The 57,671-nt window shown below is 29.4% G+C and carries 57 protein-coding genes and 1 other annotated feature (1 of these 58 running past the window's edge); of the genes, 56 read left to right on the forward strand and 1 reads right to left on the reverse strand.

Annotated elements, in window-relative coordinates:
- Window positions 1–150 precede the first annotated feature (150 nt).
- Window positions 151–383: a binding site (T-box leader), on the forward strand.
- Between the two features lie 50 nt (window positions 384–433).
- From brnQ to ftsH, 11 genes are all read left to right on the forward strand, one after another.
- The gene (gene brnQ / locus HMPREF9225_RS06790; protein WP_008902203.1) at window positions 434–1,780 is read left to right on the forward strand and encodes a branched-chain amino acid transport system II carrier protein; all 1,347 of its coding nucleotides are present in this window, start codon (window positions 434–436) and stop codon (window positions 1,778–1,780) included.
- 224 nt (window positions 1,781–2,004) lie between these two features.
- The gene (rny, locus tag HMPREF9225_RS06795) at window positions 2,005–3,537 is read left to right on the forward strand and encodes a ribonuclease Y (protein WP_008902204.1); all 1,533 of its coding nucleotides are present in this window, start codon (window positions 2,005–2,007) and stop codon (window positions 3,535–3,537) included.
- A gap of 78 nt (window positions 3,538–3,615) precedes the next feature.
- Window positions 3,616–4,575 (forward strand): tyrosine recombinase XerC, encoded by a 960-nt coding sequence (locus HMPREF9225_RS06800; RefSeq protein WP_245526540.1) that lies wholly within the window; start codon window positions 3,616–3,618, stop codon window positions 4,573–4,575.
- Window positions 4,572–6,983: a PD-(D/E)XK nuclease family protein gene (locus HMPREF9225_RS06805; RefSeq protein WP_008902206.1), complete on the forward strand. Its 2,412-nt coding sequence runs from the start codon at window positions 4,572–4,574 to the stop codon at window positions 6,981–6,983. The genes HMPREF9225_RS06800 and HMPREF9225_RS06805 overlap by 4 nt, the downstream gene beginning before the upstream one ends.
- Complete coding sequence (locus tag HMPREF9225_RS06810; protein WP_008902207.1) at window positions 6,976–10,206, forward strand: UvrD-helicase domain-containing protein; 3,231 nt, start codon at window positions 6,976–6,978, stop codon at window positions 10,204–10,206. The genes HMPREF9225_RS06805 and HMPREF9225_RS06810 overlap by 8 nt, the downstream gene beginning before the upstream one ends.
- Window positions 10,203–10,448, forward strand: a complete 246-nt coding sequence (locus HMPREF9225_RS06815) for an RNA-binding S4 domain-containing protein (protein ID WP_008902208.1) — start codon at window positions 10,203–10,205, stop codon at window positions 10,446–10,448. The genes HMPREF9225_RS06810 and HMPREF9225_RS06815 overlap by 4 nt, the downstream gene beginning before the upstream one ends.
- Before the next feature lie 36 nt (window positions 10,449–10,484).
- The gene (locus tag HMPREF9225_RS06820) at window positions 10,485–10,778 is read left to right on the forward strand and encodes an FtsB family cell division protein (protein ID WP_023059837.1); all 294 of its coding nucleotides are present in this window, start codon (window positions 10,485–10,487) and stop codon (window positions 10,776–10,778) included.
- A gap of 16 nt (window positions 10,779–10,794) precedes the next feature.
- Window positions 10,795–11,172 (forward strand): S1 RNA-binding domain-containing protein, encoded by a 378-nt coding sequence (locus HMPREF9225_RS06825; protein WP_008902210.1) that lies wholly within the window; start codon window positions 10,795–10,797, stop codon window positions 11,170–11,172.
- 30 nt (window positions 11,173–11,202) lie between these two features.
- Window positions 11,203–12,507: a tRNA lysidine(34) synthetase TilS gene (tilS, locus tag HMPREF9225_RS06830; protein WP_008902211.1), complete on the forward strand. Its 1,305-nt coding sequence runs from the start codon at window positions 11,203–11,205 to the stop codon at window positions 12,505–12,507.
- On the forward strand, window positions 12,491–13,024 hold the full coding sequence (hpt, locus tag HMPREF9225_RS06835; RefSeq protein WP_023059916.1) for a hypoxanthine phosphoribosyltransferase: 534 nt from the start codon (window positions 12,491–12,493) through the stop codon (window positions 13,022–13,024). The genes tilS and hpt overlap by 17 nt, the downstream gene beginning before the upstream one ends.
- 22 nt (window positions 13,025–13,046) lie before the next feature.
- Window positions 13,047–14,948 carry an ATP-dependent zinc metalloprotease FtsH gene (gene ftsH / locus HMPREF9225_RS06840; RefSeq protein ID WP_008902213.1) on the forward strand — a complete coding sequence of 634 codons (1,902 nt, stop codon included), beginning with the start codon at window positions 13,047–13,049 and terminating at the stop codon, window positions 14,946–14,948.
- A 147-nt stretch (window positions 14,949–15,095) separates the two neighbouring features.
- Here ftsH and HMPREF9225_RS06845 read toward each other — a convergent pair whose 3' ends face one another.
- Entirely contained in the window at window positions 15,096–16,085 is a 990-nt protein-coding gene (locus HMPREF9225_RS06845; protein ID WP_008902214.1) for an acyltransferase, read from the reverse strand.
- Between the two features lie 158 nt (window positions 16,086–16,243).
- Here HMPREF9225_RS06845 and HMPREF9225_RS06850 point away from each other — a divergent pair, with 158 nt between their 5' ends.
- From HMPREF9225_RS06850 to HMPREF9225_RS07070, 45 genes are all read left to right on the forward strand, one after another.
- Entirely contained in the window at window positions 16,244–16,780 is a 537-nt protein-coding gene (locus tag HMPREF9225_RS06850; RefSeq protein ID WP_023059866.1) for a helix-turn-helix domain-containing protein, read from the forward strand.
- Between the two features lie 11 nt (window positions 16,781–16,791).
- Complete coding sequence (gene potA / locus HMPREF9225_RS06855; protein WP_008902216.1) at window positions 16,792–17,820, forward strand: spermidine/putrescine ABC transporter ATP-binding protein; 1,029 nt, start codon at window positions 16,792–16,794, stop codon at window positions 17,818–17,820.
- A 2-nt stretch (window positions 17,821–17,822) separates the two neighbouring features.
- The gene (locus tag HMPREF9225_RS06860; protein WP_008902217.1) at window positions 17,823–18,650 is read left to right on the forward strand and encodes an ABC transporter permease; all 828 of its coding nucleotides are present in this window, start codon (window positions 17,823–17,825) and stop codon (window positions 18,648–18,650) included.
- Entirely contained in the window at window positions 18,647–19,438 is a 792-nt protein-coding gene (locus tag HMPREF9225_RS06865; protein WP_008902218.1) for an ABC transporter permease, read from the forward strand. Before HMPREF9225_RS06860 ends, HMPREF9225_RS06865 begins: the two co-directional genes overlap by 4 nt.
- The gene (locus tag HMPREF9225_RS06870) at window positions 19,425–20,486 is read left to right on the forward strand and encodes an ABC transporter substrate-binding protein (protein ID WP_008902219.1); all 1,062 of its coding nucleotides are present in this window, start codon (window positions 19,425–19,427) and stop codon (window positions 20,484–20,486) included. Before HMPREF9225_RS06865 ends, HMPREF9225_RS06870 begins: the two co-directional genes overlap by 14 nt.
- Window positions 20,487–20,669: 183 nt before the next feature.
- Window positions 20,670–21,410, forward strand: a complete 741-nt coding sequence (locus HMPREF9225_RS06875; protein WP_008902220.1) for a YebC/PmpR family DNA-binding transcriptional regulator — start codon at window positions 20,670–20,672, stop codon at window positions 21,408–21,410.
- Window positions 21,411–22,064 (forward strand): deoxyribose-phosphate aldolase, encoded by a 654-nt coding sequence (gene deoC, locus HMPREF9225_RS06880; protein WP_008902221.1) that lies wholly within the window; start codon window positions 21,411–21,413, stop codon window positions 22,062–22,064.
- Complete coding sequence (gene lgt / locus HMPREF9225_RS06885) at window positions 22,061–22,807, forward strand: prolipoprotein diacylglyceryl transferase (RefSeq protein ID WP_008902222.1); 747 nt, start codon at window positions 22,061–22,063, stop codon at window positions 22,805–22,807. Before deoC ends, lgt begins: the two co-directional genes overlap by 4 nt.
- Window positions 22,785–24,137 carry a coproporphyrinogen dehydrogenase HemZ gene (gene hemZ / locus HMPREF9225_RS06890; RefSeq protein ID WP_008902223.1) on the forward strand — a complete coding sequence of 451 codons (1,353 nt, stop codon included), beginning with the start codon at window positions 22,785–22,787 and terminating at the stop codon, window positions 24,135–24,137. The genes lgt and hemZ overlap by 23 nt, the downstream gene beginning before the upstream one ends.
- A complete protein-coding gene (locus tag HMPREF9225_RS06895; protein WP_008902224.1) occupies window positions 24,134–25,678 on the forward strand; it encodes a Mur ligase family protein in 1,545 nt (514 codons plus the stop codon). The genes hemZ and HMPREF9225_RS06895 overlap by 4 nt, the downstream gene beginning before the upstream one ends.
- 260 nt (window positions 25,679–25,938) lie before the next feature.
- Window positions 25,939–27,714, forward strand: a complete 1,776-nt coding sequence (gene aspS, locus HMPREF9225_RS06900; RefSeq protein WP_008902225.1) for an aspartate--tRNA ligase — start codon at window positions 25,939–25,941, stop codon at window positions 27,712–27,714.
- 4 nt (window positions 27,715–27,718) lie between these two features.
- Window positions 27,719–28,117, forward strand: coding sequence for a SoxR reducing system RseC family protein (locus HMPREF9225_RS06905; protein ID WP_008902226.1), 399 nt, complete (start codon window positions 27,719–27,721; stop codon window positions 28,115–28,117).
- Entirely contained in the window at window positions 28,114–28,944 is an 831-nt protein-coding gene (locus HMPREF9225_RS06910) for a hypothetical protein (RefSeq protein ID WP_008902227.1), read from the forward strand. The genes HMPREF9225_RS06905 and HMPREF9225_RS06910 overlap by 4 nt, the downstream gene beginning before the upstream one ends.
- On the forward strand, window positions 28,934–30,100 hold the full coding sequence (locus HMPREF9225_RS06915; RefSeq protein WP_008902228.1) for a hypothetical protein: 1,167 nt from the start codon (window positions 28,934–28,936) through the stop codon (window positions 30,098–30,100). Before HMPREF9225_RS06910 ends, HMPREF9225_RS06915 begins: the two co-directional genes overlap by 11 nt.
- Window positions 30,101–30,254: 154 nt before the next feature.
- Window positions 30,255–31,571 carry a ribosome biogenesis GTPase Der gene (der, locus tag HMPREF9225_RS06920; RefSeq protein ID WP_040551420.1) on the forward strand — a complete coding sequence of 439 codons (1,317 nt, stop codon included), beginning with the start codon at window positions 30,255–30,257 and terminating at the stop codon, window positions 31,569–31,571.
- Window positions 31,571–32,155: a glycerol-3-phosphate 1-O-acyltransferase PlsY gene (gene plsY, locus HMPREF9225_RS06925; protein ID WP_008902230.1), complete on the forward strand. Its 585-nt coding sequence runs from the start codon at window positions 31,571–31,573 to the stop codon at window positions 32,153–32,155. The genes der and plsY overlap by 1 nt, the downstream gene beginning before the upstream one ends.
- A complete protein-coding gene (locus HMPREF9225_RS06930) occupies window positions 32,155–33,150 on the forward strand; it encodes an NAD(P)H-dependent glycerol-3-phosphate dehydrogenase (protein ID WP_008902231.1) in 996 nt (331 codons plus the stop codon). The genes plsY and HMPREF9225_RS06930 overlap by 1 nt, the downstream gene beginning before the upstream one ends.
- A 1-nt stretch (window position 33,151) precedes the next feature.
- Entirely contained in the window at window positions 33,152–34,411 is a 1,260-nt protein-coding gene (locus tag HMPREF9225_RS06935; RefSeq protein ID WP_008902232.1) for a biotin/lipoyl attachment domain-containing protein, read from the forward strand.
- A gap of 12 nt (window positions 34,412–34,423) precedes the next feature.
- Window positions 34,424–35,110, forward strand: coding sequence for a YggS family pyridoxal phosphate-dependent enzyme (locus tag HMPREF9225_RS06940; RefSeq protein WP_008902233.1), 687 nt, complete (start codon window positions 34,424–34,426; stop codon window positions 35,108–35,110).
- An 11-nt stretch (window positions 35,111–35,121) separates the two neighbouring features.
- On the forward strand, window positions 35,122–35,568 hold the full coding sequence (locus HMPREF9225_RS06945) for a cell division protein SepF (RefSeq protein WP_008902234.1): 447 nt from the start codon (window positions 35,122–35,124) through the stop codon (window positions 35,566–35,568).
- Window positions 35,562–36,311 carry a YlmH/Sll1252 family protein gene (locus HMPREF9225_RS06950; RefSeq protein ID WP_008902235.1) on the forward strand — a complete coding sequence of 250 codons (750 nt, stop codon included), beginning with the start codon at window positions 35,562–35,564 and terminating at the stop codon, window positions 36,309–36,311. The genes HMPREF9225_RS06945 and HMPREF9225_RS06950 overlap by 7 nt, the downstream gene beginning before the upstream one ends.
- 8 nt (window positions 36,312–36,319) lie before the next feature.
- On the forward strand, window positions 36,320–36,790 hold the full coding sequence (gene lspA, locus HMPREF9225_RS06955; RefSeq protein ID WP_008902236.1) for a signal peptidase II: 471 nt from the start codon (window positions 36,320–36,322) through the stop codon (window positions 36,788–36,790).
- Window positions 36,783–37,682, forward strand: a complete 900-nt coding sequence (locus HMPREF9225_RS06960; RefSeq protein ID WP_040551423.1) for an RluA family pseudouridine synthase — start codon at window positions 36,783–36,785, stop codon at window positions 37,680–37,682. The genes lspA and HMPREF9225_RS06960 overlap by 8 nt, the downstream gene beginning before the upstream one ends.
- A gap of 25 nt (window positions 37,683–37,707) precedes the next feature.
- The gene (gene plsX / locus HMPREF9225_RS06965; RefSeq protein WP_008902238.1) at window positions 37,708–38,682 is read left to right on the forward strand and encodes a phosphate acyltransferase PlsX; all 975 of its coding nucleotides are present in this window, start codon (window positions 37,708–37,710) and stop codon (window positions 38,680–38,682) included.
- Window positions 38,679–38,912 carry an acyl carrier protein gene (locus tag HMPREF9225_RS06970; RefSeq protein ID WP_008902239.1) on the forward strand — a complete coding sequence of 78 codons (234 nt, stop codon included), beginning with the start codon at window positions 38,679–38,681 and terminating at the stop codon, window positions 38,910–38,912. The genes plsX and HMPREF9225_RS06970 overlap by 4 nt, the downstream gene beginning before the upstream one ends.
- Entirely contained in the window at window positions 38,909–39,589 is a 681-nt protein-coding gene (rnc, locus tag HMPREF9225_RS06975; RefSeq protein ID WP_008902240.1) for a ribonuclease III, read from the forward strand. Before HMPREF9225_RS06970 ends, rnc begins: the two co-directional genes overlap by 4 nt.
- Window positions 39,586–40,608: an elongator complex protein 3 gene (locus tag HMPREF9225_RS06980; protein WP_008902241.1), complete on the forward strand. Its 1,023-nt coding sequence runs from the start codon at window positions 39,586–39,588 to the stop codon at window positions 40,606–40,608. Before rnc ends, HMPREF9225_RS06980 begins: the two co-directional genes overlap by 4 nt.
- 9 nt (window positions 40,609–40,617) lie before the next feature.
- Window positions 40,618–44,166: a chromosome segregation protein SMC gene (gene smc, locus HMPREF9225_RS06985; protein WP_008902242.1), complete on the forward strand. Its 3,549-nt coding sequence runs from the start codon at window positions 40,618–40,620 to the stop codon at window positions 44,164–44,166.
- Between the two features lie 6 nt (window positions 44,167–44,172).
- Window positions 44,173–45,471: a signal recognition particle-docking protein FtsY gene (gene ftsY, locus HMPREF9225_RS06990; RefSeq protein WP_008902243.1), complete on the forward strand. Its 1,299-nt coding sequence runs from the start codon at window positions 44,173–44,175 to the stop codon at window positions 45,469–45,471.
- Window positions 45,461–46,627 carry an alanine racemase gene (gene alr / locus HMPREF9225_RS06995; protein ID WP_040551425.1) on the forward strand — a complete coding sequence of 389 codons (1,167 nt, stop codon included), beginning with the start codon at window positions 45,461–45,463 and terminating at the stop codon, window positions 46,625–46,627. Before ftsY ends, alr begins: the two co-directional genes overlap by 11 nt.
- A gap of 107 nt (window positions 46,628–46,734) precedes the next feature.
- On the forward strand, window positions 46,735–47,094 hold the full coding sequence (ylxM, locus tag HMPREF9225_RS07000) for a YlxM family DNA-binding protein (protein ID WP_008902245.1): 360 nt from the start codon (window positions 46,735–46,737) through the stop codon (window positions 47,092–47,094).
- Entirely contained in the window at window positions 47,084–48,421 is a 1,338-nt protein-coding gene (ffh, locus tag HMPREF9225_RS07005) for a signal recognition particle protein (RefSeq protein ID WP_008902246.1), read from the forward strand. The genes ylxM and ffh overlap by 11 nt, the downstream gene beginning before the upstream one ends.
- Before the next feature lie 26 nt (window positions 48,422–48,447).
- Window positions 48,448–48,738: a 30S ribosomal protein S16 gene (rpsP, locus tag HMPREF9225_RS07010; protein ID WP_008902247.1), complete on the forward strand. Its 291-nt coding sequence runs from the start codon at window positions 48,448–48,450 to the stop codon at window positions 48,736–48,738.
- A 19-nt stretch (window positions 48,739–48,757) separates the two neighbouring features.
- Window positions 48,758–48,988: a KH domain-containing protein gene (locus HMPREF9225_RS07015; RefSeq protein ID WP_008902248.1), complete on the forward strand. Its 231-nt coding sequence runs from the start codon at window positions 48,758–48,760 to the stop codon at window positions 48,986–48,988.
- Window positions 48,978–49,472: a ribosome maturation factor RimM gene (rimM, locus tag HMPREF9225_RS07020; protein ID WP_008902249.1), complete on the forward strand. Its 495-nt coding sequence runs from the start codon at window positions 48,978–48,980 to the stop codon at window positions 49,470–49,472. The genes HMPREF9225_RS07015 and rimM overlap by 11 nt, the downstream gene beginning before the upstream one ends.
- Window positions 49,472–50,170 (forward strand): tRNA (guanosine(37)-N1)-methyltransferase TrmD, encoded by a 699-nt coding sequence (trmD, locus tag HMPREF9225_RS07025; protein WP_008902250.1) that lies wholly within the window; start codon window positions 49,472–49,474, stop codon window positions 50,168–50,170. Before rimM ends, trmD begins: the two co-directional genes overlap by 1 nt.
- The gene (rplS, locus tag HMPREF9225_RS07030) at window positions 50,171–50,518 is read left to right on the forward strand and encodes a 50S ribosomal protein L19 (protein ID WP_008902251.1); all 348 of its coding nucleotides are present in this window, start codon (window positions 50,171–50,173) and stop codon (window positions 50,516–50,518) included.
- 90 nt (window positions 50,519–50,608) lie between these two features.
- A complete protein-coding gene (locus HMPREF9225_RS07035) occupies window positions 50,609–52,258 on the forward strand; it encodes a glycosyl hydrolase family 18 protein (RefSeq protein ID WP_008902252.1) in 1,650 nt (549 codons plus the stop codon).
- Between the two features lie 23 nt (window positions 52,259–52,281).
- Window positions 52,282–52,935 carry a zinc dependent phospholipase C family protein gene (locus HMPREF9225_RS07040; RefSeq protein ID WP_245526541.1) on the forward strand — a complete coding sequence of 218 codons (654 nt, stop codon included), beginning with the start codon at window positions 52,282–52,284 and terminating at the stop codon, window positions 52,933–52,935.
- Between the two features lie 46 nt (window positions 52,936–52,981).
- The gene (gene asnA, locus HMPREF9225_RS07045; RefSeq protein WP_008902254.1) at window positions 52,982–53,980 is read left to right on the forward strand and encodes an aspartate--ammonia ligase; all 999 of its coding nucleotides are present in this window, start codon (window positions 52,982–52,984) and stop codon (window positions 53,978–53,980) included.
- 96 nt (window positions 53,981–54,076) lie between these two features.
- Window positions 54,077–54,853: a hypothetical protein gene (locus HMPREF9225_RS07050; RefSeq protein WP_008902255.1), complete on the forward strand. Its 777-nt coding sequence runs from the start codon at window positions 54,077–54,079 to the stop codon at window positions 54,851–54,853.
- Between the two features lie 67 nt (window positions 54,854–54,920).
- The gene (ruvC, locus tag HMPREF9225_RS07055; protein WP_008902256.1) at window positions 54,921–55,415 is read left to right on the forward strand and encodes a crossover junction endodeoxyribonuclease RuvC; all 495 of its coding nucleotides are present in this window, start codon (window positions 54,921–54,923) and stop codon (window positions 55,413–55,415) included.
- Window positions 55,412–55,993, forward strand: coding sequence for a Holliday junction branch migration protein RuvA (gene ruvA, locus HMPREF9225_RS07060; protein WP_008902257.1), 582 nt, complete (start codon window positions 55,412–55,414; stop codon window positions 55,991–55,993). The genes ruvC and ruvA overlap by 4 nt, the downstream gene beginning before the upstream one ends.
- 2 nt (window positions 55,994–55,995) lie before the next feature.
- Window positions 55,996–57,012: a Holliday junction branch migration DNA helicase RuvB gene (ruvB, locus tag HMPREF9225_RS07065; protein ID WP_008902258.1), complete on the forward strand. Its 1,017-nt coding sequence runs from the start codon at window positions 55,996–55,998 to the stop codon at window positions 57,010–57,012.
- Window positions 57,009–57,671: the 5' portion of a SpoIID/LytB domain-containing protein gene (locus HMPREF9225_RS07070; protein WP_008902259.1), read on the forward strand. It continues 432 nt past the right edge of the window; the window shows 663 of its 1,095 coding nt (coding positions 1–663); it begins with the start codon at window positions 57,009–57,011; its stop codon lies off the right edge, out of view. Before ruvB ends, HMPREF9225_RS07070 begins: the two co-directional genes overlap by 4 nt.

The raw sequence follows: 57,671 nt of genomic DNA on the forward strand, positions 1-57,671 counted from the left end.
AGCAGATGGTAAACCTTACGAAAGATCAAAATAAAAAATATAAATTCATTTTAAAAATCTTCTAGAAAATTTCTAGGAGATTTTTTTAAAAAAAGTGTTTGACATCTATGTACCAATTTAATATAATAACAACATAAATAATTTTATTAATAAAAATATTGGAAAAAACGAGTAGATTTATTGAAGTTTAAAGAGAGTAGGCGTTTGGTGGAAGCCTATAATGGAAATAGATTCGAAAATCATTTTTCTTATGCAAGTCTGAAATAATATTAAGATTTGTCGCTGTAGTAGGCGTTATCTATACTCGGCATTGATAGATGCTTGTTAAGAGTGCTTACATTTATGTAAGAAATAAGGTGGTAACGCGGTAATTCGTCCTTTGTCATATGACAGAGGACTTTTTTTATTATTAAAATTAAAAAAGGAGGAAAAAATGAAAAAATTAACTAGGAGTCAATTCACACAAATAAGTATAATGTTATTTGGACTATTCTTTGGAGCAGGAAATTTAATATTTCCACCATTTTTAGGAAATCAAGCAGGAAATCACACTATGATTTCACTTTTAGCTTTTTCAATCACCGCGGTATTATTCCCAATACTTGGTGCAATTGCAGTAGGAAAGACTGAAGGTTTAAAAAATTTATCTAATAGAGTTGGTAATGTATTTGCAATAGTATTTACTACTGCGATATATCTATCAATAGGACCTGGACTTGGTATTCCGAGAGCTGGATCAGTTCCATTTGAAATGGCAATAGCACCATACCTACCAGAAACATTGAATCTAACAATTGCTAGATTGATATATACATTTTTATTTTTCTCAGTAGCTTTATGGATATGTTTAAAACCAACTAAACTTGTATCAAGAGTTGGTAAGTATCTTACACCAGCACTTTTAATTTTAATAACCTACATGTTTGTAAGGGTTATGAGCTTACAAAAAGGCGTTGCTATAGCTGTAGGAGATTATGCTAAAGCACCTTTAGTAAAGGGATTCTTAGCTGGATATGACACGATGGATGCAGTTGCTGCTCTTAACTTTGGATTTGTAATTACACTTGCTATTAGAAGGTTTGGAATAGAGGATAAGAAACAGGTGACAAGCTATACAGCAAAGGCTGGAATAATTGCAGGAACAGTATTATTTGTTGTATATCTAATGCTTTCAACAATTGGAATGGTAACATCTAGTGCATTTGCTGGTTCAGAAAACGGAGCAGTTGTTCTTGCAAAAGCTGTTGAACTTGTATTTGGAAAATCCGGACTTGTACTTCTTGCATCTATATTTACACTCGCTTGCTTAACAACCTGTGTAGGACTTATATCAAGCGGATCAGAATACTTCTGTTCACTGTTTAACAATAGATTATCATATAGCGCCTGGGTAATTGTTTGGACATTATTTTCATTCGTAATGGCAAACTTTGGTCTAAACAATCTATTAGCATTTTCAGTTCCACTACTAACTATAATATATCCAGTTGCTTTAGTTTTAATATTACTGGGAGTTACTAATGATTTTATGAAATATTCAAAATATTCATATAAATTTTCTGCATTCTTCGCTGTATCTTTACCATTAATATCAGTTGTTTCTTCAACATTTAAAACAAGTATTCCACTTTTAACAAAATTAGAAAGTGCACTACCATTATCTAAACAAGGTTTATCTTGGGTGTTACCAAGTTTTGCTGTTGTAGTATTAGTTGAACTTGCTATAAAATTATTTTTATCATCAAATGTAAAAGTTGAAGATGGAGTATATTTAAATTAATTTATTAAGCAGTCTAGTTAGGCTGCTTTTTATTTTGTAAAAAATTTTTTTTATACTTTTTTAAGCACTACCATAAATTATATTCTTATTTTTTATTTAAATTTAAACATTTAGTAGAATTGTTAAAAGTTTAATTTCTTGACTATTGGCGTAATACATTATAAAATAATTAATGAAAGTTTTATGAAAATATAAACTTTTTAGAAAAATGGAGGTGCTTTAGCTTGCCGCAAATAATTATAATTCTTTTGGCAATTGTCGTAAGTGCTTTAGCTGGCTATGTAGTTCGTAAGTATATTGGCGAACAAAAAGTCGGAAGAGCAGAAGAAGTTGCAAATAAAGTATTGATTGATGCAGAACATAGTGCAGAATCAAAAAAGAAAGAACTACTAATTGAAGCTAAAGAAGAAATCCACAAAATGAGATCCGAGGCGGAACGCGAAAACAAAGCGAGACGTCAAGAATTATCACAACTTGAATCTAGAATTTTGGCAAGAGAAGAATCTATTGAAAAAAAATCTAATTCTCTAGATAAAAAAGAAGAGAAATTAGCAAAGAAGCTTGAAGAGGCAAAACAAAAAAGTGAAGAAGTAGATTCTCTAATCGAAAAGAGAAATGAAGAACTTCAAAGGATTGCAGGACTTAGTCAAGAAGAAGGTAAGAGAATCTTACTTTCAGAACTTGAAAAAGAAGTTGTCCATGAATCTGCTCAAATTATTCGTGAAGAAGAAGCGAGAATCAGAGACGAACAACAAAAGTATGCAAGGAATATTATAGTTCAAGCAATTCAAAGATTATCTGCTGAAACTGTAGCTGAAAACACAGTTTCTGTAGTTGCTCTTCCGACTGACGAAATGAAAGGAAGGATTATAGGTAGAGAAGGTAGAAATATAAGAGCAATTGAATCTCTTACAGGAGTTGATTTGATTATCGATGATACGCCTGAAGCAGTTGTACTTTCTTGCTTTGATCCTATAAGACGTGAAGTGGCTCGTGTTGCTCTTGAAAAACTAGTATCAGATGGTAGAATTCATCCTACTAGAATTGAAGAGACAGTTAATCGCGCAAGAAAAGAAGTTGAAACTATTATTAAAGAAGCTGGTGAACAAGCTGCATATGATGCAGGAGTTCATGGACTTCATCCAGAGGTTATAAAATACCTTGGAAGACTTAAGTTTAGAACTTCTTATGGACAAAATGTACTAAAACATTCAGTTGAGGTTAGCCATATAGCAGGTATTATCGCAGCTGAGCTTGGAGCAGATGTAAAGATCGCAAAGCGTGCAGGTTTGTTACATGATTTAGGAAAATCCATAGATCATGAAGTAGAAGGACCACACGTTGATATCGGTGTTGATCTTGCTCGTAAGTACAAAGAAAGTGAAGCGGTTATCCATGGTATAGAAGCACACCATGGCGATGTAGAGCCAAGGACAGTTGAAGCAATAATAGTTCAAGCAGCAGATGCAATATCAGCTGCAAGACCTGGTGCAAGACGTGAGACAGTAGAGTCTTATATCAAGCGCCTTGAAAAATTAGAAGAAATCGCCAACAGCTATGACGGAATAGAAAAATCTTATGCAGTTCAAGCTGGACGTGAAGTAAGAATTATTGTAAAACCAGATGTGATTTCTGAAGCAGAAATAGTAGTTACTGCTAGAAAAATAGCAAAAGAAGTAGAAGCAGAACTTGATTTCCCAGGACAAATTAAAATTAATGTCATAAGAGAAACAAGAGCTGTAGAATATGCAAAGTAATGTCTAAAAGACAAACTTATTTTAAATTTCAATTACCTGCCTTTTAGGCAGGTTTTTTTAAAAGATAAAGGAATGGTTATGAATTTTACTTTATTAGATGATTTTTTAGGATATCTTGTATCTACAAGAGGATTATCAATGAATACAGTCAATGGTTATTACTATGACTTAAAAAACTTTTTAGTATACATCGTAGCTAGAAAATTAAATTTCGATACCAAAGAACTTGATGATAGATACTTAGAAAAGATGAGTTTAGATCTAATTAAGACTGTTAATAAGCAAGATATCTATGCCTATAACTCTTACTTGGTACATACAAAAAAGAATAAAATGAATGCAGTTTCTAGAAAAAATTCAGCTATTAGAACCTTTTTTAACTATTTAACCTCGAAGATCAATGTGCTTGAAGTAGATCCATCAAGTGACCTAGATATGCCAAAGGTGAGAAGAACAATTCCTACAGCATTATCTCTTGATGAAGCAAAGAGGTTTTTAAAAACAATAGAGGATTTCAACTATAATGGTAAAAATAATGATTTCTTAAAAAGTAGAGACTTTTGTATAGCGACATTCTTTTTAAATTGTGGCATGCGTCTATCAGAACTTTGCGGAATCAATATGTTTGATTTAGAAGATGACAACACTATAAAAATTCTTGGAAAAGGAAATAAAGAAAGAAGTATCTATTTAAACAAAGCTTGTATCCATGCTCTTGATAATTATTTAGAATTTAGACCGGAAGTAGAATCAAAAGCTCTATTTTTAAGCAGAAATAAAGCTAGAATTACACCAAGGGCTGTTCAGATGATGATTGATAAATATATAGTAATGTCAGGACTTGATCCCGATAAATACTCAGTTCACAAACTAAGACATACTGCAGCCACATTGATGTACCAATATGGAGATGTAGATATAAGATCACTACAGAAGGTACTAGGACATGAATCAGTGCAGACTACTGAAATATATACTCATGTAAGTGACGAGCAGGTAAAGCGCGCAATTGAAAAGAATCCATTGGGGGACCTATGAAAATAAAAGATTTTTTAAAATCCAATGATAAAAAATATCTACTATCAGATACTTCCTTTTTATCCCTAAAAATAATTGAAGACTGCGCTAAAAAAGGCATCAATTCCTTTAATACTTATGAAACTGACATAAAAAAGTTGGTTAAGGAACTTACTAAGGATAAAATCTATGAAGGTGGACAAAATTATTTAAATGAAGAGGATGCTACCTTTACAATTCTTGAAATATTAAAAAGATTAAACTTAAGTTTTTACAAAAAGCATCAATTGGATTTCGCTCTAGCAACAGCCTTTTATGAAAAAATAACAGAGATAAAACTATCTAATGGCAAATTTGTTCCTGATAATTCTAGATTGATTGACTTAGATTTAGTTATGAAGGAATATGATAGAGTAAAAACAGGACTCGACTATGCTGATTCGGTAATTTTAGCTTTGAAAATTCCTGGAAGTGTCAATATAGGATGTTTATCTGGGACATATCTACGCCCATTAGAAAAAGTTTTATTAGATAAATTAAACGCTATTTATTTAGAATATGATGAGGAAAAATTATATCTTGATAACGTGACGGTTGATAGATGCTATTCAAAACAAGATGAAATTATGAATCTAATTTATAAGATAAAGAACTTAGAGGATATTAAAGATGCAGAAATTGTGTATACAGATCCTTCATACAAGGGGTTATTAAATAAATTTATATTTACAAATTATCCAATTGAGACAAATAATTCAAAAGAAGTAGATAATACAATAAATTTCTTAAATAATTTAAGAGATTTTTATGAGTCATCCTACATGGTTAAATATTTTTTAAGACTCATAGAGGATAGAAACTTTAACTACTACATAGATTATGATATTGATTTTACTAAGGGATTAGAAAACTACAAAAGTCCGATAAATAAAAAATTGTATGAAGATAGAGATAGGATTGAGCTTCTATTATCTCTTGTAGAAAAAGATGAAATAGAATTCAGTAAGTTCAAGGATAATTTAATAAAATTTATTGAATTATATATGAATATTGATTTGAAAAATATCAAGTTTTCTTTATCTAAACTTAGTTCAGACATTGTTTTATCGTTAAGAGATATTTTAGATATATTAGTACATAACTTAGAAAGATACTCCGAGAAGAATTCAACCAACGATAAAATAAAAGTATATAGCATAGATGAAGAAACTATTTACGATAAAAAAAATACATTTTTTCTTGGAATGAGTGAAAATTATTTTACTTACAGAGAATTAGAAAGCCCGGTTATATTAAATAGTGAACTTAAGAAAATAAACAAATCTTTACTCAGTTCAGACGAAAAGGAATTTAGAAAGAATACAAACAGAAAAAAGAGGGTAGAGACTGCACTACAAAATAATAGATTTGCATACTTTTCTTATCCAATGTATAACGAAAAAAACGAAGAAGAAACTTGTTCCTATTTTGTAGAACTTATGGGAAAAGATCATAACTATGTAAATTATCTAGAAAATTTAAGAGTTTATAAAGATTATAATACTAAACCTATTATGGATTTGAAGACAGTTTTGAATAAATTTATTTTCTCAGCAACATCTCTAGAAATATTTATGAATGATCCGAGACATTTCTATTTTAAATATATATTACAAATTGAAGATGATTACTATGATGACTCTATTTTAAATTCAATTCCAGCATTTGAAATGGGATCTATAGTTCATTCTGCACTAGAATCATTCGTAATTGATTTTAAAAAAATAAATATTAATCTGAATATAAATGACAAATTAAATTTCTTTGATAGAGCTTTCGATGATTTATATAAAAAGTATTTAACTCCTAAATATTTACTAGCAAATTTTAAAGATAGGTATAGAAGAATGCTTTTTAATAAGCTTATAAAGATACAAGAAAAGATAAAAGATTGCAAAGAAGTAAAGACTGAAGTTGGTTTTGGAGATAGATTTTCTAGGGAATCATTATCTGAAGAACCAATAGAATTAAAATTTGGAAACTATATACTAAGGTTCAGAGGAAAGATTGATAGGGTAGATATCTATGATGATGAAATAGTAATTACAGATTATAAGACTGGAAGTAGAGCAAATATTGAAGAAAAAGATCTATCTAGTGAACTCTATCAACACCATGTCTATAAGAAAATAGCTAGTAAATTTTGGAATGAAAGAATAAAATTCGAGTACGATATTCTTTCTGATGAGAGCATTTATGAGCCTATAGAAAATCCTAATTTAGATTTAAAAATTGAAAAAATGCTTGAATTTGTAGATAAATTTGGATTTATAGATGGATTAAAACTTACAAATCTTCCAGAAGAATATAAAATTTTAGAGCGTACAAAAGAGAATATCGAGAAAACAAAACTCTACTCAACTACATTTTTGGTGGACGACTATGATTAATTTAAAAGATATAAATGAAATAGAAAATAATAACAGGGATAATTTAATAACTGGAGATAAGAATTTCTTAGTTGAGGCGGGAGCTGGGGCTGGCAAGACATTTCTATTAGTAAATAGGCTTATAGATTTAATAATCAACAAAAATATTAAACCAAAAGAAATAGTAGCCATAACATTTACAGTTAAGGCTGCAACTGACTTAAAAAAAAGAATTTATGATGAATTTGCAAAAAGAGCAAAGACAGATAATAAAATAAAAAATATTTTGGAGTTTATCCCAGAGATTCAAATAGGAACCATCCATAGTTTTTGTAATTCTATAATATCTAGAAGACCATTTGATGCTGGTCTTAGTATGAATTATAGATTGTTAGAAGATTCGGAATATGATAGATACCTTTCTAAGATGTATGAAGAGTTTGAAGAAAATAGCTATAAATATGTGGATAAATATACTGCGGATATATTTTTACATTTAAATCATAGATCTAGAATCATCGAAAACTTTTCTAAATTTGCGATGAATGAATCTGTAGATTTTCCAGTTATTGAAGGTTTTGAAAATTTTACTGAAACAGTTTACTTAGAAGAAGTTAAAGAAATTTTTTCACGTCTTGATCGTATAAATGATTTAGATGTCGCTACTTTAAGAAAAGCAGCTATTGAACCTTTAAGTAAAATAAAAGATGTCTTAGGTTTAAAAGATAAAAATTCTATCTTAAAAACAGCTAATGATATTTATAAATTAGTCATAGAGAATCCAGAAAGTCCATTTATAAAAACTAGATTTCCAAAAGATATTTCGGATAAGGAAAAAGAAAAAGCTAAAGATTTAATACCAGAAACATCTGATATTGGAGATAGATTAAAAAATATAACGGATCTTTGGAAAAACGTTGTTTATAGAACGCATATTAGAGTAAGCCTTGCATTTGTAAAATATATAGATGAAAAAAATAGAGAGAATTCTGTTGTTTCAAATGATGATTTACTTAGATATTCTTTAGATATTTTAATGATTAAAGAAAATAGAGAGTATTTTCAAAAAATTTATAGATATATATTTGTAGATGAGTCTCAAGATACGGATTTAGTTCAGATAAAAATTATACTTAGCTTAATTTCATCAGGAGATATAAATAAAAACACTCCTATTTCGGAATATAAAATGCTTCCAAATAGAATTTTCATGGTAGGTGATAGGAAGCAGTCTATCTATAGATTTAGAGGTGCTGATCTAAATACTTATGAAATCGTTAAAAATCTCTTTGAAAATACTGATAACGCAGAATTTGTAAATTTAAAAAAGAGTTTTAGATTTCAAAAACATTTGGCTTCTGATATCGAAAAATGTTTCGAAAATACAATGGTTTCAAATTATGGAGAATATGATATTGGTGTAGGTCATATCCTTGTAGATGAAAAGAATAGTAGTGACTCAGGTATATATATTACAAAGTTAAATACGGATAACTTTCAAGATGTTGTAAATAGTTATAAAAAGGCAGATATAATTAAAAGTCTAGTAGAAACTGATAAAGATAAAGAAAATTTTATACTTAACACATTAATTTCAAAAGAAAAAGTTGAAATAGAGCTTGAGTCATTAGAAGATAGCAAAAAAAGTAAAATTAAATTTTTAAAAGGAAACAGTGATACTTTATATTTAAAAGCTAAATTTCTCGTTATTGATCTTCTAAAAAGTGGTATAGAGCCAAAGGATATACTAATTCTTACAATGGGAAATGAGGGAGCTAGAGCTGTTACAAATATTCTTAGGGATGATGGATTAAAAGTAGACTCTACATCAGAAGAAAACTATTTTTCATATGAATCTGTTAAGAGATCCTATATTGCAATTAGATTTTTTGAAAATCCAATTCCAAGTAATTATTTCGAGTTTTTAATAAAAATATTAAATAAAGATCCTGTTAAGATAAAAAAAGAAAGCGAAGTTATAAATAATTTAGGATTTGAAGAATATTTAAAAAATAAACCCGAAATTTTAAATGAAGAAGAATTTGAATTTATAAGTAAATATCTAGTTTTATTTAAAGAAAATAGAGAAAGCGCACTCATGAGTCTGTACTACGAAGATATTTTTTTCGATGGAAATTACACAGAAAATGAATATGAAGTATTTTATTCTTTCTTTAGAGAAGTATTAGATAGTGGATTAAACCTTGGAAATATAAAAGAAAAGAATGAAGTTACATTTAAACCAGGAATTAGTTCTGCGATAAAAGTAATGAATATTCATAAGGCAAAGGGTCTAGAAGGCAAACATGTCATATTGATTGAAGAAAGAAGTTTAAGAATTAATTCCGATGATTATTTTGACAGAATAAGTAACAAAGGATATTTAGAGTTCCGAACTGGTTATTCAAGAAATATTATTTTAGACCATGGTAATGAAGAAGCAAGAGAGAAGTCCATTCTAGAAAATTTCAAGGAATATATTAGACTTTTTTATGTTGCAATAACTAGGGCAAAAGAGGAAGTATACCTTATATCAAATGAAGGATTTTACGAAAAGCAGCTTTCTTTTTCTAAGACAAAAGAAATATTTAATTCAAGTTACAATAGTGTTGATTCTTCAAAGGAATATAAGTCTTTTAAAGATAGTATAATCTGTCCAAATTTATCAGAAAAATTAAAAACTAATGAAGAAATTAGTTTAGCATTTACAGATAATATCTACCACGGAACTTACTATGGTATAATTTTTCATAAGGTCATGGAAAAATCTATTGAAATCATAAAAAAAGATGGAGAAGTAGATATCGAAAAAATATTAAAAGTAGCAATTATGGACTTTATAAATGGTGAAGATGTAAATATTGAAAATATCACTTCTATACTTGAAATTAAAAATGATATAAATATAGAGAGAGTTATTTTTGAAAAATTAAAATCACAAGTTAAAAGAAACGCTACTAATAATTTAGACATTCTTAAAGATAAAGTGAAATCTTCTAAGGAAACCTATACAGAACTTCCTTTTACTTATCTTAAAGATGGTCATATTCATTCCGGAAGAATGGATTTAATTCTATTATTTGATGATTTTATAGAAATATATGATTATAAGACTGATATAGATATTTCTGATAATTCAAAAAAATATATGATGCAACTGGAATCATATAGGGATGCGGCGTCAGAAATATTGGGAGTAGATAGAGAAAAAATAAATACACATATATTAAGGAGTAATAATTGAGATTAGATAAATTTTTAAAAAATTCAAGAGTAATAAAGAGAAGAACATTGGCAAAAGAAGCTTGTGATGCAGGTAGAATAACTGTTAATGGAAGAGTTGCTAAGGCAAGTACAGAAGTAAACACTGGAGATATTTTAGAGATTTCTTTTGGTACAGGTATACTAAAGATAGAAGCTCTTGAATTAATCGATGGTGCAAAAAAGGTTGATACAGAAAACATGTACAAAATACTTGAAAACTAATGGTTTAAATGTAATAATAATATCATGGAGGGTGCCATGAAAGGGAAGAAAAAAAATTCTGCAATAATTTTTGCTTTAGTGATATTATTTTCAGTGATTTACGGATCTATTGAACTTACAAACGCAAAATCATTAAAAGCAAAAAAGATAAGCGAATATAATGAAAATAAAATGAAAATAGAATCTTTAAAAGGTGACATAAGTAACCTTAAAGAAACTATTAACGAATCAGGTTCGGAAGAATTCATAGAAAAAGTCGCTAGGCAAGAATATAAAATGGTTAAGCCTAGAGAAGTTATCTATATAGATAAAGAGCAAAAGAATAATTGACATTAGGAGGACTATTTTGCTAGAAATTGGTGAGATTGTAGATGGAACTGTTAAATCAGTTATGAAGTTTGGAGCTTTTGTAGAATTGGAAGATGGAAGTACAGGACTTGTACATATTTCTGAAGTATCAAATAGTTTTGTAAAAGACATAAATGACTATGTAAAGTCAGGAGATTCTGTAAAAGTTAAGGTGTTAGAAATAGAAGATGATAAAATTTCACTTTCTATGAAGCAAACAGAACCACCTAAGCCTAAGGAAAAAATCGAAGTTAAGTATGAAGATCTTTCCTTTGAAGATAAACTTCAAAAATTCATGAAAGAATCAAATACAAAGTACGAGCAAAAGAGATCTCGTCAAAATTCCAAGTATGGACGAAGCAAATCTAGGAGGTAGTGATAGAAATATTTCTATCACTTTTTTTCTATGTTTAAAAAATTTTTAGAAACAATAAAAAGTGAAAATTTAATAAAAAAAGGCGATAGGATTTTAGTTGGACTGTCCGGCGGTGCGGACTCTGTGTACTTGTTAAGAGCACTTTTATATATAAAAGATGATTATAATTTATATATTTCTTGTGCCCATATAAATCACGGAATAAGAGAAACAGCATTAAGGGATGAAGATTTTGTAAAAAATCTTTGCGATAAATTTGATGTTCCTTTATATATTAATCATATTAATATGAATGAACTAGCAGCAAAGTATAAAATAACTTCTGAAGAAGCTGGAAGAAAAGCTCGTTATGATTTTTTCGATTCAATAGAAAATATTGATAAGATTGCTTTAGCTCATAATTTGGATGATAATGCGGAGACAGTTTTATTTAGAATAATTAGAGGAACAGGTTTACAGGGGCTTACAGGTATTCCAATTTCTAGGGATAAAATCATAAGACCGATTCTAAATACAAATAGATTAACCATAGAAAATGAACTAAAATCTATGGGACAAGAATATATGATTGATGAAACTAATCTTTCAAATGATTATACTAGGAATAAAATTAGAAACCTTTTAATTCCATTAATAGAAAGTGAATTTAATTCTAAATTCAAAGATGCACTAATAAGACTTAGAAATAATTCTTTAGACAGTATAGAAATAATTGATAATATAGAGTTAAATTTTAAAATAGAAAAGAGTTTGTCCGTAGATAAGTTATTAGAGCTTAGTAGACCAGAAAGGTACTTAATTTACCGAAAGTATCTTGAAAAATACTATTCTAATGTTGATCTATCACTGGTACATTTTGAAGCGATAGATTCGCTTATCTACCTTAAAAATAATTCTGGTGTAGATTTAGCTAGCAATTTGAGATTTGTTAGATACAATGATGAGTTATCTATTTTGAAAGATACTTATAAAAAGGGTATAATATTAAAAGAAACTTTTTTGAAAATGGGAATAAATAAAACTGATTTCGGAATCTTTTATATTTCTGATAAAGAAACAGAAAATTCATTTACATTACCGAAGTATTTTATAGACGATTTGAAAGTAAGATCTAGAAAACCCGGTGATAGATTTATTCCAAAGGGATTTAATGGTACAAAGAAATTAAAGGATTTTTTTAATGATATAAAAGTTCCTCCTTTTAAGAGGGATTTTGTTCCTATAATATTATTTAAAGAAGAAATAGTTTGTGTGGTACCATACAGAAAAGCAGAGTATGACGATACTAATGAAAAAATTTGGATCAGGTGGGAAAAATATGAGAGAAATGATTGATAAGATACTAATAACAGAAGATGAAATATCTAAAAGAGTTGCAGAACTTGGCAAGGAATTAGAAAAAGAATACGGCGATAGGGAATTAGTAGTTATAGGTATTCTAAAGGGAAGTGTAACCTTTATGTCTGACCTTATTAGACATATTGATAAGCCGATTTTAGTTGACTATATGGCGGCGTCTTCTTATGAAGGCAGTGAAAGCACAGGACATATAAAAATATCAAAAGACATAACGGTTCCAATAAAAGGAAAAGATGTGCTTATAGTTGAAGATATAATAGATACTGGCAATACACTCTCTCATATTATAGAACTTTTCAAAGAAAGGGAAGCTCGCTCAGTTAAAACTATAACTTTACTTACAAAACCTAGTAGGAGACAAAAAAATGTAGAAGTCGAATATATCGGTTTTGAAATACCGGATTATTTTGTAGTTGGTTATGGTCTTGACTACAATCAAATTGGAAGGAATCTTCCTTTTGTAGGAGTATTAAAAGAAGAATATTATAAATAAAATTTTTATTTGAGGTGATAAAATGAAGAAAGCCAGAGGTGCTTCCTTTTACCTGATGATTGTTTTACTAATCATCTTTGGTATTAGACTTTTCAATCCTCCATCAGGAGTAGTTGAAACTAAGAATTTTTCAGAATTTTCTAAGGACTTGGATCAAGGTTCAAAGATTAAATCTGTAAATATAAATGAAGATTCAAGAATAGCCGTTGTGACTTTAAATGACGATAAGACATATAAAGTAGTAGTACCATCTAAAGGAAATTCTGCAGAACTTTATATGGATAAATTATCTTCAGAAATTAAGTCGAAGGGAATTGAAGTTACATTTAATCAACCAGATACAAAGCCATTCTATTTGGAACTAATACCATCATTTTTGATGCTTATATTATTTGGATTTATATGGTTTAATTTTATTCAAAATGCACAAGGTGGAAGGAAAATGAACAGCTTTGGCAAGAGTAAGGCCAGAGTTGTAAAACCTGAAGAAGGAGGACTTGTAACTTTTAGTCAAGTGGCAGGTCTAAAAGAAGAAAAAGAAGAACTTCAAGAAATTGTAGACTTTTTAAAGAATCCTTCGAAATTCACAAAGATAGGTGCAAGAATTCCAAAGGGAGTTCTAATGGTAGGCCCTCCTGGAACTGGTAAAACATATCTTTCAAGAGCAGTTGCTGGTGAAGCGAAAGTACCATTCTTTTTAATGAGTGGTTCTGATTTTGTTGAGATGTTCGTTGGAGTTGGAGCTAGTAGAGTAAGAGATTTATTTGATACTGCAAAGAAAAATGCTCCATGTATTATTTTTATAGATGAAATAGATGCTGTTGGAAGAAGACGTGGAGCTGGCTTAGGGGGAGGACATGACGAAAGAGAACAGACCCTAAATCAACTTCTAATTGAAATGGATGGATTTGGTAAAAATGAAGGAGTCATAGTAATGGCTGCTACAAATAGGGCAGATATACTTGACCCTGCACTTTTGAGACCAGGAAGATTCGATAGAACAGTATACATTGGAAAACCTGATGTTAGAGGAAGAGAAGAAGTATTAAAAGTTCACGCCCATGATAAACCATTAGCTGAAGATATAGACTTTAAAGTTATAGCAAAACAAACGCCAGGATTTTCTCCAGCAGATTTAGAAAACTTGATGAATGAAGCAGCGCTTTTAGCTGCTAGAAGAAACCAAAGTAGTATAAATATGGAAGATGTTGAGGAAGCAGCAATAAAAGTACAAGCTGGTCCAGCAAAGAAATCCAGAGTAATTTCTGATAAAGAAAGAAAATTAACTGCTGTACATGAATCTGGTCATGCTGTAGTTTCGCAGTTACTTCCAAACCACGATCCAGTTCATATGATTACAATTATACCTAGAGGAATGGCAGGAGGATTTACCGCATACATTCCAGAAGATGATGTTAACTATATGACCAAAAAAGAAATGGAAGATAATTTAGTTTCTCTACTTGGAGGTAGGGTAGCAGAGTCTCTTGTACTAGATGACATATCAACTGGAGCATCAAACGACATTGAGAGAGCTACTGCACTTGCAAGAGCAATGGTAACTAAGTATGGAATGAGTGAAAAGCTTGGAACTATCACATACGGTAGTGATGAAGATGAAGTCTTTGTTGGAAGAGATTTAAATAGATCTAAAAATTATTCTGATAAAACCGCTTCAGAAATTGATGAAGAGATTTCAAGAATAATTTCTGAAGCATATAATAAAGCTAAAAATTTATTATCAGATAATTTAGATACGCTAATAAGGGTTTCAGATGTTCTACTAGAAAAAGAAACTATAGATAGAACAGAGTTCTTAAGAATATTTAATAATGAAGAAAACCCAAATGAAGATGCTGAGGATAAACATATAAAAGAAGAAGATCTATCCGAAGAAGCGAAATCAATAATTGAAAAAGAATAAAAATTAAGTGAAGTTTAGATTTTAAACTTCACTTTTTTAATTGGAAAGATTCTGTAGAATTTTGAAAACAAGCAGTATAACTAAGTTTATATTTTAGCGTTTATTATTGTCAAAAAAATAATTTCATAATTCTATTTGAACAAAGACTTATAAATATTTTTTTAAAAATGGAATAAATCTTATTACATACACAAACAATCCTGTCAAAATAAATGTAGTCGATGCAAGAAAAGTAATCTGTATAAATAGATTTGAAAAATTAAGTATAGAAGTTAACTTTTCTAAAAATATTGGATGAAATAGATAAACCCCCAATGCCAAATTACTAATTGAATTTAAATTTTTATTTACCTTTAGATTTTTAAATGCTAAAAAGATCAAAATTGATTGTAAAAATATTAAAATTCCAAAATTATCAAAAATTATTCCCTTTACTTCTCCTAAATGTATTAAAGATATAGATTCTAAAGCTATTCCAAAAACTGAAACAATTAAATAAATGAAAAATAACTTAAAACTTGAAGTATTTATTTTTAAGTTTACTAAATAATAACCTAAAAATAGATATAGAGTAGTATCCGAATAACCATATAGTGTAAACTTATCAAAAAGCTTTGATAGATTACTATTTTCAAAAATTGGTAGAATATTTTGAATATTATATTTTAAAATACCAAAAACTAAGAATAATAAAATTACATACTTGACGTAATAACCATCTTTATATTCTATAACAGATTTGTAAATAGGAATAAAAAGATATGCCCAAGCAAGATTTTTTAAAAACCAAAGATGGTAGTAACCATTTATAACACATTCAATAAAATTATTTATGGTGTAATCTCCATTTAAATTTTTAATTGCAAATAGAATTGTGAAAACTATATAAAGAATATATATTCTTGCAGCAGACTTTAATATTTTAGAAATACTAAGTTCTCTTTTAAACATAAAATATCCACTAATCATAAAAAAGACAGGAACTGAGCATCTGGTCAAAAAGTTTAGTCCACTCATAATAATAAAATTTTTAGAAAAATTTAAATATGTATTCCAATAACTTGCGCTTGTGTGTAGTAGAACTACGTAAAAAGCCATACATATTCTCAGTAAATCAAAATTATTTTCTCTATTCATCTTTCACCTCTATAATATTATATCATTAATTAAAAACTTCATTTGTTTATTAAATAAAACAATAAATTAAATTTATTAAATACTGTTGACATAGAAAAAGTGTTGGTACATAATAAGTTTAGTAAATAAAACAAAGTGTTTAATATATGAGGTATAAAATGGATATAGGAAATAAATTAAAACTTATTAGAATTTCTCAAAATTTAACACAAGATGAGCTTGCGAAGAGATCTGAACTTACAAAAGGTTTTATCTCCCAAGTGGAAAGAAATTTAACTTCTCCATCTGTGACTACATTAATAGATATTCTTGAAGCACTTGGAACTAGTCCAATTGAATTCTTTAAAGATGATGAAGCTAAGTTCTTCTTCTCTGAGGATGATTATTTTGAAAATACAAATGAAGAGTTAGGTCATTCTATTTCATGGATTGTTCCAAATGCGCAGAGATTCATGATGGAACCTATCATAATAACTATTAATCCTGATGGAAAATCAGAAGAGATACCACCTTTTGAAGGAGAAACTTTTGGATATGTTTTAAAAGGATTTGTGGATTTATACATTGGCGACAAAGTGCAGAAATTAAAAAGAGGAGAGACTTTTTACTTTGAGGCAAAAGCCAATCACCATCTTGAAAATAATTCTAGAACAGAGGCGAAGGTTCTTTGGATATCTTCTCCACCAAACTTTTAAAGGAGCATGACATGGGAAATATAATAGAAATTAAAAATTTAAGCAAATCTTACGGAGATAACACAGTTTTAAAAAATTTTAATTTATATATAAAACAAAATGAGTTTGTAACATTACTAGGTCCTTCTGGCTGCGGAAAGACAACACTCCTTAGAATAATAGGTGGATTTGAAACTGCAGATGAGGGAGACGTGATCTTTAATGGAAAAAGTATTGTAGATATTCCAGCTTATAAGAGAGAAATAAATACAGTTTTTCAAAAATATGCACTATTTCCTCACATGAATGTCTATGAGAATATTGCGTTTGGTTTAAAGATAAAAAAAGTAGAAAAGAAGATTATCGATGAAAAAGTAAAATTTGCCTTAGGCTTAGTTAGTCTTGAAGGATTTGAAAAGAGAAACATTGATTCTCTCTCTGGAGGGCAACAACAAAGAGTTGCTATAGCGAGAGCCTTGGTTAATGAACCTAAAGTTCTATTATTAGATGAACCATTAGGTGCACTAGATTTAAAGATTAGACAAAAGATGCAACTTGAGCTAAAGGCAATACAACAATCTGCTGGAATTACATTTATATTCGTTACCCATGATCAAGAAGAAGCTCTTACCATGAGTGACACCATTGTTGTGCTTAATAAAGGTGAAATTCAACAGATAGGAAGCCCAATTGATATATATAACGAACCTAAAAATGCATTTGTAGCTGATTTTATTGGGGAGTCTAATATAATAGATGGAGTTATGAACGATGACTATAGGGTTTCATTTCTTGGAGAAGAGTTTGTTTGTGTGGACAAGGGTTTTGAAAAGAATGAAAAGATTCATGTTGTAATTAGACCGGAAGATGTTGAATTAGTGCGTGGTAAAGGGAAATTACAAGGAATAGTTATATCAGAAGTATTTAAAGGCGTACATTATGAAATGGTAGTTAGAACTAATGGTTATGACTTATTGGTTCAATCTACAGAGCTAAAAAAAGTAGATGAAGAAGTTGGAATAAATATTAAACCTGATTTAATTCATGTTATGAAGAGGTAGCTATGAAAAAATATTCGTATATGTACTTCATGTGGTCATTGGTCTTTATAGTATTTCCACTTATTTTAGTATTAGTATATTCATTTAATAGTAGTAGTGGAATGAGCCTTGCAAACTTTTCACCTACATTTGATAATTTTAGAAGAGTATTCGAGCCACTTTATATAAAAATATTTTTAGTATCAATACTTTTAGCTATAGGATCTACACTACTATGCATAGTTGTAGGTTATCCAGTCGCGTACTATATTTCCAGAATGAGCGATAAATGGCGAAACTCTCTGATGTTATTATTTGTTGTACCAATGTGGATGAATTTCCTACTTAGAACGTATGCTTGGCTTACCTTGCTTGGTAATAACGGTCTTATAAATAAATTTTTAGGATTATTTGGAATTGCGCCGTTAAATCTCATGTACAATATAAATGCAATCATGCTTGGTATGGTTTATAACTTTTTGCCATTTATGGTACTTCCAATATATTCAACATTGGTTAAGATGGATAAATCTCTTATAGAAGCAGCAAAAGACTTAGGGGCTACAAATGCACAAATTTTTAAAAAAGTAATCTTCCCGCTTTCTTTGCCAGGAGTTTACACTGGAATAACCATGGTATTTATTCCGGCTATTTCTACTTTTGTAATTCCTGATTTACTTGGAGGTAATAGATTCTATTTAATTGGTAATTTAATCGAAAAGCAATTTACTTTTACAGGAGATTGGGCATTTGGTTCGGCTATATCAATTGTGCTGATATTAATAATGTTTGTAATAATGGTACTTCAAAATCTATTTGAAGATAACACAGAAGAAGGAGGTATTAAATGATAAAAAAGTTTCTTGAAAAATTTTATGTTGCATTAATATTTATTTTTTTATACGCTCCTATAATAGTCCTTATGGTTTTTTCGTTTAATGATTCAAAACTAAGAGGACAGTGGGCTGGCTTTACCTTAGGTTGGTATACAGAGCTTATAAAAGATCCAATTATCTTACAAAGCCTTTATAATACCTTACTAGTTGCAATAGTTTCTACAATAGTCTCTACAATAATAGGAACTTTAACAGCAATAGGACTTAATGAGCTTAGAGGATTTAAAAAGAAAATAATCTTAGATGTAAACTATCTTCCGGTTTTAAATCCGGATATAGTTACTGCAGTAGGACTAATGGGATTATTTGGATTTTTTAATTTAAAATTTGGTTTTATGACAATGACACTCTCTCATATTGTTTTCTGCATACCATATGTAATTCTTTCTATCCTACCAAAACTTCAGCAGATGGATAAAAACATGCTAGAAGCTGCACTTGATTTAGGAGCTACACCTTTTTATGCTATTAAAAATGTAGTTATACCTCAAATAATGCCTGCGATTTTTACAGGGGCTCTTATGGCATTTACACTGTCAATAGATGATTTTGTTATTTCATATTTTACGACAGGCCATGGATTTAACAACCTTTCAATAACTATTTATTCAATGGCTAGAAAGGGAATAAATCCATCTATAAATGCTATGAGTACACTTATGTTCTTGTCACTATTGATTCTCTTAGTAGTTATCAATAAGAGAAGTAAGGGAACTGTGGAGGCTTTAAGTGAAGAAATTTAAAAATATAATTTTTATTTTAATATTAGTAATTTTCTCATCAATGATGACTTCTTGTAAGAATGAATCTAGCAGCGGTTCAACAATAAATGTATATAATGCTGGGGAATATATAGACCCTCAAGTATTAAAAGATTTTGAAAAAGAAACAGGCATAAAAGTTATCTATGATACTTTTGCGTCAAATGAAGATTTATATATAAAGATTGCAAATGGTCATACACCGTACGATGTTATTGTTCCCTCTGATTATATGGTTGAAAGATTAATAAAAGAAAATAGACTTCAAAAGTTAGATTTTTCTAAAATACCAAATATGGATAATATTCTTCCAGAATTTAGATTTCCTAAATTCGATTCAACGGGAGAGTATACAGTACCATATTTTTCTGGAACAATGGGGATTGTATACAACAAAACAATGGTAAAGACACCGCCAACTTCTTGGAAAGATTTGTGGAATCCAGAATACAAAAGACAAATAATAATGTATAACTCTCAAAGAGATTCCATAGCAATAGCGTTAAAGATGCTCGGTTATTCTATGAATTCTGTAGATCCATTTGAATTACAAGAAGCCAAGGAAGCTCTAATTGAGCAAAAACCACTTGTATATGCTTACCTTACAGATGATGGTCGTGATGTAATGGTACAAGGCGACGGAGCTATAATGCCTATGTACTCTGGTGACGCCGCGTATATGATTTCTGAAAATAAAGACCTTGATTATGTTATTCCAAAAGAAGGAGCAAATATTTGGATGGATTCTATGTGCATTCCGAAAGATGCAAAGAATGTTGATGGAGCACATGAATTTATAAATTATCTTTTAAGAAAAGATGTAGGGATATTAAATGCTGATTATTGTATGGGTTATACTTCACCAATAAAAGGAGTGAAGGAAGGACTTCCAGAAGAACTTAGAAATTCAAAAGTTGCTTATCCAGATTATAATCATTTACCACCATTGGAATACTTTAAAGACTTGGGAGAAAATTCTAAACTTTATGATAGAATATGGACAGAAGTTTCCGCGACTTTTGTAGATTAATTAATAGGAATATTGAATATAAATTTTATGAGATTGGTAAAAATATTGCTGATCTCTTTTTATTTTTAAGTTTACAAAATTATATAAAATACAACGGTATTAGGAAAATTCATAATTGTTTTATTTTCTTATGTTTTGTGATAAAATTTAAATTTAGAGAATGATTTTAGAAAGGATAATAATATGTCAGGACATTCAAAATGGAATAATATAAAAAATAAAAAAGGAAAAGAAGACGCAAGACGTGGTAAGATTTTTACTAAGCTTGGAAGATATATAATGGTTGCAGCCAAAGAAGGCGGACCAGATCCAGAATATAATGCTTCTTTGAAAGTAGCTATTGACAAAGCAAAAGCTGAAAATATGCCTAATGACAACATCGAAAGAGCTATTAAAAAAGGATGTGGTGAGCTTGGTCAAGATAACTTTGAAGAGATAACCTACGAAGGTTATGGACCATCTGGAATTGCAGTAATGGTTAAATGCCTTACAGACAATAGAAATAGAACTGCGCCAGAAGTAAGACACGCCTTTGATAAGAATGGTGGAAATCTTGGACAACCAGGTTGCGTTTCCTTTATGTTTGAAAAGAAGGGTCAACTTGGAGTTTTAAAACATGAAAATGTAGATGAAGAAGAATTTATGCTTTTAGCACTAGATCTTGGCGCTGAAGATGTAATCGATAGAGATGAGGCTTTTGAAATCATAACCAGTCCAGAATCATACGAAGAAGTGCGTGATGGGCTTGAAGAAAATGGATATGAATTTGTACAATCAGACATAACTTTCCTTCCTTCAAACTACACAGAGTTAACCGATGAAAATGATATAAAATTAATGGAAAAATTAATTGACACTCTTGAAGATAATGATGATGTTCAAGATGTGTATACAAACTGGGACACCGATAATCTGGAGGACTAAATGAATATAAATAAAATGATTGATCATACACTTTTGAAGCCAGAAGCTACAAAAGAAATGATAGAGAATCTATGTAAGGAAGCTAAAGAGTATGATTTTAAATCTGTATGTGTAAATCCATACTGGGTAAGTACTGCCTATGAAGAACTACGTGATAGCGATGTGCTTGTATGTACAGTAGTAGGCTTTCCTTTAGGGGCAACAACAAAAGAAACTAAATTTTTTGAAACTGATTTTGCAGTACAAGAAGGCGCTGACGAAATTGATATGGTTATAAATGTTGGAGCTTTAAAATCAAAACAATACGATGTAGTTTTAGAAGATATTAAATCAGTTGTACAAGCAGCAAATGGAAGAACAGTTAAAGTAATCATAGAAACATGTCTTCTAAGTGATGAAGAAAAAGTTAAAGCTTGCGAATTATCTATGGAAGCAGGAGCTAACTTTGTAAAGACATCTACAGGATTTTCTACCGCTGGAGCAAAAGTAGAAGATGTTGAGCTTATGAAAAGCATAGTTGGAGATAATTTAGAAGTTAAGGCTTCTGGTGGAATTAGAGATTTAGATACTGCTCTTAAGATGATAGAAGCAGGTGCAACAAGACTTGGCGTCAGTGCGGGTGTTCAAATCGTAAAGGAGTATCAGTCTAAATGAACCCAACAGCATTTACCATTTTTGGCATATCAATAAAATGGTATGGAATACTTATTGCAACAGGTGCGCTTCTAGGAGTGCTAATGGGAGATAAGCTTGCAAAGAAGCAGGGCCTCAAAGAAAATATTGTTTCCGATTTTATTTTGATTGGAATAATTCCATCTGTAATTGGTGCAAGAATTTACTATGTTTTATTTGAATGGGAATACTACAAAGATCATTTAAGCGAAATATTTGCTATTAGAAATGGTGGACTTGCTATATATGGTGCAATAATAACAGGAATAATTATTGCGTACATTTATTCTAAGAAAAAGAAAGTTGATTTTCTTAAACTTTTAGACGTAATGACACCTGGACTTGCTATTGGACAAGGAATAGGAAGATGGGGAAATTTTATAAATCAAGAAGCTCATGGTGGTCCGACAGATCTCCCTTGGGGGATTATGGTAGACGGAGTTAAGGTACATCCAACATTTCTTTATGAATCTATTGTAGACATAAGCCTTGCACTATTTTTATATTTCTATCTTTCAAAACATAAGAAATTTGATGGGCAGATGCTAGCAATTTATGCAATAGTTTATGGAATTGGAAGATTCTTTATAGAGGGACTAAGAACAGACTCTTTATATATAGGACCTCTTAGAGTCTCTCAAATAGTAAGCATAGTTTTTATACTACTTGGAATTGGCATTTATCTAATAAAGGGTAAGAAAAGTGATACAAGTACACTCAAATAATGAAGGACTTAACCTTACGATTTATAACCTACTAAGAGAATACTTTCCATCTAGAGAAAATTCAAAGGATAAAGATATTTTAGTAGATATAAATGATAAGTTAGAAATAAAAATAAATATTGATCAAGAGGAAATATTACTAAAAGATAAATTTTCTATAAAAGATAAGACTAAGATAAAAAAAGATATACTTCTTAGTCTTTTTTCGAATGTAGAAATATCAAACGAATATGGAGTGCTTACTGGAATTAGACCTACAAAATTAGTTAGGAAACTTCTTCAAGAAAAATCTATAGAAGAAACTAAAAAGATTTTGGAAGATGATTACTTGATGAAACCTAGTAAAATAGGTGAGCTTATAGATATTGTAAAATTAGAAAATAATATTTTTTCAAATAAAAGATCAAATATTTCTCTATATTTCCATATTCCATTCTGTCCTTCAATTTGTAGTTATTGTTCATTTACTACATATAAAACGGATAAGAATAAAATGGATATCTACATAGATAATCTTATAAAAGAGTTTAAATCTGTGAATAAAGAAATTATTCCAACATCAATTTATATTGGTGGAGGCACACCGACTGCTTTAGATAATTATAATCTTGAAAGACTTCTATATGAAATTCAAAATAAGATTGATATAAATTGTGAATACACTGTGGAATGTGGAAGACCAGATACTATAGACGAAAAAAAGTTAGACATACTTAAAAAATACGGCGTAAATAGAATATCTATAAATCCACAAACGATGAAGGATGAGACTCTTAAGACGATTGGCAGAACACATTCAACAGAAGATATACTTATTGCTTATAATTTAGCAAAAGATAAAGGATTTATAATAAATATGGATTTAATCGTTGGTCTTCCAGATGAAACAATAGATGACGTAAATAATTCTCTAGAGAAAATAATCGAGCTAAATCCAGAAAATATAACTGTACATTCACTTTCAATTAAAAATGGCTCGAGATTATATAAAGAAAATAAATTTTATTCTACAAGTGATTCCTTTGATTTGATTAAAACGATTATGGCAGAGAATAATTATTTCCCATACTATCTATATCGTCAAAAGAGGATGGTAGATTCAGGAGAAAATATAGGATTTTCTAAAAAGGGCTTTGAGTGTATCTACAACTCTATAATGATAGAAGAAGTGGAATCCATTTTAGGTTTCGGGGTAAGCGCAAGTACAAAGATTTTAAATAGAAAAAATTTAAAATTTAAACAACATTTGAACTTTAGAGATTTAATAACATATAATAGTAGGGTAGAAGAAGATATTTTAATGAAGAATAGTTTATTGGAGGAATTATGAAATTAAAAACTTTGATAGATAGTATAGAATATTTAGAAATAAAAAACGGTGATGAAAAAACTCTAGAATCTGTAGAAATAAGTTCTGTAGAGTTTCATTCAAAAAAAGTCAAGAAAAGAACACTTTTTGTAGCTATAAAAGGATATAGGGTTGATGGTCATGACTTTATAAAAGATGCAGTAGCATCTGGAGCAGTTGCAGCTATCGTAGAAGATTTTGTAGAGGAAGATATACTTCAAATAAAAGTTAAAAATTCAAGGATTGCTCTAGCTAAGGTTGCCTCTATTTTCTTTGGTGAGCCATCAAAAAAACTAAAAGTAACAGGAATAACAGCATCAAACGGCAAGACATCTACAGCTTTTATGACAAAGTGCATCTATGATAAAGCAGGTTACAATACAGGAATTTCTGGAACCGTATATACAAAGTATGCAGATGTTGAGATTCCTTCAATACTTACAACTCCAGAGAGCAAAGATCTTCAATACTATTTTTACGATATGGTAAATAAAGGAATCGATCATGTGATTATGGAAGTATCAAGTTCTGCTGGAGAATTGGCAAGAGCTTATGCTACAGATTTTGATATAGTAACATTTAACAATATAACTCCAGAGCATATTGTAAACCACGGATCTTTCGAAAGGTACTACCATGTTAAGTCAAGATTAATTAGACATGCAAAAGATGATTGTGTTGCAATATTGAATTCGGATTTTGAACTGATAAATGATCTTAGAAATAATACTAAAGCTCAGGTAGTAACATATTCCTTAAAAAATAATTTAGAAGATATTTCAATAGATAATTTAGATCTATCAACTGGTTTTGGAAAATTTAAGTTTATAGTAAACAGAGATATCAAGTTAAAAGGTATAACTATCAAGAAACAATCATTTGATGTAGAGTTAAAGGTTGCAGGATACTCATCAGTGATGAATGCTATAGTTGCTATAACAATAGGTCTAGTAAATGGAATAGATTTAGATACAATCTTAGCAGGAATACAAGATTTCACAGGTGTAGAAAGAAGATTCGAAGTTATATTTGATGAAGGGTTTAAGATAGTAGACGACCATTTTGCAAATAAAAATAATATTGAAGTAACTTTAGACACATTATCTAAGATGGATTATAAAAATTTGGATATACTATATGCAATTAGAGGTAGTAGAGGTGCAGACTTAAATGAAGAAAATGCAGAGGTAATTGCAAGTTGGTACGAAAGACTTAAACCAAGAGAATTTATTGTAACTTTGAGTAAAGATACTGTCACTTGGAAGGATGAAGTTACAGATGATGAACTTGAAGCCTTTAAGAGAGTTATGTCAAAACATAATATTAAATTTGTATTAGAAGATAATCTTAAAGAAGCAGTCGAAAAGGTAATAGATGGTACTAAAGATGATGATTTAGTATTGTTTGCTGGTTGTCAGGGAATGGATAAGGCAATGGGAATAGCATATGATCACATAATTGAAAGAAATCTTACAAAATATCCATCTAAATTATTAGAAAAAGCTAAAAATAGAGTTTGTTAGTTGCAAATTAATTAATTATAAATTATAATTAAGTTAATTTTAAAAAATAAAAGAAATTATCTGAAAGTGAGAAAAAAGTTTATGGAAATTAGAGAAATGCTGGTTGGTGCAAAGCATTCAGAAGAAACTTTTAGTGACAGCTTTCGTAAAGGATAAACGCATGACCTGCGTTAAAACATTAAGTGAGGTTATCCTAATTAGGGTGGTACCGCGAGTAAACTCGTCCCTTTCTGTGGACGAGTATTTTTTTTGGAGGTAATATGGAAAGTTTAGGAAATTTAAGAAGAACTGACTATGCAGGAGATTTAAGAGAAAAAGACATAGATAGAGAAGTAGTACTAATGGGCTGGGTTGCAAAGGAAAGAAACTTAGGCTCTCTTAATTTCGTGGATCTAAGAGATAGATCTGGAATTTGTCAAATCGTATTTAATGATAAACCGGATGAAGAATTATTTGAAAAATCAAAAAAATTAAGATCTGAATTTGTAATAGGTGTAAAAGGTAAAGTTAGAAAAAGATCTTCAGTTAATGAAAATATACCTACTGGATATATAGAAGTTTTAGCTGATGAACTTAAAATTTTAAATATATCTGATGTTCCACCAATCTATGTAAAAGATGATGATAATGTATCAGAAAACATGAGACTTAAAAATAGATCATTGGACTTAAGAAAGCCAAGCATGATTAATAATTTAATGGTTAGATCTAAATTCTATAAAGTTACAAGAGACTTTTTTGCTGAAAATGGTTTTATTGAAGTTGAAACTCCAATGCTTACTAAACCAACTCCAGAAGGAGCAAGAGACTACCTTGTACCAAGTAGAGTTAATCCTGGTAAGTTCTACGCACTTCCTCAATCACCACAGCTTTTAAAGCAACTTTTAATGGTATCTGGACTAGATAGATATATACAAATTACAAAATGCTTCAGAGATGAAGACTTAAGAGCTAACAGACAACCAGAATTTACACAAATAGACTTGGAAATGAGTTTTGTAGATGTGGAAGATGTACTTGATATTAATGAAAAATTCTTGAAGGTAGCTTTTAAAGAAATGCTTGACATAGACATTGAACTTCCTATCAAGAGAATGAAGTATAAAGAAGCTATGGAAAGATATGGAATTGACAAGCCAGATTTAAGATTTGGAATGGAAATACAAAATATAACAGACATCGTTAAAGATTGTGGATTTGGAGTATTTGAACAATCTGCAAAAGAATTCAATTCTGTAAGAGGCATCAATGTTAAAGGGGGAGCAAAGGCTTACTCTAGAAAAGGTATTTCTAAACTTGAAGATTTTGTAAAAGACTTTGGAGCTAAAGGTTTAGTAAATATCAAGATAGAAGAAGGTAAATCTATTACGGGAATAGATAAATTCTTAAAAGAAGGAATTCTTGATAAAATTAAAAAAGCATTTAACGCAGAAGAAGGAGACCTAATCTTAATAGTTTCTGGTAAGGATAAAGTGGTATTTGATAGTCTTGGAAATTTAAGAAATAAAGTTGCCCGTGATATGAATCTAATAGATGATAGTAAATTTGAATTAGTTTGGATTACGGAATTCCCACTATTTGAATATTCAGAAGAAGAAAATAGATATGTTGCAGTTCACCATCCATTTACAGCTCCAATGGATGAAGATTTGGATAAAGTTGAATCAGACCCTGCAAACGCAAGAGCAAAAGCATATGATATCGTTATAAATGGAGATGAAATGGGCGGAGGATCCATCAGAATTAACGATAGAGAAATTCAAAAGAAGATGTTTAAAGCATTAGGCTTTACAGAAGAAGATGCGGAAAACAAATTTGGATTCTTGTTAGAAGCATTTAAATACGGAGCACCACCACATGGAGGATTAGCTTATGGTCTAGACAGACTTGTAATGCTATTTACAAACTCTTCAAACATTAGAGACGTAATTGCTTTTCCTAAGACACAATCAGCATCATGTCTACTTACAGGAGCACCAACAGAATTAAGCGAAGAACAATTAAGAGAAGTTCATATCAAACCTATAAAGGAGTGATATATTGAAACAGACAGGTATTGTTTTTGAATTAAATGATGATAAAGCAAAAATTATAGTAACAAGACTCGCTGCATGTGGCAGTTCATGTGAATCATGTTCTGCCCATTGTGGTGAAAATAAACAAGAATATATAAATGTTAAAAATGATATAGGACTTAAAATCGGTGATAGAGTTGAGATCACTACGGACTCTACAGCAGTATTAAAATATATTGCTTTAGTCTATGGACTTCCTCTTATATTTCTTATATCTGGAGTATTAATTGGAATGTTACTAAACTTAAAAGAGATGTATTCATTATTGGTCGGTTTTGTTTTTATGATAGTATCGTTTATTTTTATAAAAACTATTGATAATAAAAATGGGTCAAACCATGGAATTATAATTAAGAAGCTATGAAAACAACTTACAAGGTATTATTAGTAATATCAGCTATACTTCTAGTAGGGTCTTCTGTTGCATACTATCTTTCTACAAATAGCAAATCAACTTACAATAAATTAGTTGAGGAAAATAAAGAGTTAGAGATAAAGCTTAATGAAAAGCAAAGTCAGAACGAAGAAATTTCTCAAGATATTTTAAAGTTAAATGAAGATTTAGAAGTTAGCTCTAACGATTTTAAAACTAAATATGGATATGATTATTTTGAATCAGAAAATATGCTGACTAATAGAATAAAAGAACTTGAAGAAAATAATAAAAACATCGAATCTCAAGTTGTAAGTGAAGTCTTAAAGTATGAAAGATATTTTAAGTCAGGAATTTATTCTGATGAAAAATTAGAAAGCAAGATTTCTGACTTTATTGACGTTTCAGATATAAAAACTGAGCAGATTTCAAAAGATTTGTATGGAGTTCTAAATTTAAATCCTTTTGTAGATAAATACAGTAACGATGGATTTATAAACTACATTTTAAGGAGAAATCCGAATATAGACAGTTCGAAATTAAAACTAGAACTATTTAATTTGGTCATTTACTCAAGAAATTTAAATGAAATAATAGAAACTAAAGAACTACCGAAAAATTTAAATTCACTTAGAAGTGATTTGTTTTCATTCTGTTCTTTGCTAAAAGAAATGGAGAAATCTGGAATAAGCACTGGAGAATTAAACTCCAGATCAATGGATAGCTTAAATTCAAAAATCACAAATCTAATATCAGATTACTTTATGAATAAAGGTCAGATTGAAGTTATTAATTTAGGAGGAACCAATGAAAAATAGAATTGCTATAATTTTTATATCGGTTTTTCTAATAGCTTCATCAATTCTTTCATATTTTTGTTATAAAAACTATGAAGGCTTAGGATCATTTATAAATACTGAAAAATCAAATAAAACTACGCATGAAAAGAAAATTGAAGAATTAGATAAAAAAATTTCTGATTTAAATAATGAAAAGGAAGCCATTTCGGATAAGATAAAAAGTATAAGTGAAGAAGCTGCTAAACTATCACAGTATGAAAATTTTGTAGACACAAAGTCGCTGATATTTGAGCTTGACGATTACTATCTATCTTTTATAAATTTAAAAATAGATAATGAAATACAAAAGAAATTAAAAGGGGATAGCTCTAATATTAAAAATATAGAGACCACATATTTCGATAATTCATCTGTAAATTCTAAAGTGATAGCTGAAAGAAATGAAACTTATGTATCTTTAAAGACTAGTTTTGACGCGACTAATAAAATAAATGAAAAAGTAGCTGAGCTATCTCACGTTTTAAAAAAGCGTGAAGGAATGATAAAACTACTAGATGATACAAATTTTTTCTTTAGAGACAGAGCTGCAAAAGGAATAGCTGAATATAAAAGCAAGTACAGTGCAAGTTTTAAACCAGAGGACTTCTCAAGTAGAGTTTCTAATATTTTAAATTTAAAAAGTAATGCAATTGGTCTATACGACAATATTTTATACGCAGCTAATGAAAATTTGGAATTTATAAATAATCTTAGAGAAAATCAAATAAGTGAAGTTTCAAGAATTGGAAAACTACCAACGATTGATTCAAAAAACAACAACAGTGGAGAAATAGAAAGTCAAAAGAATTCCATGATTTTTGCTTTAGATACAATATCTTCAAATATTAATTATTTAAATGGTTATAATATTCTAGATAGGACTGTGAGTGAAAATAATAAAAATATAGTACTTAGATATCTTTTTGATAATAGAGGACGAATTCTTATTATTCAAGAAAAGTCAACTGGAGTAGCTAACCTGTATTATTTTGGTTCTGATGGAATGCCATTTGCTATGACTAATTTAAAACAGTTTGAAATAACATATTTGAATAAAAACAATAAAAAAGATTTAAATATTATTAATAAGGCTTTAAAATATAATAATCCTTTTAAAAATATCTTAAGTAATTAAACCGCGATAGCGGTTTTTTAATTTAAATTTAAAATTATGTTAAATAAATGGAATATATTATTTAATCTAAAGCTACAAACCTTTATTTTATAAGGTTCTATTAATTGCAACTATATTTTTTAAATGATATAATTCTAATAGAATGGAGGTTATTATGGAAAAACCCATTGTATCGATTATTGGAAAACCAAATGTTGGTAAATCAACACTTTTTAATAAAATTGTAGGAAGAAAAATATCTATTACAGAAGACACACCAGGAGTTACTAGGGATAGAATTTATAGCGATGCATCTTGGCAAGGCAGGAAGTTTTTATTAGTTGACACTGGAGGATTGGACTTAAAAGATGAAGATATCTTTATGTCTAGCATAAAAGGTCAAGCTGATTTAGCATTAGAGACTTCGGATGTAATTATATTTGTACTTGATGGTATTCACGGACTATCTCCAACAGATGTAGATATTGCAAAATACCTTAGAAGATCTAATAAAAAAATAATCCTATGCATAAACAAATATGACTCTAAGTCAGCTAAAGATAATTACTATGATTTTTTTGAACTAGGATTAGGTATTCCTGTTTTAATATCAGCAGAACAAGGAACTGGAGTAGGAGACCTTTTAGATATAGTAACTTCAGAATTTGAAATAGATACAAGTGATGAATATGACGAAACTGTAAGGGTAACTCTTATTGGTAAACCAAATGTAGGTAAAAGTTCACTTATCAACTTTATATTAGGAGAAGAAAGATCAATAGTTACTGATATTCCAGGAACTACAAGAGACTCTATTGACTCTCATTTTATCTACAAGGACACTGAGCTAACTCTTGTGGACACTGCAGGGCTAAGAAAAAAGAAAAAAATTAACGAAGCAGTTGAAAGGTATTCAGTTATAAGAACACTTACTGCTATTGAAAGATCTAATGTATGCATTCTACTAATTGACGCTGAAGAAGGAGTAAGTGAACAAGACTCTAAAATTGTTGGTTATGCTCATGATAATAATAAAGCGATAGTTGTAGCTGTAAACAAATGGGATGCGGTTACAAAAGACAACGATTCAATTAAAAAATATGAAAAATCTATAAGGGAAAGATTGCCATTTATAAACTATGCACCTATCATATTTATATCAGCACTAACAGGACAAAGAGTCGATAAACTACTAGATACTGTATTAATTGCAAATAACAATTACAATCACAGAATAAAGACATCTGTGTTAAATGAAATACTAAATAAAGCTGTCCTTATGAACCAACCTCCTTCTGATAAAGGAAAGAGAGGAAGACTTTACTTCGGACAACAAGTTGCTACTAGACCTCCTAGATTTTTATTAAGTGTAAATGATAAAGAATTGTTCCATTTTTCTTATATAAGATATATAGAAAACCAAATTAGAGAATCATATTCATTTATTGGAACACCAATTAAAATTGATCTTAAAAATAGGAGTGGTGATTGATGAATGTATTTCTCACTCTTATAATTTCATATTTAGTGGGATCTATCTCCGGTTCTTTTATTTTAGGCAAATATTATCTACACAAAGATGTTCGTAAATATGGTTCAGGAAATGCAGGAACAACCAATGCGATTAGAGTTTTTGGTAAGAAGATTGGTATTTTAACATTTATAATTGATATGTTAAAAGGATCTCTAGTCGCTTATATGCTTATGAAATATAATAGGGAATTTCTATTTCTAGGAATTTTATTTGCAATCTTAGGACACGATTATCCATTTTATATGAAGTTTAAGGGCGGAAAGGGAATTGCCACTACTTTTGGAGCATTTTTTATAATTAATCCATTGTGGTCATCAATTGCTTTTCTAATCCTATTATTGATAGGGAGATTTACTGGCTATGTATCAGTAGGCTCATTGGTGTTTTTATTTTTAAACTTTGTGTTCCAAATTTTAACAACTAGTTTAAATAAAAATGAAATAATAATACTTTTGTTAATTACAATATTAGGAATTGTAAGACATAGATCAAACATCAAAAGACTAATAAATAGAAACGAACTTAAAAGCAGGAGGAAATAATGAAGATTTCAATAGTAGGAGGCGGAAGCTGGGGAACTGCTATTTGTTACTTGATTTCAAAAAAATATAAACCAATTTTTTATATTAGAGATAAAGAAGTTTGTGAAACCCTAGCTAAAACAGGAGAAAATAAAAAATACTTACCAGGAACTTTTATTGAAAATGCAAACTTCACGAACTCTCTAGAAGATATCAAGGATTCCGATATAATTATCTTAGCTACACCTTCATCCTCATTTAAAGAAATGCTTTCTAAAATAAATAAATATACAAAAAAAGAAACGATAATTGCAAGTTTAGCAAAAGGGTTTGAAGAAGAAACTCATAAAAGACTTTCTGAAGTTGCGAAAGAGTACACATCTAATCCTTTTGTAGTTGTATCTGGTCCTTCTCATGCGGAAGAAGTTGGAAAAGATATTCCCACTGCAATAGTTGCATCTTCAGCTGATTTAGAAGCTATGAATAAGGTTCAAGAAGTATTTTCTTCGCCTGTATTTAGAGTGTATACAAATCCTGATTTAATAGGAGTTGAAATAGGCGGCGCTCTTAAAAATATAATAGCTCTTGCAGCTGGAATGAGCGATGGGCTAGGATACGGAGACAACACAAAAGCAGCTCTTATGACTAGAGGAATGTATGAAATGAGCAAACTTGGCTTAAAGTTAGGAGCAAATCCTCACACATTTAACGGATTATCTGGAATGGGCGACCTTATAGTAACTTGTACATCTATGCATTCTAGAAATAGAAGGTGTGGAATATTAATAGGTGAAGGACATTCAATAGATGAATCAATTAAAGAAGTTGGACAAGTTGTAGAAGGAATAAAGACGACAAAAGCTGCGTATCTTCTATCTAAAGATTATAATGTGGAGATGCCAATAGTAAAAATTTTGTATGAAGTACTTTACAATAATCTAGATCCAAGAGAAGCAGTTGAGTCACTTATGACTAGAAAACATAAAGAAGAAATCGAAGAGGTTTTCTTTGAATAGAATGAATATTAAAAAATTTAACTTAAAAAACAGACGACTATTCTTAACAATCATAATAGTATTCTCTATTTTTATTATAGGTAGAGTGATATCAAGAAGATCTTACCTAAGCCACAGCACCGTTTTTCCTGTACAGACAGTTTACAAGGTTAATACACGTGCAACGTCTTACTTAGTATATAATGAAAATGTTGTAGATGCATCAATGAACGGGATTGCTGTTTACAATGCTTCAGAAGGACAAAAAGTAAAGGCAGGTTATGAAATAGCTTCTATTAATTTGATGGATGATGTTAGTGACCTAAAAGATGAACTGATAAAGATAAATGCTGCGATAAATGACAGTGAAAAGACTAAAGAAAAATCTAATAATTCATTTGAAATTTCGTCAGAAGACATCGCGACTATAAATAGAATTCAAAATTATTTAAAGGACAAATCATTTCAAGAAGCGATATTAGAAATAAATAGTTTAGACTTAAGTTCAAACCACAATGTAGTCATAACAGATTACAAGAAATATCAAAATTACTCAAAAGAGGAACTAGAAAAAATGAGAGATGAGCTAATAAAGCAAATCTCTAAATCTAATATAGAATATAGAGCTTCGGATTCTGGAATCATATCATACCTTGTAGATGGATTAGAGGATAAGTATAAATATTCACAGGACAATGATTCCTATACCTATGAATATTTAGAAAAAAACAAAAATATGAGGTATAAAGAAACGAGAAATCAAGTTGAAAAAAATGAGCATTTGTTTAAACTCATTAATAATTTTGAATATAAGATTTTGTTAAAAACTAATAATATAAATCCTATTGAATCCTTAAAAGAAGGCTCTGAAGTAAAGGTAATTTATAACGATGTGACAGTAGATGCAACAATTTTAACCATCAATAAATCAAAGAATGGTGTTGTTTATGTACTTAAATCAGATAAATTTCTAGAAAGAATATATGATAAACGAATAAAAGATGTTATATTGAGTGTAAACAGAGAAAAATCATATAAAATTCCGAGCTCTTCACTTGTAAAAAGAGGAAGTATACATGGAGTTTATGTAGAAGAAATACACGGACTAGTAAGGTTTGTGCCTGTTAATATACTTTCTAGAGTAGGAGATGACGTATTTATTTCTAGAGGTAATAGAGATTATAAGATTCAGGTAGATAAGGAACTTGAAAGAACAGTCAATGCAAATGATGCAGTTGTAATATATCCAGATACAGTTGAAGATTCTCAAATACTAAATTAGGGGGAATAAATAGTGGATATAAAAAGAAATTTAGAAGATGTTTTAAAAAAAATAGAAATTGCTGAAAAAAAATCAATTTCTGGCGAAAAAGTTGAGCTGATAGCGGTTACAAAAACACATGGAATTGATATAATAAAAGAAGCAATAGAATTAGGAGTCACCGATATAGGTGAAAATAAAGTTCAAGAATTTACAACAAAGTATGAAAAATTAGGTAATGATGTTAATTTTCATATGATTGGTACTTTACAATCAAATAAGGTAAAATATATATATGACAAAGCTAAACTAATACATTCCTTAGACAGAATGTCACTTGCTAAGGAAATTGAAAGAAAAGCACAAGCTTCAAATATAATTGTAAATTGTTTGGTTCAAGTAAATATATCCAATGAAGAATCTAAAGGTGGAGTATCTTTTTCCGAAACTGAAAAATTCATAGAATCACTTCTAGATTTTAAAAATTTAAAAATTGTTGGACTAATGGGAATTGCAAAGAATACTGATGATCTATCAGAAATTAGAGACTCATTTAGAAGACTTTATAACTTAAAGGAAAAAATAAAAAAACAAAACATAGAAGAATTAGAAATGAAATATCTATCTATGGGAATGAGCTCGGATTTTGAAATGGCTATTGAAGAAGGATCCAATATGGTTAGAATAGGTTCTAGCATATTTGGAAAGAGAGATTATTAAGGAGGATTAAAATGGCAGAAATGTGGGGAAAGTTTAAAAGATTAATTGGTTTTGGTGACGATGAGTATTATGAAGATGATGATTATTCAAACGAAAGTGAAAGTTATGCTCTAGAAACAGAAGTTAAGCCAGAAAAAGCACAAGAGTCAAGCAGAATAACTAGACCATCAAGAGTGAGTCACTCAGAACTTGTAATAACTGTTCACGAACCATTAACTTATGATGAATCAGCTAAAGTAGTTGACGATTTAAGAGAAAATAAAGCAGTTGTTTTGAATTTTGAACAACTTGAAGTAGATGTAAAAAAAGCTATTTTTGATTTCGTAAGTGGAGCAGTTTATGCTTTAGACGGTAAGCTACAAAAGGTAAATAAAGATATTTTCGTAATAGCACCAAGCAAAGTTGAAATTGATGGTCTAAAAGAAGAACTTAAAAATCAAGGAATGTTTCCTTGGTAAACCTTGACTTTATCCAAGATAATAGTTTAAAGGAAAAGTTAAAACAAACGATTGAAAAAATTGAAATAGCCGATAAATCAAATAGGTCAATAGATACAGATTTTTTAGATCCATATGAAAGATCTATTATTAGACCAATCATTGGTCATAATTTAGAGTACTATGAAGATGGTGGATATGATGAAGCTGAGAGAAAAATAATTCAGATTTATCCACCCTATATAGAACGCACAGAAAAACTTAGTATAATAAAAATAATTTCAAAAAACAAGATAAGCCATAGAGAAATTTTAGGTTCTGTGCTAGGGCTTGGTTTAGTGCGTGAAAAAATTGGTGATATAGTTTCAAATGGAGACTTTGAACACTATTTGATTGTGAAAAATGAACTCGCGAATTATATTCATTCTAATTTAGAAAAAGTAGGAAATTATAAAATAAATATATCTTTTTCAGATAAAGTTGTATGTTCTGAAAAGAAATTTGTCTCAAGGGAATTTGTTGTAAAATCAAAAAGACTTGATTTATTCATATCAAAAGCTTTTGCAATAAGAAGAGATCTTGCAAAATCCTACATAGAAAATGGTTTTTGTAAAGTAAATTTTGCACCTATCAAATCAGCATCAAGTTTAATTAACGAAGGTGACTTAGTTTCACTGAGAGGCTATGGAAGAGTTTTTTATGCAGAAGATCTTGGTATGAGTAAAAAAGATAATTATTTTATACGAGCTAAGTTTCCGGTTTAGGAGGTAGTATGCCTATATTTTTCTTTGTAGTTTTGCTAGTTATGATGGATCAGCTATCAAAATTTTTTGTAGTTAGTTTTTTAAAAGGACAAAGTCCTTATATATTAATAGATGGTTTTTTAAGTTTTTATTATATAGAAAATAGAGGAGCTGCATTTGGCATTCTTCAGAATTCGCAACTTCTCTTTTCAATCATTACAATTGTAGTTTTACTAGGATTAATGATTTATTTAATAAAAAATTATAAGAGCTCATCTTTATCTACAAAAATCTCTTTAACACTTATAATAGCTGGGGCAATTGGTAATTTTATAGACAGATTAAGACTTAAATATGTGATTGACTTTATAAGCTTCAGAATGTTTGGTCATGATTTTGCAGTATTTAATCTAGCTGATAGTTTCATTGTAATTGGCACAATTATTGTAATGATTCTGGTAATTCTTCATGAAAATCCAAAAAGGAAGAAAAATGAATAAAACATTAGTAGTCCAGTCACAATATGAAGGTATGAGACTGGATATTTTTTTGAAAGAGGTTTTAGATTATTCAAGATCTAAAATTAATAAAGAAATTAAAAATAAATCTGTACTTGTAAATGGGGTTTCTGTTAAATCAGGATATATTATTAAGAAAAATGATATTATTACTTTAGAAATTCTTGAAGATCAAGTTAATCTAGAACCCCAAAAGATTGATTTTAAAATTTTATTTGAAGATGAATATATAATGGTAATATCTAAACCAGAAAATTTAGTTGTACATCCGGGAGCTGGAGTTTTTAGTGAAACTCTAGTAAATGGTTTACTAGATTATAATATTAACATCAAAGATATTGGTGAGGAAGATAGACCTGGAATAGTTCATAGGTTAGATAAAGACACTTCCGGACTTATGATAATTGCAAAAGACGCACTAGCATATAAAAAACTGGTGAATATGTTTAAATACGGCGAAATTCATAAAGAGTATATAGCAATTTTAACAGGGCATTTAGAAAATGAAATTCGTGTAGATGAACCTATAGGTAGAAATCCAAAAGATAGAAAGTCTTTTACCGTTATATATAGTAATTCAAAAAATGCCATAAGTACTTTTGTTCCAATAAAATATATGAATGGTTTTACCTTATGTCGTGTTATAATAGAAACGGGAAGAACCCATCAAATAAGAGTTCATGCTAGGTATTTAAATCATCCTGTGTTAGGAGATTCAATTTATGGATATAAGAATTCTCTGGGCATTAAAACTCAATTGCTACATGCTTATAAGTTGACATTTAATCATCCAATTACAGGTGAAGAACTTAGCTTTGAAGATGATTTTCCTGATAGGTTTACTAAAGCCTTGGAAAAAATAGATAGATTATAAAATTATTTATTAATTTGGAGGATATATGAAGATATTATTTGATACTACTGGTTTAGATCTTGGCGTAAAAGAGGTTATAGAAGGAGCTATTTTATCCAAAGAAGAATTAAATATAGAACCTACACTCGTTGGTGATGAAGATATTATTAGACCTATTTTAAATGAAATAGGAATGGATATGAACATACTAGATGCAAAAGAAATAATTACCAATGAAGAGGAACCAGCTTTTGCTATTAGAAGAAAGAAAGATTCATCTATTGTTGTTGCATTTAACAATTTAAATGAATACGATGCATTTATTTCATGTGGATCTACAGGGGCACTTCTAGCAGGTGGAATGTTTATGGCAGGAAGAATCAACAATGTAAAAAGAGCTGTACTTCCTACACCAATTCCTACTATAAATGGAAATACACTTCTTATAGATTCTGGAGCAAATATGGATGTTGATGCAGATCTTTTAGTTCAATTTGCAAAATTAGGTACAGTACTTAAACAAGTAACAGAAGGAATAGAAAAACCAAAAGTTGGTTTATTAAATGTTGGTGTTGAAGAAAATAAAGGCAATGCTCTTACAAAAGAAGCTTTCTTAAAATTAAAGGAAGCGGATATAAACTTTATAGGCAACATAGAAGGCAGAGATATCAATAAGCATCTATGTGATGTTCTTGTTTGTGATGGATTTGTTGGTAATATTATTTTAAAGAATACTGAAGGATTAGCAGGATTTATAATGACTCTTTTAAAATCAAAAGTTATATCAAATCTATCAGATAATGCTAAGTTAGAAGTTATGCAATCTTTGTCACCAGTCGTAAAGACTTTAGACTATAGGGAAGTAGGAGGAGTGCTCCTTCTTGGTCTTAAAAAACTTGTAATCAAAGCTCACGGAGCTAGCGATAGAAATGCGATTAAAAATGCGGCTAAATCAGCTTTACTAATGCATGAAAATAAACTTATAGATAAAATAGAAAATTCATTTAGAGGTGAAATATGAAAGAAAGAATTTTAGAAATAATAGCAGCACAATTTACTATGGATGTAGCATCTTTAAATCCTAAGATGGACTTTAGAGATGATTTAAATGCTGATTCAATAGATTTAGTTGAACTAATAATGACAATGGAAGATGAATTTGGAATACAAGTTTCAGATGATGACATAAAGAATCTAAACACTATTGAAGATGTAATCGATTATGTGGAGGAACTAGAAATAGAAAATTGAAAAATTTAAAATATTTGAATATAAGCTATGAGTTTAAGAATGAGGAACTATTTAGAACTGCTCTTACTCATAGCTCTTATTCAAATGAAAATAAAGAAAAATGTAAATATTCCAACGAAAGATTAGAGTTTTTAGGAGATGCAGTACTTGATTTAGTAGTAGGGGAATATTTTTTTAAACAGTTTAAAGTTAGAGAAGGACAACTCTCAATGATGAGGGCTAAAGTTGTCAAAGAATCTTCTCTAGCAAAAATAGCAAAGAAAATAAACTTAGGAGAGATGATTCTTTTAGGTAAAGGCGAAGAAAAGAATAACGGGAGAGAAAAACTATCTATTTTGGCAGATTCCTTAGAAGCTTTAATTGGTGCTATATACTTAGATAGTTCTTTTGATGTTGCAAAAGAATTTATTCTAGATATTATGTCCGAAGAACTTGAAAAAGCTCATGAATCATCATATCTAGTAGACTATAAATCAAGACTTCAAGAAGTATGCCAAATGGCTCACTTAAACATTGAGTATGTTCTTGAAAAAACCAATGGTCCTTTAAATTCACGAGTTTTTTATTCAAAAGTAATTGTGGATGGAAAGGTATTTGGTAGAGGTGAAGGTAACTCAATAAAAAAATCTGAACAAATGGCAGCTAAAGATGCATTATCAAAAGGTAATTTTAAATGAAAAGAAATATAATCCCAATATTTATACCGCATTTAGGATGTCCGCACGACTGTGTTTTTTGTAATCAAAATAAAATAGCTTCTACTAGTATTGCTACTAAAAAAACTGTAAAAAATACTATTGATGAGTATTTGGATTATTTTAGAAAAGATTCTATAGTTGAAGTTGCTTTCTATGGAGGTAGTTTCACAGCAATACCAATAGAAGATCAAATAAATTTCTTAAGCGTTGCTAATGAATATAAAAAGAAAAATTTAGTATCTTTCATTAGACTATCAACAAGACCTGACTATATAGATGAAAATATACTTGAAATTTTAAAATCTAATGGTGTTGATACTGTTGAGCTAGGAGTACAATCTAGCAATCAAAATGTACTTAATAAATCTGGAAGAGGGCATGATTTTGATTGTGTTAAAAAATCTGTAAAAATGTTAAAAAAGTATGGGTTTAATGTAGGCTTACAACAAATGGTGGGTTTGCCATACTCAAATGATGAATTAGAAATGCAAACAGCAATGGACTTTATGAATTTAAAGCCAGATTTTGTTAGAATTTATCCAACTTTAGTTGTAAAGGATACAGAGTTGGAAAATAAATATAATAAAAGTGAATATAAATCCTTAAACTTAAACGAAGCTGTAAACATTTGTGCAGAACTTTTATCATTGTACAACAAAAATAATATTCCTGTTATTAGAATTGGATTACAACCAACAGATGAAATTAACTATGATGGGTCAGTAGTAGCTGGACCTTTTCATCCAGCTTTTAGACAGTTAGTGGAAACTAAAATTTTAATTGATAGTATTATAGATCATTTAAAAAACATAGAAATTAAACATTTGTTAATAGAAGCTTCTGGCAGAAATATTTCTATGATTAGCGGACAGAATAAATCTGGATCTAATATGCTGATAGAATCTCTAAATTTAGATTCTTTAAAATTTAAACAAATAAAAAATATAGATGAAATTATTTTAAATGACGAGGATAATGCTTTTAAAATTGTAATTTGAGGAAGAAATATGTATTTAAAATCTCTTACAATGCAAGGATTTAAATCTTTTGCTGACAAAACTAAAATTGAATTTGACAATGAAATCACCGGAGTGGTAGGCCCTAATGGAAGCGGTAAAAGTAATATTTCCGATGCTATAATGTGGGTGCTTGGAGAGACATCTATAAAATCTTTAAGAGGTAAAAAGATGGAAGATGTAATATTTTCAGGTACAAATAAAAGAAAACCTCTAGGCTTTGCAGAAGTAACTATTTTATTTAACAATATAGATAGAGCACTAAATATAGATTTCGATGAAGTTGCAGTATCAAGGAAGATGTATAGATCTCTTGAATCAGAATATAGAATAAATGGTGAAAAGGTTCGTTTAAAAGACGTAAAAGAACTATTTATGGATACTGGTATAGGAAAAGACGGATATTCATTAATAGGTCAAGGTAGAATAGATGAAGTTTTATCAAATAGTCCAGATAAAAGAAGAGCAATATTTGAAGAGGCATCTGGAATTTCAAAATTTAAATCAAAAAAACAGGAAGCTTTAAATAAACTAAATAGAACAGACCAAAATATAACTAGAATTTCTGATATAATTTCTGAAATAGCTACAAGGGTAGATGAACTTGAAGAAGAGTCTAAAAAAGCTATTAAGTATTTAGAATACACAGGAGAATTAAAAGAATTAGACCTAACAATATCTAAACGTGACTATTCAAATATTATTAATTATTTAAAAGATAGATCCACTATTTTAAAAGAAAAAACCTCTGAATTTGATAAAACAAATTTGAATTTAGAAGACTTTAGAAATAAGGAAAAAATTTTTAAAGAAGATATTGAGAAGCTACAAATAGAGCTTGAAAATTTAAATTTAAAAAATTTTGAAAATTCCAACTCATTAAATGAAATTAATTCTGGTATAAATCTACTTAATCAAAGCATTAAAAACAAAAGAGAACAAATCGAAAATGCTAATAATTCAATAAACGATAGTATTGATAAAAAAGAAAAGACTTCTTTAGAGTTTAATCAAATACAATCTGAAATAGATAAACTAAATGAAGAAAAATCTAACATTGATACTCTGCTTTATGAAAAAAAGAAGAATTTAGAAGATTTTATATTACAAAATGAAGAAAACTTATTACAAAGAGATATTCTTCAAAAACAACATTTAGAATATTTAGATAAAAAATCTAACTTATCCTCTCAGATAGAAGTTAAAACTAGACTGATTGAAGATAGGAAGAATCGTAAATTAGAATTGTCTAAAGTAGTAGAAAAGCTTGAATCAGATATAAAAGATTTAGAAAAATCAAATTCAGAAATAAATTACAAAATAGAAATTCAAACTAGAGAAATAGACGAATTAAAAACTGATGAAGCAAAATCTTTAAGCCAATTAAATAAGGATAGAGAAGAACTATCAAGGCTTAATAGCGAATATGCTTTAATAGATAACAAAATAATTAATACTACTACTAAGATAAAGTCACTTGAATCAGTTATTGAAAATTTTGAGGGATATTCTAAATCTACTAAATCTTTTATGTCCTATGCTAAAAATAGAAATATTTTTGTTGGTGAGCTTATTGGACCAGTAGGAGACAATTTAAAAGTTAGAAAAGAATATGAAACAGCTATAAATATTGCTTTAGGGGCTGCAGTTCAAAACATAATAGTGAAAAGACAAAGTGCAGTCTATGATATGATTTCAGTCTTGAAAAAAAATAACTACGGAAGGGTTACTTTTATTCCTATTGATACAGTACTACCAAGCAAATTAAATTTCAATTTAGAGCCTTATAAATCAAAAGGGATTTTGAATTATGCTGATTCACTAATTGAAGTTGATGATGAGCTTAAAAATATATTTTCTTATTTACTTGGAAAAATAGTAATAGCTAAAGATTATGAGAGTGCACTTAATTTTTCTAATAAGACGAACAATAGATTTAGAGTTGTAACACTCGATGGTGAAAGTCTAAATGTTGGTGGTACTATAACAGGTGGGTCAAATAAGAATTTCTATTCAGTGTTATCTAGAAATGTAGAGCTAGATAATCTTAAAAGACTTACAAATGATTTACATCAAGATCTTTTAAAAATTAAAGAATCCATAGAGAAAAATACAAAACAATTTGATATAAAATCCAATGAATTAAAAGAATTAAATACTAAAATAGATGAAAATAATAAAAAGCTTTCTCTATTAAATGAACAGTCAGTAAAAATTAAATTATCCCTTGATAATTTAAATCTAACAAAAGACAATTATACTAAAGAATCACAAAGCTTAGAAACTGGAATTAATTCAGGTTTAAAGGATTTAGAAGAATTACAAGATAGATTCGATAAGCTTAATCTAGACTTCAATAATCTTAGTGTCAACAAGGAAGAGAATGAACTTAAATTGAAAGCTGATTCAGAAAAACTGAATGAACTTAAAGATAAACTTTATGAAGTTGAAACTAAAAATAAAATAATCGATGAAAAATTATCTTCAAAGTCAAGAGAAAAAAGTTTGGCTTCTATAAAAATGGAAGAAGAAAATAAATTACTTGAAGAAAATAGGCTATTACTAGATAGACTTAATGTATCTATAATTGAGGATGAGTCTAAAATATCAATTTATAAATCAGATTTATTAAATAAACAAGATTTAAAAACTGATATCTCAAGTAATTTAGAGGAACTTAAAAATTCCATTTTTAATAAAAAACAATCTTATGAAAAATTATTATCTGACAATGAAAATCTAAGAAATGATTTATTCTTATTAGAAAAAGAGATTTTAAATCTTAAAAATAATATTGAATTTAAAAATAAAGAAAAATCAGATTTATTAAATAAAGTTTTCGAAGAATATGGTGTGGAAGACTTAGATTCAATTAATGAACTTGAAAATTTATCGGTTACAGAAGCAAGAGATAGAATAAAAAAATTAAAAGATTTAATTTCTGGACTAGGTACAGTAAATATAGCATCCATTGAAGACTACAAAAATACGAAGGAAAGATTAGATTTCAATTTGAATCAAAGGACAGATCTTCTAAACTCTAAGCATGAGCTTAAGAAAGTAATAGAAAAATTAGACTATTCTATGAAGAAAAACTTCAAAGAATCAATTGAAAAAATCGGAATATATTTTAATGAAATATTTAAAATACTTTTTAATGGTGGTCAAGCTTCTATTGAGATTGAAGACGAAGAAGATTATTTAAACGCTGGTATAGAGATAAAAGCTCAACCACCCGGAAAGAGGTTTCAATCACTTTCTCTTTTATCTGGAGGAGAGAAGGCAATGACAGCTGTAGCGTTGCTATTTGCGTTACTTAAGGTTAGACCTGCTCCATTTTGTATACTTGATGAAATAGATGCTGCACTAGATGATGCAAATATCACAAGATATTGTGATTATTTGAAGACGTTAGAAGATATACAATTTATATTAATCACACACAGAAAACTTTCTATGGAAATTGCAGATGTCTTATATGGGGTTACAATGGAAGAGCTTGGAGTTAGTAAAGTCATTTCAACACTTTTAAAGGAGTAATTATTTATGTTAAATTGGTTTAAAGATAAGTTTAAAAAAGAAAAAGAAAATATAGAAGAAGAAAATCTTGAAAATATTATTGTTAACGAAGAATTCAAAGATGAAATAGATGATAGTTTATTAAATGAAGACTTACAAGAAATAAGTCAAAATAATAATTGCAATTGCTGCGACCATGATGATAGTACCTATAATTGTTACGATAATAGCAACAATGATGGTAACGATTATGACAATGATAATTCTGGTTTAGAAAATTTAGATGAAGAATACAATGAAACTTCTATTGAAATTAATAATGGTGAAGATTTGGTAAATGAAGAACCAGAAAAAGAATTTCAAATTGAAAAAGATTTTATAGAAGAATCATTAGAAAATAGTGAACCAGAGAAAATAGGCTTCTTTGCGAAACTAAAAAAAGGTTTGGATAAAACTAGAAAAGACATGAGCGTAAAATTTAATACCATCATAGGAGCTTATGTTAAAATTGACGATGAAATGCTAGAAGATTTGGAAGATATACTAATTTCAGCTGATGTTGGAATGGAAACTACAATGAAGCTAGTGGATAATTTGAGAGAAAGCATAATAGAAAATAAGGTTAATGATCCTAATATGGTTGTACCTCTTCTAAAAGAGGAAACATTAAAGCTTATGGATATAGATAAATCTTCTGAATTAAATCTAGGTGATAAATCCATAATTCTTGTTGTAGGAGTAAATGGTGTAGGCAAGACAACCACAATAGGTAAACTTGCAAATAGATTTAGAAAAGAAGGTAAATCTGTACTTGTTGCTGCTGGAGATACATTTAGAGCGGCAGCTATCGAACAACTAAAAGAGTGGGGAAATAGAGCTAATATAGATGTAATACACCAAAACGAAGGTTCTGATCCTGCCGCAGTTATATTTGATGCAATAGAAGCAGCTAAATCAAGAAATATTGATGTTCTTATTTGCGATACTGCAGGCAGACTTCATAATAAGCAAAACTTGATGAAGGAATTGGAAAAGATATCTAATGTTATTGAAACAAAGTATCCAGAAGCTACAAGAGAAACACTTCTCGTGCTAGATGCAACTACAGGTCAAAATGCCATCAATCAAGCTAAGACTTTTAAAGAAGCTGCAAATATAACTGGAATGGTTTTAACTAAATTAGATGGTACAGCTAAGGGAGGAGTAGTGTTAGCGCTTCAATCAGAACTAGGAGTACCAATTAAATTGGTTGGAGTTGGCGAAGGAATTGATGATTTACAAAATTTCAATTCTAAAGATTTTGTGGAGGCACTTTTTGAAGAATAAAGAACTTACTCGATCTTGTTTCTTAGAAGTTGATCTAGATAAATTAATCGATAATATTAGAACTATTAAAAGAAATATAAGTCTTAACTCTTCTATTATTGCAGTAGTAAAAGCAAATGCATATGGATTTGGGATTAAAAAGATAGTTGATACTTTGATTTTAGAAGGAATTGATTATTTTGCTGTAGCTACATTACAAGAAGCTCTAGAGATTAGAAAGTATCATTCTGATATTAAAATTATGATTCTTGGTTATACTGATAGAAACCTATATAAAAAAGCTATAGAAAATAGAGTTGAGCTTTCTATATATACAAAAGATGATGTCTTAAATTTAGAAAAGATTGCATCAGAAATAAATTTAACTGCTCAAATTAATATTCCTTTAGAAACAGGAATGAATCGTATAGGGTTCGTCGAAGATGATAAATTCATCGAAAATATGGAAACTATTAAGAATAGTAAAAATATTGAAGTATCAGGAGCTTTCTCACATTTTGCCGCAGCAGATACTAACTCTTGTTATACGAGAAAACAATTTGATAAATTTATTAGAATGACAAGAATTATAGAAAATATAGGAATTGAAATTCCTTACAAACATATTTCTAACTCTATGGCTATAATGAACTTTAAAGAATTCAATCTAGATGCTGTAAGACCAGGAATCATTATGTATGGATCATCTGAAGGATTGAAAAAAGAAGGTTTTGATTTAAAATATATAGGTTCATTAAAAGCAAAAATTTCTAATATAAAAACAATAAAAAAAGATGAAAAAGTAAGCTATGGGCTTACATATACCTGCGATAGAGATACAAAAGTAGCAACTCTACCTATAGGCTATGCCGATGGAGTTGTTAGAATTCTTTCAAATAAAATAGATGTCATAGTAAATGGTAAAAGGTGTCCTGTTATTGGTAGAATTTGTATGGATCAAATGATGGTTGATGTTACAGATGTCAACTGTGACATGGATACAATATGTACAATAATAGGAATGGATGGAGATGAAGAGATAACTATAGAAGAAGTCGCAGGACTAGCAGGAGAGATTGCAACTTCTTATTCAACTCACTTTAGTTCGAGAATACCAAGGGTCTATATAAAAAATGGACAAGTTGATGAAATATATGATGAAATAGGTTTGCTATAAAATAAATTTCATTAAAAGTGTTGACAAATTCATAAAATATAAATATAATTAATAGGGTCAAGGAAATAACTTGACCCTATTAATTTGATTACTCCTAAGGTGATAGCATGGAAGATATATTCAAAATAAATATGTTGCTTATTTATTATAAGAATCTACTTACAGAAAGACAAAAGAAATGTCTTGAAATGTACTACGAGTATGATTATTCATTAAATGAAATTGCAGACATACTAAAAATATCCAAACAAGGAGTTTCAGATAATATTAAACGAGGTATTGAAAATCTTAGTGAGTATGAAGACAAACTAAAGATGATTAACAATCGCTTCAAAAATGAAAAAAAACTAGAAATCTTAAAAGAATTATTTGATGAATTTGAAAATAATTCAAAGGATTATGACTCAGAAACTTTAAGCAAAATTAAAAAAGTACTTTTTAACATGGAGGTTGAAGATGATATTTGAATCACTTTCAGATAAATTACAAAATACTTTGTCTAAACTAAGAGGCAAAGGAAAATTAACTGAAAAAGATATTGATTTGGCCATGAGAGAAGTAAGACTTGCATTACTTGAAGCAGATGTTAACTTTAAAGTAGTTAAAGATTTTACAAAGAAAGTAAAAGAACGCGCACTTGGATCTGAAGTTCTTGAAAGCTTGACTCCAGGACAACAAGTAATAAAGATCGTAAATGAAGAGCTAAAAACACTAATGGGTGAAGGAGAATCTAAGTTAGATCTTTCTAAAAACCCATCAGTATTTGTCATGGCAGGTCTTCAAGGTGCCGGTAAGACTACTACCTCTGGTAAGCTTGCATTACAAATGAAAAAAAGAGGAAAAAGACCTCTTTTAGTTGCATGTGACGTATACAGACCAGCTGCTATAAAACAGCTTCAAGTTGTTGGAGAAGGTATTGATGTTCCAGTATTTACTATGGGAGATAAGATTAACCCAGTAGATATTGCAAAAGCCTCAATAGAACATGCAAAAAGAAATGGTAATGATGTAGTAATTATAGATACTGCTGGTCGACTTCATGTAGATGAAAATCTTATGGATGAGCTTTTAAATATTGTAAAATCTGTAGATCCTCAAGAAAAACTTTTAGTTTTAGATGCTATGACTGGACAAGATGCAGTAAATGTTACTGAATCTTTTGCAGAAAAATTGGATTTAACAGGAGTTATTCTTACTAAACTTGATGGAGATGCAAGAGGTGGAGCTGCCTTGTCATTAAGAGCTGTAACCGACGTACCTATTAAGTTCATATCTCTTGGAGAAAAGATGGATTCATTGGAAGTCTTTTATCCAGATCGTATGAGTAATAGAATTCTAGGAATGGGAGATGTTCTTTCCCTAATAGAAAAAGCTCAAGAAGCAGTAGATGAAAAGAAAGCTAAAGAATTTGAAGAAAAGTTAAAGAATCAATCTTTTACTTTTGAAGATTTTTTAGATCAAATGCAACAAGTTAAAAATTTGGGTCCATTAGAAGATATACTTGCGATGATTCCAGGAGTTAACAATAAAATGTTAAAGAACTTAAATGTCGATGAAAAAGAATTCGATAGGGTAGAAGCAATTATAAGATCTATGACTCCAAAAGAAAGAATTAAACCAGAAATTATTGATGTTTCTAGAAAGAAACGTATTTCAAATGGTGCTGGCGTACCAGTAACAGAAGTTAATAAGCTTCTAAAACAATTCAAAGAACTGAAAAAAATGATGAAACAATTTTCGGGAATGGGCAATAAAATGAAAAAAGGCAAGTTTAAACTACCTTTTCCATTTTAATGTATAAATAACAGGAGGTGAATAATTTGGCAGTAAAAATTAGACTTAGAAGAATGGGTTCAAAGAAAAATCCATTTTATAGAATAATAGTAGCTGATTCTAGAGCTCCTAGAAATGGTAGATTTATTGAAGAACTAGGATACTACAATCCACTAACTGAACCAAAAAAAGTGGTGGTTAATCTAGAGTCTGTAAACAAATGGATTGAAAATGGTGCTAAACCAACTGATACAGTTGATAGACTTTTCAAAGAAAATAATGTTTACCAACCAAAATCAAAAGAAGTAACAACTGAAGCTAACCAAGAGGAAGAATAATCCGAATAGGAGGTCTCAAATGGTTGAGTTAGTAGAATTTATTGCAAAATCTCTTTGCGAAGATAAGGACTCTGTAAAGGTTGAATTTAATAATACAGATTCTTCTATCGATATTACTCTTCATGTTGCTGAGGCTGATATGGGGAAGGTAATAGGTAGACAAGGAAGAATTGCAAAATCAATTAGGACCATTTTAAAAGCAATGTCTCTTAAAGAGAATATAAAGGTTAACTTGCAAATTGAAAACTGATCAATTAATAATAGGAAAAATTTTAAATACACATGGTATAAAAGGAACTATAAAAGTACAGCCAATAACTTCTGATATCAATAGATTTAAGAGTCTTAACTATATAATACTAGATGATTTAAAAATTGAAATTTCTAATAGAAGAATTAGTAATAATCTGGTATATTTAGATCTTAAAGGTTATGATGATATTAATAAAGTACTGCCTTTTAAAGGTAAATACATCTATATTTTAGAAGATGATCGTATAAATCTAAAAGAAGGCGAATATTTTCAATACCAAGTAATTGGACTAAATTGTTACGATGCTGAGAATAATCTTTTAGGTACCGTAAAATCCATTTTAGAAAATCCAGTTCATGATATTTTGGAAATAGAAGATGAATGTAATACTGTTCATTATGTGCCATTTATAGATAATTTTATAGTTAGTGTGGATTTAGAAAAAGGAATAATATTGAATCCTATTGAGGGTATGTTTTGATGAAATTTACAACGCTTACTCTTTTTCCTGAATTTATTGAATCAATAAAAGGCTACAGTATTATAAGGAGAGCTATAGAAAATGGCCTTATTTCTGTAGAGAGCATAAATATAAGAGACTTTGCAATTAATAAACATGGTCAAGTTGACGATTACCCTTATGGTGGTGGCCAGGGCATGGTCATGATGGTAGAGCCTGTTTATAAGGCAATAGAAAGTGTCAAAACCGAAAATTCTCATGTGGTGTTTTTATCTCCACAGGGAAAAGTTTTAAATCAGAAACTAATAAAAGACCTTTCTAAAAAAGAACATATAGTCTTACTTTGTGGTCATTATGAAGGGATAGATGAGAGAATAATTGAAAACTATATAGATGAAGAAATATCTATTGGTGATTATGTACTAACGGGTGGAGAGATTCCAGCTATGGTGCTTATAGATTCTGTATCTCGTATGATTGACGGAGTTCTAGCTTCATCTGAAGCTTATGAAGATGAATCTCATATGGATGGTCTTCTAGAATATCCTCAATACACTAGACCTCAAGAATTTATGGGACTTAAAGTTCCAGATGTACTACTCAGCGGAAACCATCAAGAAATTGAAAAATATAGACGAGAGATGTCTATATTACAAACAGAGAAAAAAAGACCAGATCTTTTTAAATTTATTAAGGATAAAAAGGAAGGAGGATCTTAAATGGATTTAATCAGACAAATTGAAAATGAACAAATTACTAAAGAAGTTCCTAGTTTCTCAACTGGAGATACAGTTCAAGTTCATTATAGAATTATCGAAGGTTCTAGAGAAAGAGTTCAAGTTTTCGAAGGAACCGTTATAAAAGTTCAAGGAGAAGGCGTTAGACAAACATTTACTGTAAGAAGACTTTCTTACGGAGTAGGAGTTGAAAGAACTTTCTTAGTACATTCTCCAAGAATAGCTAAACTTGTTGTTACTAGAAAAGGTAAGACTAGACGTGCTAAATTATTCTACATCAGAAATAGACAAGGAAAATCTGCTAAAGTTAAAGAAAAAACTAACTATTAATAAAAAAGATCCTTTAAGCAAAAGGATCTTTTTTTGAATTAATTTTAATTCTGTATTATAATTATCTTATAATTATTAAAGGAGAAATTTATGAAAAAAATACTGTTAGGGCTGTTAGTTTTAATAATTTTAGCAAGTGGGGCTTTTATATATTTATTAAAAGGCAGATCTTCTAAAGTTATATCTACAAAATATAATGAATTCTCATTTATTTGTGAAGCTGATGATGTTGATAAATCTCTTTTTGATAGGATAGACGGTCAATACTATCTAGCATTGGATTTTATTAAAGATAAAATAGATAAAGATGTAGATTATAATGAAAATGAAAAAATCATTACTTTTGCCAACGATAAAGGTACAAAAAGAATCAAAGTTGGTGAAATGAAAATGTTACAAAATGGAAATGAAGTCGCGCTTAGAGATCCAGTCATTGAAAAAGATAATAAAATATTTGTACCTATCGAAGCTTTTATATATGATTATCCTGTAGAGTTAAGATATATAGATGATTTGAAGTTACTTATCATGGATTATACAAATATAAACTATGCAAAAGGAACTCTCAAGGGTCAAGGAACCAATTTAAGAGAAGAAGCTAGCCTTCAATCTCCAATTGTAAAGAACCTACAAGGAAATGAAGAAATATTAGTTTTCGGAGAAGAAGGAGATTTCTATAAAGTTCGTATAAAAGATGGATATAAAGGATATATAAAGAAAGATCTTTTAGAAGTTGATTTCGGATCCGGAAAATTCTCAACAATTAAAGACACAGTAACCACAGAGGCCAAAAGGCCTCTTAATTTAACATGGGACTATACTTATTCAACTCAGTCAGATGCTTCCATAGCTGCTATTTCTCCAATAGAAGGTTTAGAAGTTATATGTCCTACCTGGTTCTCTATCGGCAATGAAAATGGTGATTTAATTGATAGAGGAAAAATGGAGTATGTAACAAAATATAAATCATTAGGAATTGATGTATGGGGTTACTTAGACAATTCATTTGATCCAAATATAACTGAAGCAACTCTTAAATCTCCAACGAAGAGGGAATACATTATAAATCAGGTAATAAGAGCTCTTAATTACTATGGAATGAAAGGTTTAAATATTGACTTTGAACATACTAAAATTGATTCAAGAGATGATATAACTCAGTTCACTAAAGAGATCGCTGCTAGATTAAAACAACATGGTATAAAGGTGTCAATAGATGTAACACCACAGATTTCCAAAGATGTAACTAAGGAACCATATGATAGGGTTAATCTATCTAAACATGTAGACTATGTAATGTTAATGGCGTATGATCAACACTGGGGAAGCTCTACCAAAGCAGGATCAGTTGCTGAATACAAATGGGTAGAAGGCAATATAAATAATTTAATTAGACAAATACCTAGAGATAAATTCATACTATGTATTCCAACATATACAAGAATTTGGACAGAAAAACCTGATGGATCAGTTAGTTCAACAACGGCATCTATGGCAGCTGTACAAGATATTATAGCTAAGAGAGGTCTTACTCCTAAATTTGATGAAGTTGCTAAACAAAACTATGTTCAGTACCAAGATAATGATGGGCTTAAGAAAATTTGGATTGAAGATAACTCTAGTATAGAACACAAACTTACACTTATTAATAAGTATAATTTAGGTGGCGTGGCAAGTTGGAGAAAGGGATTTGAAACCAGCTCTGTATGGCCACTGATAAAAAATACCGTTATTAATTGACAGTAAAGTTCATTACAGATATAATGAATGTAGAAAAGAAGGTGTTTAGAATATTAGCAGAAACTCATACTTTAATCGCAGATAAACTTTTCAATAGAGTTTATTCTGAATATGGAATTAGATTAAATAAAAAGAAATTAAGATGGGGCTCAGTTGCTCCAGACTATCTTCCGTACTATAAATTTAAAAGACATTATCTTGAAGAATCTATAGGATATATTTCCTCGGAAATAGTTAATTTAATATATATATCTAGATATGTAGATTTCTATAATATGAAACCTTTCTTTAAAAGGTTTTTCAGCAAGAGATTAGGTATAATTTCTCATTATCTATGTGATTTTACAACCAAACCTCATGCTATTAGAGAAACTTGCACTAATATTGAAGATCTTAAAAGTCATATTAAATATGAAAAAGACTTAGCAAAGTATTCATTGAAACACGAGTTTAAAGTTTTGGATATAGATAATTCCTTGCTTTATTCAAATCATTTCATAACAATGAGACAAAGTGTTGAACAATTTGTTAGATTTGTTGTAGATAAATACTTAGAAAATGAATTTTCTTTTGAAAATGATTTAGATTATGCTATGAGCTTATCTTTTTCAATATGTGATTTTATATTTGAAACCATATTTATTTACAGTGAAGAAATGGAATTGCAATTTATTTAGTCTTTCACAAATTGTGAGAGACTAATTTTTTAATTTAGGAGGTATTATGAGATATAATTCTGATGCAACAGAACTTAATTTAAAAGAAACTCAGATTGCTATTAAAACGCTTAAAGACTATTTTCAAAGGGATCTTGCTAATACACTTAACTTAGCAAGAGTATCAGCACCACTTATGGTTAGACCTGAAACAGGGCTTAATGACAATTTGTCAGGAGTAGAAAAACCTGTAAATTTTAAAGTTCAAAAAGGATCCATAAATGTTGAAATAGTACAGTCACTTGCTAAATGGAAGAGAAATGCTTTGAAAGAGTATGGATTTAATACTTATGAAGGTTTATACACTGATATGAATGCCATAAGACCTGATGAAACTCTTGATGAGATACATTCAATATATGTTGACCAATGGGACTGGGAAAAAATAATTAAACTTGAAGACAGAAATAAGAATTACCTTAGACAAACTGTAAGTGAGATTTATGAAGTCTTTAAAAATACAGAGGATTATATTAATCACATTTATCCATATATATTAAGTAAAAAACTTCCAGAAGAAATTACTTTTATAACCACTCAAGAACTTGAAGACCTATATCCTAAATATAGTCCAAAAGAAAGAGAAAAAAGAATTGCTAAAGATAAAAAGGCTGTGTTTATTGAAGAAATTGGATATAGATTAAATTCTGGAAATAAGCATGATGATAGAAGTCCTGATTATGATGATTGGAATTTAAATGGAGATATATTGTTCTGGAATGAACCTTTAGAAAATGCTCTAGAGCTATCATCTATGGGTATTAGAGTGAATGCTGATTCATTAGAAAAACAAATTAGAATAGATGAAAAGGAAGAAAGATTATCCCTTCCATACCATCAAAATATTTTAAATAATGTACTTCCATACACTATAGGTGGAGGTATTGGTCAATCTAGACTTTGTATGTTCTTCTTAGAAAAGAATCATATAGGAGAGGTACAGGCTGCAATCTGGGATGACGAAATAATTAAACATTCTAAAGAAAATGGAATAGTTCTCTTATAAAAATTATCGAATTTTAATTTTAAATATAAATTTGACTTATTTAACATTTCAATACATTTTTGTTGTATAATATTAATTACGAGAAAGAGGTGTGAAATGTTACCGGCAAAAAGCAATAATATAATCGGAAAAAGAAAATTAAAAGTATATAAAAATTATTGTTTTGAAGATGTAAAAGACTTTTTGTTAGATAAGTTCTTATTAGATGGAGATGTTGATTCTATGAATATATTGCTTAATTCATACAATATCGAAGATTCCATCAATACAATTACTCCGTCATACATTTCGTTAAAGCACCTAAAGAAAGACTTAGTATCCTTCCTTAAGCATAAAGAAGGAAAAGAATTACTGGCATACAATATTAGTTCAGTTATTCACGATGATATCAATAAATTTGAGCTTGCTATGTACCTAGAAGGTTATAGAGCTGGGTTTAATTCCAAGGTTCATGTAGATATGGTTGAATCCTTAGCTTTTTCTATCTATGATTTAAATAAAATATATACTTGTAAAAAACTTTTTAAAAGTAGTGTCCTTCCTGAGGAAGTACAAAAGATAAAAGATAGAGTTTTTTTAGATGTAGAAAAGCTACCTTATCCAAAAAAGAAGATAAAGGACATAGTAAAGAAGCTAGACTTCAAACTTTTAAGAAAAAAAATATATATGATGAATTCATTCCTGGATAAACAACTTATGTTTTCTGAAAATCCAGAGGAAGGTTTTATTGAACTTGGAAATGCTTTGACAAGAAATGAACTACTAGGTTTAAATAAAAAAATAATTAAGTTTATGTTGAGAGACGGTCTTAGAGTTTATAAAAATTCATTCTGGGACGGAGTCAATGACAGAGTTTTAAAAAGATATAAATGACTAGGTTTTATAAAACTTAGTCTTTTTCTTTTATATTGGCAAAAATATTTTAAAAAAGAGTGATAATATGATAATATTAGGTATAGACCCCGGTCTAGCTTTGGTAGGCTATGGTGTAATAGAAGTAATAGGAAATAAATATAAATATTTAACGCATGGAGTTATTAAGACTGAGGCTGGTGTACCATTTCAAAATAGATTAAAAAAAATCTACAAGGAAATGACTGATATAGTTATTAAATACAAACCGGAAGACATAGCCTTTGAAGAGTTGTTTTTTAATAAAAACATAAAAACAGCTATAAGTGTGGCTCAGGCTAGGGGAGTAGAGGTTTTAGTTGCTTCTACTTTTACAGATAATGTATATGAGTACACGCCTTTACAAGTAAAACAAGCTATAGTTGGATATGGAAGAGCTGAGAAGAGACAAGTTCAAGAGATGACAAAGATGATTCTAAATCTTAAAGAAATTCCAAAACCAGATGACGCGGCAGATGCACTAGCAATTGCTATAACTCATGCAAACTCAATAAATTTTAAAGAAAGCTTTTTAATGAAATGATAGATATAGTAAAAGGTATTGCTATTTTAAAAGAAGAAAATTCTGTAACTATAATGGTTGGTGGAATAGGTCTTTTAATTAATGTAAGCAGTAGAGAAAATAAAGAAATAAGATTAAATGAAGAAATAACTTTATTTACAAAAATGGTGGTTAGAGAAGATGATATTTCCATCTACGGATTTATATCTAAGAGAGAAAGATCTATTTTTTCTCTTTTAACCATGGTTTCTGGTATTGGTCCTAAGGTTGCTATGGGAATAATGGGAATGTATGGTGAGGAGGAACTTAGAAAATATATACTTTCATCAGATGTTAAATCTCTTACCAAAGCACCAGGTGTAGGTAAAAAAACCGCAGAAAGAATAATTCTCGAACTTAAAGACAGAATTGTTAAAATATTTGGAGATTTTATACCAGATGTTAAAGAAAGTGTACCTTTAGAAAATGACGATGCTATAGAAGCCTTAGTTGGATTGGGCTTTTCTGCTATTGAAGTTAAGAATGCGCTTATGAATGTAGATCCTTCATTAAGTGTAGATGATAAAATAAAGATAGCACTTAAAAATATTGGGAGGTAAGAATGGAAGATAGACTAGTAGAACCAAATTTTTCACCTTCTGAAGATATATTAGAGTCTGGTATTAGACCTAAGTGGATAAGTGAATACATTGGACAAGATAAGGCAAAAGAAAAGCTAAAGATATTTATTGAAGCTGCTAAAAATAGGAATGAATCATTGGATCATGTTCTTTTAAATGGTCCTCCTGGACTTGGTAAGACTACATTAGCAGGAATTATAGCCAATGAGATGGGAGTAAATATAAAGGTTACCTCAGGACCAGCTATAGAACGTCCTGGCGACTTAGCAAGCATTCTAACTAATCTCCAAGAAGATGATGTATTGTTTATAGATGAAATACATAGAATAAATAAATCTGTAGAAGAAATTCTCTACTCTGCAATGGAAGATTTTGCTCTAGATATAATAGTAGGTAAGGGACCGTCTGCAAGATCAATTAGACTGGATCTTTCTAAGTTCACATTAATAGGAGCTACAACAAGAGCGGGTTCACTTACAAATCCTTTGAGAGACAGATTTGGTGTCATACTAAATTTAGAGCTCTATGATAATGAAGCTCTTGAAAATATAATTCTAAGATCATCTAAAATATTAAATATTCCGATTGAAAAAAATGGGGCTAAAATGATTGCTAAAAGGTCTAGAGGTACTCCAAGAATTGCTAATAGATTATTAAAAAGAGTTCGTGATTATGCAGAAGTTAAAGAAAATGGTATAATTACAGAAGACGTAGCTAATAGAGGACTTGATCTTTTAGAAATAGATGAATATGGATTAGATTCATTAGATAGAAGAATCATAGAAGTAATGATTATAAATTATGGCGGAAGACCGGTAGGAATCGATGCAATAGCGGCTTCAGTTGGAGAAGAAAGAGTAACTATAGAAGATGCATATGAGCCATATTTATTACAAATAGGATTTATAAATAGAACTCCAAGAGGAAGAATGCCTACAAAGCTTGCATATGACCATTTAAATATTCCTTATGGAAATAGTGAGGAGAGTTTTTTATGAAAAATTTTAGATTAATTTTTAGTGTACTTATAGTTTGTGTTTTACTTACAGTTAGCGCTTATGCACAAAATTTGGATATAAAAATTGGAAAATCTTATTCAAATGGTGAAGCTATCGAATTAAAAAGTAAAACAAATTTTAATATAGTAATAGATAATACTATTTCTATAAAAACAAATACTAAGACTTTAAAAATTAATTTTGATGGAAAAGACATAAAAGTTTTAAATAAAAATAAAGTTGTCGTAGATTCGTTTCAAACCAATGGAGTTATGCTTATTTCTTCAGATGCACCAATATCTGTGAATGGCAAAAGATACAGAGGATCCATTTCTTTTAGGATAAATAATTCTAAACTAGACGTTATTAATAATGTTGAGATAGAAGATTACCTAAAGGGCGTAGTCCCTAAAGAGTTATCAGCGTCTTATCCACTTGAAGCTTTAAAGGCTCAAGCTATTGTATCTAGATCTTTTGCTATGGCAAATATAAACAAATATAAAAAGCTTGGATATAATTTAAATGATACCACATCATCACAAGTTTACTATGGTCTAGATGCTGAGAAGAAGAGATCTAATGAGGCGGTAGATTCAACTAAAGGCGTAATGGTTTATTATGGAGATGATATAGCAAACACCATATTTGGAGCATCTTCT

The organism is Peptoniphilus duerdenii ATCC BAA-1640, from assembly GCF_000146345.1.
In the GTDB taxonomy this organism is placed as follows: domain Bacteria; phylum Bacillota; class Clostridia; order Tissierellales; family Peptoniphilaceae; genus Peptoniphilus_B; species Peptoniphilus_B duerdenii.

What these genes read in the sequence shown, in the direction of transcription:
- brnQ (WP_008902203.1), top strand. Translation starts at nt 434, where the DNA reads ATGAAAAAATTAACTAGGAGTCAATTCACACAAATAAGTATAATGTTA.
- HMPREF9225_RS06800 (WP_245526540.1), top strand. Translation starts at nt 3,616, where the DNA reads ATGAATTTTACTTTATTAGATGATTTTTTAGGATATCTTGTATCTACA.
- HMPREF9225_RS06805 (WP_008902206.1), top strand. Translation starts at nt 4,572, where the DNA reads ATGAAAATAAAAGATTTTTTAAAATCCAATGATAAAAAATATCTACTA.
- HMPREF9225_RS06810 (WP_008902207.1), top strand. Translation starts at nt 6,976, where the DNA reads ATGATTAATTTAAAAGATATAAATGAAATAGAAAATAATAACAGGGAT.
- HMPREF9225_RS06820 (WP_023059837.1), top strand. Translation starts at nt 10,485, where the DNA reads ATGAAAGGGAAGAAAAAAAATTCTGCAATAATTTTTGCTTTAGTGATA.
- tilS (WP_008902211.1), top strand. Translation starts at nt 11,203, where the DNA reads ATGTTTAAAAAATTTTTAGAAACAATAAAAAGTGAAAATTTAATAAAA.
- hpt (WP_023059916.1), top strand. Translation starts at nt 12,491, where the DNA reads ATGAGAGAAATGATTGATAAGATACTAATAACAGAAGATGAAATATCT.
- ftsH (WP_008902213.1), top strand. Translation starts at nt 13,047, where the DNA reads ATGAAGAAAGCCAGAGGTGCTTCCTTTTACCTGATGATTGTTTTACTA.
- HMPREF9225_RS06845 (WP_008902214.1), bottom strand. Translation starts at nt 16,085, where the DNA reads ATGAATAGAGAAAATAATTTTGATTTACTGAGAATATGTATGGCTTTT.
- HMPREF9225_RS06850 (WP_023059866.1), top strand. Translation starts at nt 16,244, where the DNA reads ATGGATATAGGAAATAAATTAAAACTTATTAGAATTTCTCAAAATTTA.
- potA (WP_008902216.1), top strand. Translation starts at nt 16,792, where the DNA reads ATGGGAAATATAATAGAAATTAAAAATTTAAGCAAATCTTACGGAGAT.
- HMPREF9225_RS06860 (WP_008902217.1), top strand. Translation starts at nt 17,823, where the DNA reads ATGAAAAAATATTCGTATATGTACTTCATGTGGTCATTGGTCTTTATA.
- HMPREF9225_RS06865 (WP_008902218.1), top strand. Translation starts at nt 18,647, where the DNA reads ATGATAAAAAAGTTTCTTGAAAAATTTTATGTTGCATTAATATTTATT.
- HMPREF9225_RS06875 (WP_008902220.1), top strand. Translation starts at nt 20,670, where the DNA reads ATGTCAGGACATTCAAAATGGAATAATATAAAAAATAAAAAAGGAAAA.
- deoC (WP_008902221.1), top strand. Translation starts at nt 21,411, where the DNA reads ATGAATATAAATAAAATGATTGATCATACACTTTTGAAGCCAGAAGCT.
- lgt (WP_008902222.1), top strand. Translation starts at nt 22,061, where the DNA reads ATGAACCCAACAGCATTTACCATTTTTGGCATATCAATAAAATGGTAT.
- HMPREF9225_RS06895 (WP_008902224.1), top strand. Translation starts at nt 24,134, where the DNA reads ATGAAATTAAAAACTTTGATAGATAGTATAGAATATTTAGAAATAAAA.
- aspS (WP_008902225.1), top strand. Translation starts at nt 25,939, where the DNA reads ATGGAAAGTTTAGGAAATTTAAGAAGAACTGACTATGCAGGAGATTTA.
- HMPREF9225_RS06910 (WP_008902227.1), top strand. Translation starts at nt 28,114, where the DNA reads ATGAAAACAACTTACAAGGTATTATTAGTAATATCAGCTATACTTCTA.
- HMPREF9225_RS06915 (WP_008902228.1), top strand. Translation starts at nt 28,934, where the DNA reads ATGAAAAATAGAATTGCTATAATTTTTATATCGGTTTTTCTAATAGCT.
- der (WP_040551420.1), top strand. Translation starts at nt 30,255, where the DNA reads ATGGAAAAACCCATTGTATCGATTATTGGAAAACCAAATGTTGGTAAA.
- plsY (WP_008902230.1), top strand. Translation starts at nt 31,571, where the DNA reads ATGAATGTATTTCTCACTCTTATAATTTCATATTTAGTGGGATCTATC.
- HMPREF9225_RS06930 (WP_008902231.1), top strand. Translation starts at nt 32,155, where the DNA reads ATGAAGATTTCAATAGTAGGAGGCGGAAGCTGGGGAACTGCTATTTGT.
- HMPREF9225_RS06935 (WP_008902232.1), top strand. Translation starts at nt 33,152, where the DNA reads ATGAATATTAAAAAATTTAACTTAAAAAACAGACGACTATTCTTAACA.
- HMPREF9225_RS06945 (WP_008902234.1), top strand. Translation starts at nt 35,122, where the DNA reads ATGGCAGAAATGTGGGGAAAGTTTAAAAGATTAATTGGTTTTGGTGAC.
- lspA (WP_008902236.1), top strand. Translation starts at nt 36,320, where the DNA reads ATGCCTATATTTTTCTTTGTAGTTTTGCTAGTTATGATGGATCAGCTA.
- HMPREF9225_RS06960 (WP_040551423.1), top strand. Translation starts at nt 36,783, where the DNA reads ATGAATAAAACATTAGTAGTCCAGTCACAATATGAAGGTATGAGACTG.
- plsX (WP_008902238.1), top strand. Translation starts at nt 37,708, where the DNA reads ATGAAGATATTATTTGATACTACTGGTTTAGATCTTGGCGTAAAAGAG.
- HMPREF9225_RS06970 (WP_008902239.1), top strand. Translation starts at nt 38,679, where the DNA reads ATGAAAGAAAGAATTTTAGAAATAATAGCAGCACAATTTACTATGGAT.
- HMPREF9225_RS06980 (WP_008902241.1), top strand. Translation starts at nt 39,586, where the DNA reads ATGAAAAGAAATATAATCCCAATATTTATACCGCATTTAGGATGTCCG.
- smc (WP_008902242.1), top strand. Translation starts at nt 40,618, where the DNA reads ATGTATTTAAAATCTCTTACAATGCAAGGATTTAAATCTTTTGCTGAC.
- ftsY (WP_008902243.1), top strand. Translation starts at nt 44,173, where the DNA reads ATGTTAAATTGGTTTAAAGATAAGTTTAAAAAAGAAAAAGAAAATATA.
- ylxM (WP_008902245.1), top strand. Translation starts at nt 46,735, where the DNA reads ATGGAAGATATATTCAAAATAAATATGTTGCTTATTTATTATAAGAAT.
- ffh (WP_008902246.1), top strand. Translation starts at nt 47,084, where the DNA reads ATGATATTTGAATCACTTTCAGATAAATTACAAAATACTTTGTCTAAA.
- HMPREF9225_RS07015 (WP_008902248.1), top strand. Translation starts at nt 48,758, where the DNA reads ATGGTTGAGTTAGTAGAATTTATTGCAAAATCTCTTTGCGAAGATAAG.
- trmD (WP_008902250.1), top strand. Translation starts at nt 49,472, where the DNA reads ATGAAATTTACAACGCTTACTCTTTTTCCTGAATTTATTGAATCAATA.
- rplS (WP_008902251.1), top strand. Translation starts at nt 50,171, where the DNA reads ATGGATTTAATCAGACAAATTGAAAATGAACAAATTACTAAAGAAGTT.
- HMPREF9225_RS07035 (WP_008902252.1), top strand. Translation starts at nt 50,609, where the DNA reads ATGAAAAAAATACTGTTAGGGCTGTTAGTTTTAATAATTTTAGCAAGT.
- HMPREF9225_RS07040 (WP_245526541.1), top strand. Translation starts at nt 52,282, where the DNA reads ATGAATGTAGAAAAGAAGGTGTTTAGAATATTAGCAGAAACTCATACT.
- asnA (WP_008902254.1), top strand. Translation starts at nt 52,982, where the DNA reads ATGAGATATAATTCTGATGCAACAGAACTTAATTTAAAAGAAACTCAG.
- HMPREF9225_RS07050 (WP_008902255.1), top strand. Translation starts at nt 54,077, where the DNA reads ATGTTACCGGCAAAAAGCAATAATATAATCGGAAAAAGAAAATTAAAA.
- ruvC (WP_008902256.1), top strand. Translation starts at nt 54,921, where the DNA reads ATGATAATATTAGGTATAGACCCCGGTCTAGCTTTGGTAGGCTATGGT.
- ruvA (WP_008902257.1), top strand. Translation starts at nt 55,412, where the DNA reads ATGATAGATATAGTAAAAGGTATTGCTATTTTAAAAGAAGAAAATTCT.
- ruvB (WP_008902258.1), top strand. Translation starts at nt 55,996, where the DNA reads ATGGAAGATAGACTAGTAGAACCAAATTTTTCACCTTCTGAAGATATA.